The sequence below is a fragment of the Pantoea sp. X-Soil-ISGK-275 genome (assembly GCF_059730795.1).
In genome coordinates this window covers 803,764-858,943 of the sequence record NZ_AP035977.1, presented here as the reverse complement: position 1 = coordinate 858,943, position 55,180 = coordinate 803,764, and the positions used below count along the sequence as shown (strand labels likewise).

Here is a 55,180-nt window from a genome sequence, read left to right as displayed (position 1 = left end):
GCCGGGGAAATCGTGGGATTACACGGTGCCAGCGGCAGCGGAAAAAGTAGCTTTGGAGATGTGCTGCTCGGTCTGCTGACGCCGCAGCAAGGTAATGTTACGCGCCATGCGGCGGTCGATGCGCTGAAATACCAGAAGATTTATCAGGATCCGTCAGCGCTGTTTCCACCGACCCGCACGCTGGCACAAAGCCTCGACGATGTGTTGCGCCGTCATCGCATTGCCTCCACGCGACGGGATGCGCTAATGGAGCAATTGGCGCTGGCGCCGGAACTGCTGACGCGTCGGCCCGATTCGTTATCGGGCGGCGAACTGCAGCGCTTCTCGCTGTTACGCGTGATGCTGCTCGATCCGGTATTTCTGTTTGCCGATGAACCCACATCGCGTCTTGATCCACTGGTGCAGCAGCAAACCATCCAGCTCATCACCTCGCTGGCGCGTGAGCAACAGTGCGCGGTATTGCTGGTAAGCCACGATCGCGATCTGCTGGAAAAGGGCACGCATCGGGTGATCGCGATGGAAGACGTCGCTTAACGCTCTGGCGGCTGGCTATCGCCGTGACCGAGTGAACGCTGCATCACCACGGTGTCGAGCCAGCGGCCATGTTTGAATCCCACCGATTTCATTACACCGGTGTGCTCAAAACCGAGCGCCCGGTGTAGTCCCAGCGATCCTGCATTCTCGCTATCGCCAATAATCGCGATGATTTGGCGAAATCCCGCCGCTTCCGCTAGCGCAATGGCTTTGTGTAACAGCGCGCGACCAATGCCTCTGCCGGTTTGCTGCTGATCGAGGTAAATCGAATCCTCCAGCGTAAAGCGATAGGCATAACGCGGGCGATACGGCGCCAGATAGCAGTAGCCCAGCACCTGATCATCCTCCTGCGCCACCAGCCAAAAACCGCCGCGCTGCTGCACTTCCTGCACGCGATTCTGCATTTCGCTCGTTGAAGGCGGTTCGGTTTCAAAAGTCGCGGTGCCGTGTAGCACATGCCAGGCGTAGATTTTCTGAATGGCAGCGGCGTGATGAGGTCGGGCGGGAATAATGTCCATATGTTCCTGATTCTTAGCGGAGAAAACCACAGCATGCCACCGCGCCGCACGCGAATCATCGGATTTAACAATAGGAAATTCTGATGGCTAACCTTCTGTGCCGTAGAGTCGCCATTGATGGCGACCTGAACAACCACAACTCAATTCTGCTCAGACAATTGCACCGCCATGGTATCCGCCTCTAAAGCCTCGAACACATGCGGTTCATCGGCGGGATAGCAAATATAGTCGCCTGGATGCAGCTCGACCGGCGCATCGCGCGGTCCCACCAGCGCACGGCCACGCGCGATGATCACATGCTCCACCGAGCCCGGCGGATGCGGTTTTGAGTCGCGCGGTGCGCCAGGTTGGCTGGTGACCAGATAGAGATCGCGGCGTCCGCCGGGCGGGCAACTTGCCAGCAATGCCGCCTGATAATCCGCCATCTCCGCTGAAACGATCATGCCTTCGCCACGGCGAATTACCTGCAATCGCTTCACTTCCGGCTCCATCAAACGCGCGAAAGGAATATTCAACGCCACACACAGCGCCCACAACGTTTCAAGGCTGGGATTGCCGTTGCCCGCTTCGAGCTGCGACAGCGTAGATTTAGCGATCCCGGCGCGACGCGCCACTTCTGTCAGTGAAAGCCCTGCGCGCTGGCGTTCGCGCAGTAATCCGACAGCAATAATATCAATTGGCGTGGTCAAACCCTCTCCTGTTCTTTATATCGAACGATTTGTTCGTCTTGTAAAACAATTCTGCTGCGTTCATTATAACGGCTTTCCTGTTCGATATGAGATCAAATTGTGATGCGTCTGGGTGCAGTGCCGCTTGATCGCGGAGTAATAAAAGCCATATTCCTGGTTTGTCTGGCCGACGGTATTGTCGGGCTTTCTTACGGTTCGCTGGCGGCGGCCGAAGGTTTTCCGCTGTGGGTGCCCATTGCACTCTCAACCCTGGTGCTGGCCGGTGCGTCGGAATTTCTGTTTATCGGCATTGTGGCGGGCGGCGGCAGTCCATTGACCGCAGCAGCGGCTGGGTTGTTGGTTAACGCGCGGCATTTGCCGTTTGGTATTGCGGTGAAAGATCTGGTGGGCAAAGGCAGCCGCAGTCTGTTGGGGTGCCACATCATGAATGATGAAAGCGTGGTGTTTGGTATTTCTCAGCCAAAACTGGCGCAGCGTCGCGCCGCGTACTGGATTTGCGGTTTGGGCATTTTTACCATCTGGCCGCTGTCGGTGATTGGCGGTGCGGTGATCGGCCGCTTTATTCCCGATGTCTCGGCCATTGGTTTAGATGCGGTGTTCCCGGCGATCCTGATTGCCCTGATTTTCCCGGCGCTGCGTCAGCGTCGCACGCTGATCCCCGCTACGCTTGGCACAGCGCTCTCTGTGCTGGCGACGCCGTTTGTGCCAGCGGGCATGCCGGTGCTGTTTTCATTGCTGGGATTACTGAGCTGGCGGGAGCGTAAAAATGCAAAATAATCTGATCATTGGCGGTATCGCGCTGCTGGCGGTAGGCACTTATGCGATCCGCTTCGCCGGTTATCGCCTTGGCAGCCGTATGCAGATGTCGGATCGCGCGCGCAACATGCTGTCTGATGCCGCCACCGTTTTGTTGCTAGCGGTAGCCGTAACCACCGCGCTGTTTGAAGGCACGCACTTCGCTGGCGTAGCGCGCATCGCTGGCGTGCTGTTTGCAGTATTTTTGGCCTGGCGGCGCACACCGTTGATTCTGGTAATTATCGGTGCTGCGCTAATGACCGCGTTGCTACGCTACTTCGGCGTGCCCTGATCGCGCCAGGTTTGCGCGCGTAATTCATATACCAAACTGGCGGGCGCGCCCGGAACATCGTGAACCTGGCCGTAACAGCGCAGTCCCGCCTTTTCCAATACCTGCTGTGATGCAATATGATCCTGACGCACCGCCGCATCAATCACCGGAAGCTGGCATTCATCGAAGCCATAAGCGACAACCCTTCGTGCAAACTCGGTGGCGAAACCTTTTCCCCACGCCTCTTTCGCCAGACGATAGCCAAGATTATTGACCGGCTTGCCAGCAAACTCGCGCACTGATAAACCACCAAATCCTATAACCTCATCCGGCTGTTCCCGCAGGCAAATCGCCCAGTTACCGAAGGGAAAGGATTGCCAGTGCGCCAGCCAGCGAGTTAATACCTCCTCTGCAAAGGCTACATCGGGAAACGGACCCGCCGGATTGAACATATTGGTATCCGGATCGCCATAGATGGCAAACAGGCGCTGAACATCGGTGGATTCAACCGGACGAAGAAACAAACGTGATGAAGTGAGCTGCATTGTCGTAACCTTTTGTAGCCGGAATCGGCGTTATCTTCCTGATGAGTTTTGTTACTGTGATACTCCACGGATTACTAGCATAGAGGAAAACGTATGAAACCGCGTTTAGCCCGCTGTGATGAAACGGCCACGCTGTGGCGTATTCGCAACCTTGCCATTCGCCACGGTTGCCAGGACGCTTATCCAGCAGATGTGATCAGCGCATGGACGCCCGATGCGTTGCCGCACGGTTATTTCGAGGCGGTAAAAAGCAATCCCTTTTATGTGGTCGACGACGCTGAATATGGCGTCGCCGCGACCGGTTTTCTCGATTTGCACAGCGGCAGCGTTGAAGCGATCTTTACGTTGCCCACCTGCAATGGCAAAGGGTATGCCAGCGCGATAATGCAGGCAATTATCGATGAAGCGCGTCAGCGTGGTTTTAATCAGCTGACGCTCGCCGCCACCCCCAACGCCAGTAGCTTCTATCAGCGCCACGGTTTTCGTGTAGTGCGAGAGGCGCTTTATCCCTCGGCGCTGGCGCAAGCCGATCTTCCCTGCGTCGAAATGATTCGCGAACTTTAAGGCTAAAATGACAAACAGTGCAAACAACATGGACCGCGCGAATATGGTAATTAACTGCGTAGCCTATCGCCATGGCGAGCGCGAAGAACATGTCGATATCGCCGATATCAGTGAAGTATTAAAAGAAGAGAAATCCTTCGTCTGGATGGGTTTGTACCAACCCGAACCGGCTTTTATGCAGACGCTGCAGCAGGAATTCAGCCTGCACGAATTGGCGATTGAAGATGCGCTGGTAGCGCATCAGCGACCGAAGATCGAGCAGTATGGCGATTCGGTGTTTATCGTGGTGAAAACCGCCCACATGGATGAGCAGCAGCGCATCACTTTCGGCGAAACCCACTTCTTCCTCGGCAAAAACTTCCTGATCACTGTGCGTCACGGTTCTTCGGAAGGCTATGCAGACATCCGCACCAAAGCCGAAAAGAACCACGCGCTACTGTGTGAAGGACCGGGTTATGCGCTCTACTGCATCCTTGATTTCATCGTTGATAACTACAGTAAAATCACTGAATCCCTCAACGATCGCATTAGCGGGTTGGAACAGGGCATGTTCACCACACGTTTCGACAGCGATGCGCTGCAGAACGTTTATCATCTGCGTCGTGAACTGCTGGCGCTGCGTAACGCGGCGCTGCCGGTGACCGAAATCTGCCAGCAGCTGGTGCGCTTCCACGAAGATATCATTCCTAAAAATCTGCGTGCCTATCTGCGTGACGTGCAGGATCACGCGCATCACGTGATGATCGATGCGGAAGATATGCGTGAAATGCTCACCAGCGCGATGCAGGTCAATCTGGCGCTGGTATCAGTGCAGCAAAGCGAAGTGAATAAAAAGCTCGCTGGTTGGGGTGCGATCCTGATTGTGCCGACCATCATTTTCAGCATGTACGGCATGAACTTCCCCGATATGCCGGAGCTGCATACCCACTTTGGTTATCCTGCAGTGGTGGGCGTAACCATCGTTATCTGCTGTGTGATGTGGTGGCGACTGAAAAAGGCCGGTTGGCTATAAACGTTTAATGCCTGCATTTTTTGCACAACTTCCTGCAACCCGGAGTGAAAGATGTCCTTTACTATTGGTCTGCTGCTGTTCCCCAATCTCACGCAACTTGATCTCACCGGTCCGTGGGAAGTGTTTGCCCGCATGCCCAACGTTAACAACTATCTGATTTGGAAAGATCGCCAGCCGGTGATGTCAGATCGCGGTCTGGCAATCGTACCAACGGTGACCTTTGACGATTGCCCTCAACTCGATCTGATCTGCATTCCCGGCGGTCCGGGACAAATTGCGCTGATGGAGGATGACGAAACGCTGAATTTCGTGCGTCACATGGCGGAAAACGCCAAGTGGGTGACTTCGGTATGTACCGGTTCGCTGGTGTTAGGTGCAGCGGGTTTATTGCAGGGATATCGCGCGACGTCACATTGGGGTTCGCTTGATCAACTCAGCTTGCTCGGTGCCACGCCGGTAGCGGAACGTGTGGTGCGCGATCGCAACCGCATCACTGGCGCGGGCGTCACCTCGGGCATTGATTTCGCTTTAACCGTGGCGGAAGAGCTGCTTGGACGTGAGACAGCGGAAAATATCCAGTTGCAGATGGAGTACGATCCGGCGCCGCCATTCCATTCCGGTTCACCACGCAGCGCATCGCCGGAACGGTTGGCCGAGGCAAAAATCCAGATGCAGGATTTTATTGCTCGTCGACGTGTAGCGACCGAAAGTGCCGCAGCACGGCTCAAGCGTGACTGAGAAAAACTGGCGATTTCAGCCTGAAATCGCCACAAGTTTTACCGCTTAATGTGCGCTGGCAGTAGGGCGCACGGTGATTTCACTGGTATCCACCTCGCCAGGCTGATCGATGGCCCAACCCACCGCTTTGGCAATCGCTTCCGGCTTGAGCGCAATCTGGCGATAGCTCTTCATCGCGTCACGCGCGGTGTTATCGCTGATGATATCCGCCAGTTCAGATTCCACCACGCCAGGATTGATCACCGTAACCCGCAGATGCTGCGACTCCTGACGCAGGCCATCGGAAATCGCGCGGACGGCAAACTTGGTGGCGCAATACACGGCGGCGGTTGGCGAAACAGTCAGTGCACCAATTGAGGCGATATTGATAACGTGACCATATTGCTGCGCTTGCATAGTCGGCAGCACCGCCGCAATGCCATACAGCACGCCGCGAATGTTGACGTCGAGCATCAAATCCCATTCATCGACTTTCATTGAGCTCATCGGTGACAGTGGCATCACGCCCGCATTGTTGATCATCACATCAATACGGCCATATTTCTCCAGTGCAAAATCGGCCAGCTGCTGTGTGTCGGCGCGCTGGGTGACGTCGGTGGCGAGGTAATCCACGCTCGCCCCGCCAAAACGCAATTCATCACATAACGCCTGCAGACGACCGGTACGGCGTGCGCCGAGCACCAGCTGATGGCCTTGTTGCGCCAGATGACGTGCAATGCTTTCGCCAATGCCGCTGCTGGCACCCGTCAAAATAATCACTTTCTTAACTGTATTCATGATGCATTCCTCGTTGAGTTGACGAGGCTATTGTTGATAAATCACGCAGTGCGCAACAGACCGAATTGTGGCGCATCTTTGCCTGATTCTCTCGGGCACATTGTGCAATCACGATTTACACCGCTATGCTTTGCCTGAATCTCTCTGAGGAAATTATTCATGCCGCACACCGTGCAACAGCGCACCTGCGCTTTACTGAGTCAGCTGGCGCGCCAGGAGGGCTATACCGAATCGCTGCTCGATAGCGTGCGCTTTATGCGCGCCGATCGGCAGTGGGCGCGCACGCCGGTATTGTATGAGCCGAGCATCATTATTATTTGCCAGGGATCGAAACGCGCGTTTCTCGCCGACAAAATGTATCGCTACGACGCGCAACATTATCTGGTGTTGTCGGTGCCGCTGCCATTTTCTGCTGAGACGGAAGCCACATCAGAAGAGCCGCTGCTGGGCATCGCTATTCGTCTGGATGTTGCCATGGTGGCGCGGCTGGTGGCACAACTGGCCAGCAGTGATACAACGGTAACCGCTGCACCGGCGGGCATCATCTCCACACCGATCAACGAAACGCTGGCGGAGAGCACGCTACGTTTACTGGAAACGTTGAGCGATCCCCTTGAAGCCAAAGTGTTGGGACCGGCGCGCGTCGAAGAGATCTGTTTTCGCGTATTGATGGGCGAGCAGGGCGGCGCGGTGCGTGCGGCGTTAACCTATCAAGGCCATTTTGGTCGTATCGCGCGAGCTTTGCAGCGCATCCATGCCGACTGGCGTCAGCCGCTGGATGTGCCGCATCTGGCGAATGAAGCCGGCATGAGTGTGCCGCGTTTCCATCTGCATTTTAAAACGGTGACGCAAACCTCGCCGATTCAATATCTAAAATCGCTGCGCTTGCATCAGGCGCGTTTAATGATGATCCGCGACAATCTCACCGCCGCAGGCGCAGCAGCGCGCGTCGGCTATGAGAGTGATTCGCAGTTTAATCGTGAGTTCAAACGGATGTTTGGTCGCAGTCCGGCAGAAGAAGCGCGGGAGATGAAGCGGGCGTTTGAGTTGTTACCGCCGGAGCAGCTGTCCGGCCGATTGCAGGCGCATTAACTTAGCAAATGCTCATGATGGCAACCACTAATAAAATCCAGAAGGCAGCACAGCCGGTAAACATCAGTTGCCAAACCTGATGGCGTTGTGCGGTGAAAAGAGTAGACATACGAGCACGTAGAACCGATTGCATAGCGACCTCAAATCAAAATGTTCATAAAAGTAAGTAAGCGAGCTGAAGCAGGAAAATTCTGTCAGCGAATAAGAACATTCTGACTTTTTTTGAGGGGTAAAATCGACAAGACCAGTCTTGTTTTTTGCTTGATAAATAATCGGTAATAAAATAAAAAGCCGTGAAAGTCAGGAGGCTATTCACGGCGACATCCAGATATTTTTCTCATTACACGTTGCGCGTCACGCCGCCATCAACGCGAATATTCTGGGCGGTAATATAGGCCGCACCGGGCGATGCCAGGAAGGCGATGGTTGCTGCCACTTCTGCAGACGTGCCGTAGCGTTGTAATGGCACGCTGTCGCGACGTTCATTGGTTTTCGGCAAGCTATCGATCCAGCCAGGCAGGACATTGTTGATGCGAATGTTATCGGCCGCGTAAGTATCGGCGAAGATTTTGGTGAAGGATGCCAGCCCGGCACGGAACACCGCTGAGGTCGGGAACATATCGGTTGGCTCAAACGTCCACGCCGAGGAGATATTGATAATGCTGCCGCCGCCCTGTTTCTGCATGGTTGGCGTGACCAGGCGCGTGGCGCGCACCACATTCAAAAAGTAGGTTTCCATGCCGAGCTGCCACTGCTCGTCGGTTAATTCCAGAATCGGCGCACGCGGACCATGACCGGCGCTGTTCACCAGCACATCAATGCGGCCCCAACGCGCCAGCGTTTGATCCACCAGCTTCTGCAGATCTGCAATCGACTGATTAGAACCGGTCACGCCTAAACCGCCCAGCCGCTCCGCCAGCGCTTCACCTTTACCGGATGAAGAGAGGATCGCCACTTTAAAGCCGTCACTTGCCAGTTTCTCCGCTGCTGCTGCACCCATGCCGCTGCCGCCTGCGACGATTACTGCGACTTTTTCTACTGTCATCATTGATCTTCCTGTTAATTAAAAATCGATTAAATCCAGTATAAAAGGTAATTTCAGCAGCAGAGAGTCAGTCTGTTTGCCAATTGACGATAGGAAAACTACAGGATGAGCCAGGGATTTAACGAGTTGCCGCCGCTCAATGCATTGAAAGTGTTTGAAGCCGTGACGCGGCATCTTAATTTTCGCCTGGCGGCGGAAGAGTTAGGCGTGACGCAGGGCGCGGTGGCGCAGCAAATTCGCGGTCTGGAATCCAGCCTTGGGCTGAAATTATTCGATCGATTGCCGCGCACGCTGGCGCTGACCGGCGCAGGTGCAGGTTATGCGGTGAGCATCCGCCAAGCGTTTGAACTGATCGATGAAGCCACGCGCACGCTGCGTCCGGAACCGAATCGCTTAACGTTAAGCGTAACGCCCACCTTTGCCAGCCGCTGGATGCTGCCACGCCTACCGAATTTTACCGCCGCGTGGCCGGATATCGATCTGCGCGTGTTGGCGTCTGAGCGGCTGGTGCAGTTTCATCATGAAGGCGTCGATTTAGCGGTGCGCTACGGCAGGCCGCCATTTGGCGCGGGTCTGGATGCCACATTACTGTTTAGCCAAACGGTATTAGCGGTAGTGAGTCCGGCGCTGCTTGCCGAGCTGGGAAATCCGGCCGACAGCGACAACTGTCTGCGCTACGCCTTGCTGCACGATGGTCATCATCTTTGGCCTGCGTTTCTCGCGTTTAACTTCCCGCAAGTATCGCTACATCATCAGCATAACCTGCGTTTCAATCAAACCGCGCTGGCATTGGAAGCGGCGATCAGCGGGCAGGGCATTGCGCTCACCAGCCCGCATTTCGTGCAGAACGATCTGGCCAGCGGACGTTTGGTGCCTGCGTTTCCGCAGCAAATGACCATGGATGCCGGTTGGTATCTGGTGTGGCCGCGCCGTCCGCGCGAGCAAGCGCCAGTGATGGCGGTGCGCGATTGGCTTTTAGCGCAGGTTAGCAGCTGATTATTGTTCAATAACGAAATCAGTAAAACTGATGATCCGCACGGGATCATGAATGTTATAACTGCTTAATGATGCAGATGTGGGGTTTTATCCTGCTAAGGCAGTGAATTAGCAAAATATTGCGAAAATTCAGCAAGTAAAGCAACTGATTGCGCGTTGCATTCTGTCGGGTGCTGTGAATAAATACGGAGTCAATTTTAATAAAAATGCCATAAAGGCCAGGCTCGCGCCTGAAAAAGATCATTGCCTATGACCGACCATAAAGATGTTTTAGCCAGGGACATCAGCGCCAAAAGTGAAAGCATGCAGGCGCATCTCATCGCCATCCGCCGTGACATTCACGCGCATCCGGAACTGGGTTTCGACACCATTCGCACTGCGCACATCGTTGAGCAGGAGCTGCTGCGCCTGGGTTTGACGCCGAAAACCGGCGTCGGCAGAACCGGCGTGATAGTTGAGATTGTCGGCGCGCATCCCGGTAAAACCGTGCTGTTGCGCGCGGACATGGATGCATTGCCAATCCATGAACAAACCGGTTTATCTTTCAGCAGCCAATATCCTGGCAAAATGCACGCCTGCGGCCACGATATTCACACCGCGACGATGCTCGGCGTGGCGGCGATTGTGCCGCACTATCGCGCGCAATTGCATGGCACCTTGCGTTTGATTTTTCAGCCAGCGGAAGAGACGCCCGATAGCGGTGCCGAAGCGATGATCGCCGATGGCGCGGCAGACGGCGTCGATCTTGCCATTACGCTGCACAATAAACCGGAACTGGCCGCCGGGGAAATTGGCTTAACGCGCGGTGCCAGCACCGCCTCCAGCGACGAGTTTGATGTGGTGGTGCACGGTAAATCAACGCATGCCGCCCGTCCGCACATGGGAACCGATCCGATCATAGCCGCCGTGAACCTGGTCAGCCAGCTGCAAACCATTATTTCGCGCGAGCTCGATCCCGCCAACTCGGCAGTGCTGACCATCGGGCACATTCATGGCGGCAGCACGCACAACATCATTTCCGATAGCTGCCTGATTCAGGGCACGGTGCGCGCCAAATCACCGGCGGCGCGTGCGCATATCGAAGAGGCGTTCAAACGTATCTGCGCGGGCGTCGCGCTGTCGCTGAATGTGCGCGTTGAGGTCAATTATCAGCGCGGCGTACCGCCGTTAATGAACGACGATGCGCTGATTGATGCGCTGGAACCGATTTTGTCGCATCAGTTTGGTAAGGCGATTGTCGCCAAACCGAGCGCCAGTTTTGGTGCTGAAGATTTCTCGCTGTTTACCGAGCGCGTGCCAGGCTGCCAGATCCACATCGGATCCGGCGCGCCGGGGCGCGACGACCATCTGCACAATTCGGATTACCAACCCGACGAGCGCAGTATCCATGCCGGCACGCAGGCATTAGCCCGTTTAGCCATTGATTTACTCTCTTAAAATAACGAACTTCGAGGTTTTCTGATGATGCGTAAAGGACTGTTTACCGCTTCTATGGGCATGCTGCTGCTTGCCTCTTCCGCTCTGGTGCAGGCAAAAGATTTTGGCACGCTGAAATTCGCCACTGAAGCTGCTTATCCGCCGTTTAACCAATCCACGCCGAACGGCAAAATCGTCGGTTATGAGCCGGATATGGTGGCTGAAATCGCTAAACGTGCTGGTTTCAAATACGAAATCGTGGCGCAGAAATGGTCCGGTATGATTCCGGGTTTAGTCGATGGCAAATATGACGCGGTGATCGATGCCGTGACCGTTACGCCGAAGCGTGAAGAAGTGGTGGATTTCTCTCGCCAGTACACCGTGAGTGTTTCAGGATTCGTGACTCTGAAAGGCAGCGCAGTTGATACCTTGCCAGGCAATGGCGAAGTGGTGCTGGCGGATGACGAAGCGGCTATGACCAAATCTATCGATGCTTTGAAAGCCAAATTCAAAGGCAAAACCATTGCGGTGCAGGTTGCCACCATTCAGGCGGATTTCCTCAACAAATATCTGGCGGATGTGGCAACGATTCGCACGTATCAGGCTGGCCCGGAAACCTTCGCCGATCTGCTGAACGGCCGTGTTGATGCGGTAATGGCGTCACGCACCAACCTGAATGCCTATGTGAAAAAGCATGCGGATACCGTGAACAGTACCGGTTACGGTTTCTCCGGCGGCGTGTTGGGCCAGGGTTCAGCTATCGCGATTCAGAAAAACAATCCTGAGCTGAAGGCGGCGCTGGATAACGCGTTAAATTCAATGATCAAAGATGGCACGCTGAAGCAGCTGTCTGAAAAATGGTTCGGCGAAAACGTCGCACCTAAAGAGTAATTCCAGGCGCTTATGGCTATTGATTGGCAAATCTTAGGTTTTGGTGACGAAGGTTGGGGCGGCGTGTTGCTTAACGCTGCCACGGTGACCGTCACCGTTTCATTATGTGCATGGCTGCTGGGCGCAATTCTCGGCAGCCTGTTGTGTTGGATGCAGATTGGTGGCGGGCGCTGGCAGCAGCGCCTCGCCAACGGTTACATCACGCTGTTTCGTGGTGTGCCGGAGCTGCTGGTGATCTACCTGTTCTATTTTGGTGGGCGTCAGGTGGTGTCGTTTGTTGGGGAAAGTCTTGGCCTACAAGGACCGTTTGATGTGAACGGCTTTGTCGCCGGTGCGATTGCCATCGGCCTGATCTCCGGCGCTTATCAAAGCAGCGTGTTCCGCGGTGCGTTCTATGCGATCCCAAAAGGCACGCTGGAAGCCGCAACGGTAACCGGCATGGGCCGTTTGATGCTGTTCCGCCGCATGATTGTGCCGCAAGCGTTGAAAACTGCGCTGCCGGGCATGGGCAATCAGTGGCAATCGGTAATCAAAGAGTCGGCGCTGGTTTCGGTCACTGGCTTAGTGGAAACCATGAACCAGATCTCCACCGCCTCGAACTCGACACAAATGCCGTTCTTCTTCTACAGCGTTGGCGCGGTGATCTACCTGATCATCACCACCTGTTCCGATTTTGTTTTCCGCTATGTGGAAAAAGTGGCCATGCGCGGGCAACAACGCGCGCGGTTGTAAGGAGCCACGATGGATGTCACTTTTCTGCAGCACACCTTAGCTGCGTTGCTGCGCGGCCTGCCGCTGACGCTCAATCTGGCGCTGTTGTCGTTGTTGGGTGGCGGCGTGCTGGCGCTGCTGCTCAATCTGCTGCGCCAGAATCGCTTCGGCAGCTACGTTACCCGTTTCTACGTCTGGGTATTTCGCGGCACGCCGTTGCTGATTCAGATCTTCATGATCTATTACGGCCTCGGCAGCTTACCAGCGGTGCGCGAAAGCGTGCTGTGGCCGCTGCTGCGCGATCCTTACTGGTGCGGTTTGATTGCATTAATTCTTAACGATGCGGCTTACACCTCGGAGATTCTGCGCGGCGGGCTCAACGCGGTGAGCGTGCAGTCGCTGGAAGCGGCCAAAGTGAGCGGCATGTCGCGCTTCACCACGCTGCGTCGCATCACGCTGCCGCTGGCGGTGCGCCAGGCATTGCCGGCTTACAGCAATGAAATTATCTCGATGATCAAATCGACCTCGCTGGTCAGCACCATCAGCTTGATGGAGATGACCGGCATTGCTGATTCCATTGTCTCTGAAACTTTCCGCGCGCTGGAGGTGTTTATCAGCGCGGCGATTATCTATCTGCTACTGACCGTGCTGGTGAGTAAAGCGGTAGCGCTGCTGGAGCGCCGTTTGTCCCCTTATCACGTTGGAGCACGTCCATGAGTAAACCCACTATCGCCCTGAGTCATCTCAGAAAAAGTTATAGCGGGCACGAAGTGCTGCACGATATCAGCCTGACGGCGCAGGATGGCGACGTGATTTCGCTGATCGGTGCCAGTGGCTCAGGCAAAAGTACCTTGTTGCGCTGCATTCCGTTCCTGGAAGTGCCGCAGGGCGGGGAAATTGCGGTGGGTGACGAAGTGGTCACTATCGATAATCCCGACGAGAAGCTCAGCCGCGAGCAGCAGCGTCGTATCAAGCTGATGCGCATGCAACTCGGTTTTGTATTTCAGAGCTTCAATCTGTGGCCGCATAAAACCGTATTGCAGAACATCATCGAAGCGCCGATTCATGTGCAGAAGCGCAGTAGCAAAGAGGCGATTGAAGAGGCCGAAGCGCTGCTGCAAAAAGTGGGTCTGTACGAGAAGCGTAACGCGTGGCCTTCGCAGCTTTCGGGTGGTCAGCAACAGCGCGTGGCGATCGCCCGTGCGCTGGCGCAGCAGCCGAAGGCGATTCTGTTTGATGAGCCGACGTCAGCGCTTGACCCCGAGCTGGTGGGCGAAGTGTTACGCGTGATTCGCAGTCTGGCAGAAGAGGGACGCACCATGATCATCGTTACGCATGAAATGGGCTTCGCGCGCGATGTCTCGAACAAAGCGGTGTTTCTGCATCAGGGCAAGATTGAAGAAGCCGGTTCGCCACAGCAAGTTTTCAGCGATCCGCTTTCAGCACGCTGTCGCGCATTTGTGAGTAGTCACTTAAATCGGAATAGTTAATAACAGCTTCCTTTCTGTTTGCACCAGCTCCATGAGCGAGCTGGTGCACCTCATGTTTTCCATTAATTTCCTCGTAATCAAAGCCAGTGCTGTCGTATTTGGTGGTCCGAATCGCAGCGACCGCGCGTCAGGCACACTTCTGAAAACACGAGCCGACCGGGAAAAGTCGTTGAATCCCAATACGGCGCGGGTTACAACGTTTGACTTTAGTCAGGCCTCCTTTGCTGGAGTACTTCTTTACTGCATAACCACGGAATTCTATGCCGCACACTTACCGACCATGGATGAAAAGGTATTGGCTGGTCTGGCTACTGTTAACGCTGATCACCTTGATAGCGTTATTTGCCGATCAAATTTTGCAGCAGCAGCGTGTGGGCGAGGCGCAATTTAATCAGCAATTTAACCGCCTTGCCGCCTATCAAACGCAGAATGAAACGCTATTGCCGCTGCTTGATGGCGATGAGGATCTCGCTGCTTTGCAGAGCAAATTTCCGCAGCTTGTCCTGCTGGAACACACCGTAAATCGTCCGTTAACCGCGCCACGTTTTGAAGAAGTGAGCGGTGGACGCTATTGGCTCTACAATCCTTACCGCCAGATTCGCATGCTGATCGATTTGCACTTTGCCCTGCAAACCTCAGATGTAGCGCTGGCGTTGGCGTTTCATATCCACGCTCCGCCTGCGATGCAAACAGCGAACTATTCGGACTCGGCGCGTTGGCAATGGCAGCGGCCGTTCATCAATCACTATCAGCCGTTCTTACTGAAAGGCAGCGCCAATCCCGACTGGCGAGCGCTGCATATGCTGCCATTTACGCTGGCGCTGCTGTTGTGGCTGGTGATTGGCGGCTTGGGCTGGTGGCTGTTGCGTCACTGGCGTCAACATGTGGAGATGCGCCTGCGTGCGGACTATTTCCAGCGTACGCGGCGTGAAGCGCTGGGCGAGTTCACTGCGGGCATCATTCATGAAATCAATCAGCCGCTGACCGCCATCAACACCTGGTTGCATAGCAGTCAGTTACTGTTGAGGCAGGGTAAACACGAAAATCTGCCACAGGCGCTCAACGCGATGAGTTTGCAAACCGAACGCCTCGCGGCGTTGCTGCAGCGTTTTCGCGACATCGTGAGCGAACGCCCGGTAGCGATGAGCGCTGTGAATCCGGAAGCGGTTTGGCGGCGCGTAACAGTGCTGTTGCAACAGGAACTGGATGATGGCGATGTCGCGCTGCGTCAGCAGTTCCAGCACGGTCAGGCGAAAGTGCTAAGCGATCCACAGTGGCTGGAACAGGTGTTCCACAACCTGTTGCAAAACGCCATTCACATGCAGCACGGACGTCCCGATGCATGGGTGAACATTGCATCGGAGCATGTTCCACAGGGCATCAAAATCATCATCAGTGATAACGGTCCCGGCTTCTCTGCGGAAGGATTAGCGCAGGCTTGCATGCCGTTTTACAGCACGCGCGCCAATAGCATGGGATTAGGCATGACGTTGGTCGAGAACTTGATGTTACGCATGAACGGCCAGCTGCGGCTGGCAAATCGCGCTGCAGGCGGCGCGGAGATTACCTTAATTTTCCAACTGGCGGAGTAACGGAATGGTCGCAAAGGTTTGGTTAGTGGATGATGATTTGTCTGTGCGTGAATCGCTCGGTTTTTTACTTAAAACGCTGGAATATGACGTGGCCGATTTTGCCGATCTGGCCGCATTTGAAGCGGCCACGCAAGCGCAGGAACCGCTGCGCGGCTGTTTGCTGCTGGATGTGCGCATGCCGGGCATTAGCGGCCTGAGCTGGCTGGCGGAACAGGGCGATCGCCATCCGCTGCTGCCGGTGATCATCATGACCGGTCACGGCACCATTGATGCCTGCCGTCGTGCATTTCGTCAGGGCGCGTTTGAGTTTTACACCAAGCCGCTGGATATAGAACCGCTGCTGGAAACTATTCATCTGGCATTCAATGAGAGTGAACAACGTGCCGGGCGCTGGCAGTCGCAGCAGGGTTTGCAGGCGCGATTTGCGCTATTATCGGCGCGTGAAACTGAAGTAATGCAAATGATGATTGCCGGGCAAACCAGCAAAGAGATCGCGCGTGATTTATCGCTGTCGCCGCGTACCGTGGAAGCGCACCGCGCGGCAGTGTTCGCCAAGCTGGAACTCAATAATCTCGCGCAATTGATTCACGCCTGGCAGCAGCTGAACCAGGTATAACTACCAGGATGAACGGGTAATCGCCCGAATATTTCTTTTCTCTGCCGCGCTTTAAAGTGCCACTCACTATTAAACAGGAGTGACACATGAACATCCGCCTTTCTCTGATTGCCGCTGCGGCGGCCTTTGTTTCCTTTAGCAGCCATGCGGCATTAACTGAATCCAACCTTTCACTGGCTGACGCACAGAAGCTGGCAAGCGCCGCGATTCAGTCGTGCGCGGCGAAAAACTACAACGTAGCCGTGACCGTGGTTGATCGTGCCGGTGTGGTAAAAGCGGTGCAGCGCATGGATAATGCCGGTCCGCACACCGTTGAAGCCAGCCAGATGAAAGCCTACACCGCGCTCAGCACCAAAAATCCAAGCGGCAAGGTGATGGAAGCGGCGCAGAATAATGCCGGTGCGCAGAATATGCGTGATATTCCTGGCTTCCTGCTGTTGGCGGGTGGTGTGCCGGTGAAAAGCGGCGATCAGGTGATTGGCGCAATCGGCATCGGCGGCGCACCGGGCGGCAATCTGGATGAAGCCTGCGCGATGGATGCACTGAAAGCGTTATAAACAAAGTCTAGGGTCGCCATTCATGGCGACATGGTCACATGCGGCGTGACAGCGCAAAACAGATCAGCGGCATCGGCAAGGTAAACAGCAGCAGCAACCACAGCAGCACATACACCGCGTCGATGCCATTATTTTGCAGATTGTTATACAGCTGAACCGGCATGCCCTGCGGGAACCAGGCAAAGATCATCACGATGCCAAACTCGCCCATAGCACGCGCCCACGCCAGTGCGCTGGCGGTTGCCAGCCCCGGCGCGGCAAGCGGGATCGATAGACGCCAAAAACGCTGCCACGGCGACGCGCCCAACGTGCGGCCCGCTTCCAGAATCGGCTTTGGCACACCGGCAAACGCCGAACGTGCGGTGGTGACGAAGTAGGGCAACGCGCCGTACCATTGCGCCAGAATAAACGCGGCCGGATTATTCACCAGCGTCCAGCCAAACTTCTCCAACAGTTCACCCGGCAAACTATACGGCCCGTAAGCGCTTACCAACAAAATCCCCATCGCCAGCGGCGGCGTCAGCAGCGGGATCATCACCAGCAGTTCGACGATTAACCGCATCCGACCGCGCGCCTGCGACAGCCACCATGCCAGCGGCAATCCACTGACAAAAATCAGCAATAGCGCGATCACACCCAAACCCAGCGACGTAGCGATAGCATTGCCATCGCCCCACGCCAGCTGCAGATGCTGCCAGTTGGTGACGCCAATCAGCGTGAGAAAAGGCACCGCCAGCAACAGCAGTGCGGGCAGTGACAGCCATAGCGCGGTGGCGTGACGGGTTTTCATCAAGGGTAGATCGAACTGCCTTTCGGCGCGGCATAGCCATTCTGTTTAAACAGCGCCTGTCCCGGCTGACTCAGCATAAAATCGACAAAGGCTTTGCCGGCGGCAGCACCGTGCGGGGCGTTCTTCAACACGGCGGCGTAGTAAACCAGCGGCTGCGTGTGTAGCACTTTGTCTTTGCCCGCGCCGTCTTTCACGCTGAAACTCACCGTGTTGTACCACTGCTTCGCCATTGCCGGATTACTCAGATTAATCTCGTCGGGCAGTGCCACATAGGGCAGATGCGCGGAGATCACTTCGCTCTCGTAACCGGCGGCGGCATCAACCTGGCCGCTTTCCAGCCGTGTTAGCAGGCCGCCTTCCAGATGGGTTTGTGCCGGATTTTGATAGCCGCCCATAATTTTATCGGCGATGCCCGGCTGCTGGTAATACTTCTCGGCCAGCAGCAGGGTAAAGATGATGTTCTGGCCTTTAGGATCGTTGATCGGATCGGTGCGGCCAAACTTAATGCCTGGCGTTGCCAGCACCTTCAGCCAGCTGGTGTTGCTGCCTTTGGCCTGCGCGAACTGCTGCGCGTATTTTCCTTTCGGGCTATACGCCACCACCATACTGGTGCTCGCCACTGGGACCGCATCATCAATCAATCCAGCATCTTTCAGGATCTGCATCGGCCCCGGTGTGATGGAAACAAACACATCGGCGGTGATTTTTTTGCTCGCCAGCAAACGTGCCATGCCATAGGCGCCCTGGCCCTGACCTTCGTACGTGCCGTTATTTTGCTTAGCAAAGGCCGGACCTAATGATTGGTCCATCACTTTGCCCATCGAACCGGCGTAGGTCACGCGGATATCGGTGTTCGCTTGTGCATGCAGACTCAAGCCCGCGCCCGCTGTGAGCAGCAGCGCGGTGAGGTGAGTAAATCGCATTTCGTTTATCGCTATATAATTAGGTAGATAGCGATTATCGGAATTGAGGCGAGCAGTGCAAGCGAAAATCTATTGCGAAATCATACCAAAGGCCCGCCGCAACGGGCCGACGCGCTTAGGCGAGAATGCGTTTGGCCCAGGATTCAATCTCGTCGCCGCTGCCGATATCCAGCTGCACTAAACCATTGGTGATGAAGGTTGGTGAAACGTGGATGCCATTTTGCCGCGAATATTTGCTGTGCCATTTGATCTCATTTTGCAGTTCGGCACGCAGGAACGGTTCGCGTGCGTTAACGCCGCTGTAATGCTCAAGACGATCGAGAATCTGATTCGGCGTCGCGTCCATATTCGGGCCGTGGCTGTGATCGATAAACTCGAACTCTTCACGATGATCGGCCACCGCTTGCAGCACCTTTTTGGCGGCTGCTTTGCCTTCAGGCAAGGTGGAGGCGGCAAGGATGTAGCGCACAATCACGCCCGAATACATATGCCAGGGCTGTGATTGCAAACGGATTTTTAACGTCATCTTCTCTTCGCCCACTAATTGCAGCAGCGCGTCGAGCTTGTTGAATGCGCGCACGGAGAACGGGCAGGTCGGTTCCAGAAAGACTTCAAACACTTTCGGGCCGTGGCCCCAAACCAGCGGATCGGCGTGTAATGCGGTGGATTGGCTCATGGTAATTCCCTTTTGCAACGATAAAAGTTGCCTTACTTTGGCAAAGCGCTGCGCGGACAGCCAGCGCGGGTTTATGCTTTTTTGTTACAAAGCCATTCGATTGCTGCAAATGTGGCGAAAGAAAAATCGTTTTATAGATCCGCGAGCTACAAGAAACTCGGCTCGCAGCAGCTTTGCACAGAAAATAAGCGGCTATAGTTAATCCTGTTTCAATCTTCTTACTTGTAGCATTTTTAGTTCATTTGCCTGGAGCCAAACGTTAAGAGCATCGAGGTTCAATGTGTTTGCCAATCTCTCCTGGAAAATCATTCATCAGGTTCTCAACGAAACCATTGTTGAGTTAATGGACGAACATGAAACGCTGGACGTTCCCACTCTGCGTGAGCGGCTGCTGGAGATGGCGGAGAGCGAATCCGATGAATTAATGGTGTTGTGTTACTGGCAAGCGAGCAGAGTGCTAACGCGCTTGCCGCCGACGGTAACCGCCAGCCAACTGATTGAAGAGGCGCGCGTCGCCTATCGCACGCCGATTTATCATGATCCGCTTTAACCCTTGATGCTTTTCAGCGGTTTTAACACGTTAAAGCGGCTAAGTGACGGATTTATGGTCAAGAGCGGGAAACACGCTCTGCTAGACTTGCCCTGTCAAAAACCTGGATACAGAGGACAGTAATGAAAATCAAAAGTTATGCCGCCTTGAACGCGGGTGAAGCGCTGGTGCCTCACGAGTACGAAGCTGGTGAACTGGCTGCTGAAGAGGTGCAGGTTGAGGTCGATTACTGCGGTGTTTGTCACTCAGATTTGTCGATGATTGATAACGAGTGGGGCATCTCCTCGTTCCCGGTGATTGCCGGCCATGAAGTGATTGGTCGCATCAGCGCCTTAGGCGACGCGGCGCAAAACAAAGGTTTGAAAGTGGGCCAGCGCGTGGGCATCGGCTGGACAGCGAAAAGCTGTCAGCACTGTAATGCCTGTATCAATGGCGAGCACGTCAACTGTGAAAACGGTTCGGTGCCAACCATCATGAATAAAGGCGGTTTTGCCAGCCATCTGCGTGCCGACTGGCAATGGGTGATCCCGCTGCCGGAAGCGATGGATTACACTTCGGTGGGTCCACTGCTGTGTGGCGGCATCACCGTATTTAAACCGCTGTTGATGCATCATGTCACCGCAACCAGCCGCGTTGGCGTGATCGGCATTGGCGGCCTGGGCCACATGGCGATTAAATTGCTGCGTGCGATGGGTGCAGAAGTGACGGCATTCAGCTCCAACGCCAGCAAAACCGAGTCGATCAAAGCGATGGGCGCGGACCGCGTGGTTAACAGCCGCGACCCGCAGGCGCTGAACGCGCTGGCTGGGCAATTTGATTTGATCATCAGCACGGTAGCCGTCGATCTCGATTGGGCTCCGTACTTCCAGGCGCTGGCACCGCACGGTAAATTCCACACCGTCGGCGCAGTAATGAAGCCGTTTGAAGTGCCGGCGTTCAGCCTGATTATGGGCGATCGCGCGGTGACCGGTTCTTCTACCGGTTCACCAGGCCAGCTGCGTTCACTGATGAAACTGGCATCGCGTGCGGATATCGCGCCACAGGTGGAAGAGTTCCCGATGTCCAAAATCAACGAAGCGTTGGATCACGTGCGCGCCGGTAAAGCCAATTACCGCGTAGTGTTGAAAGCCGATTTTTAATACGTCAAGCGGTGCGCATTACTGCGCACCGATTTACCTATCGCACCTCCCTCCCAAACAGCATCCTCAGCCTTAATCCCCTGATTGTTCGGCATATAATGACGCATCGCTTTGATAAACTGCTGTCACCCAACCCAACTCGAGGACAGCAATGAAAATTTCCAGCTATGCCGCTCTGCAAGCGGGTGAGGCGTTGGTGCCTTACGAATACGATGCCGGTCCAATGGCCGCTGAGGATGTGCAGGTTGCGGTAGATTATTGCGGCGTCTGCCATTCCGATTTATCGATGATCGATAACGAATGGGGCGGCTCGCGCTATCCGCTGATTGCGGGTCACGAAGTGATTGGTCGTGTGGTGGCTTTGGGTGATGCGGCGCAAAACAAAGGGCTGCACATCGGCCAGCGCGTGGGCATTGGCTGGACAGCGAAAAGCTGCAAGCACTGCGATGCCTGTATCGAAGGCGATCAGGTGAACTGCGAAAACGGTAAAACCTCTACCATCAATAATCACGGCGGCTTTGCCAGTCATCTGCGCGCTAACTGGCAATGGGTGATCCCACTGCCGGACGCGCTGGATATCGCCACCGCTGGGCCGTTACTCTGCGGCGGTATTACCGTGTTTAAACCGCTGTTAATGCACAACATCTCCGCCACCAGCCGCGTCGGCGTGATCGGCATTGGCGGTCTGGGGCATATGGCGATCAAACTGCTGCGGGCGATGGGTGCGCACGTTACGGCGTTCAGTACTTCAGCCGCGAAAACTGATTCGATTAAAGCGATGGGTGCCGATCGGGTGGTAAACAGCCGTGATCCGCAGGCGTTGAGCGCGCTGGCCGGGCAGTTTGATCTGATTATCAGCACCGTGGCGGTGGATCTGGACTGGAAGCCGTACTATCAGGCGCTGGCGCGCCGTGGCGCGTTCCATACTGTGGGCGCGGTGATGAAGCCGTTTGAAGTGCCGGCGTTCAGTTTGATTGTTGGTGACCGTGCGTTAACCGGATCGTCAACCGGTTCACCGGGCCAATTGCGGGCGTTGCTGAAATTGGCATCGCGTACTGACATCGCGCCGCAGGTTGAAGCGTTCCCGATGTCGCAGGTGAATGAAGCGCTGGAACATCTGCGTGCCGGGAAAGCGAACTATCGCGTGGTGTTGAAAGCGGATTTTTAAGGGCGGTGCAGGTGGTAAAAAAGGTCGCCATGGATGGCGACCCTACGAAATTAGCCTCGGTCATCCTTTTCGCCGAGGAAGAAATACCACAGCGGGATTGACGTCAGTGCGGTAAACACCGTGGTGTACAACGCAATCATAAAGCCCTGCGTGATGTACATGGTCAGCGACCAGTGGCTGAACGGAATGCCATATTGATCGATAACGCCGCCGATAATCGCATTGCTCATCACCGTGCCGACAATCAGCGCCAGGATGAACAAACCGCGCAGGAAATAGCGCATCTCTTTACGCTTCACGGCAAAGCGTGCGCGAATAATGCCCAGCGGAGATTGCTGTGAGGCCAGCAGCGCGGCTTCATCAAGCGGCGCGCGTTGCTGTTTACGCCAGCGCAGAATATCCAGCAGCAGGAACGCCAGCAAACTCGCGCCCATCACCGGCAGCGCGTAACCCAACGCCAGCGCCAACATTAACCACGCACCTTTGGCGTAATGCGGCAACGCCATCCAGGTTTCGGTCAGGGTTTGTGCTGGATTCGCTTCGACATCTTTTGGCCGGCGAATCCACCACATGCGATAACCGAGCACAATCATGCTGCATAAACCAAGGCCAAAGAACGCCAGCAGCAGCTGATTGGGCAATCCAAACAGCACGCCCATGTGCGCATCCACACCCCAGCGCGTCAGCTTCGCCACCAGCGGGAAACGGGCAAAGTAGACGTGATCCACCACGCTAAAGTCTTGCGGATTCACTGACACCGCATCCACGTGCGTTGGCCAACTGCGGTCGATTTCCGTCACCGCCCACGCTTTGTCAGCGCTTTTCGGCTGACGCAATTCGAGCTTCGCTGCGCTCAGCCCATCCTGACGCGCCGCGTTCAGAACGCGATCCCAGTCGGCATCGGCAGCGTTATTACGCACCGGTTTGGCGGGCGCCGCCGCCGGTTTGGTCATGGATGACATCGGCATGCTCATGCCCGACATATCCGCCCTATGCTCGGCGTGCGGATCGGCTGGTGCAGCAGGCGCATCGCTATTCAGCGAGGTATTGACTTGTGGCGTCAGCCAGTTCAGTTCAGTACGCATGCGATCGATATTGCCGCCCGCCCACTGCGACCACGTCAGGCCGGTCACTGAGAAGAACACCAAACCGATTGCCAGCGTCAGTCCGAGCGTGACGTGCCAGTGTCGGCTGAAGGCGAAGCCACTGCGCGGCTGTTTCAGCTTCCGTTTCGGACGCGTTCCCAGCCACAGCACCACGCCACCCAGCGCCGCCACCCACAGCCAGGACGCCGCCAGTTCGCTGTAGTTGCGACCGAAATCGCCCAGCAGCAGGCTGCTGTGCAGCAAGTCGATGGTGGTGCGCAACGGCAATACGCCGCTGGTGCCGTAAACCGGCATATCGCCTTTCACTTTCAGGCTATAAGGATCGATAAATACCGCACGCGACAGCGATGCACCGAGCGTGGCGTCGCTGAATTGCACCCGCGTGGTGTCCGTTGCGTGCGGCGCAGGACGCACCGCGTAAATGTGTTGATTTTCTCCCGCATAAGCGCGGGCCGCGCTGATTTGCGCGGACAGCGGCTGCGCGTTGCCATGTGGTTCAGCAGTTAGCGCATCGGCATAAATCAGGTTTTCCAGCTGAGGCGTTAACACATAAAGCGTGCCGCTGAGCGCCGCAACGAAGATGAACGGGGCGACAAACAGACCAATATAAAAATGTAAGCGACGTAGCAAATTAAGCACCGCGCCGCGCGGTGCTGCAGAGTGAGCAGCAGACAAAGCCGTCTTCCTTCCAAAAAGAAATTGTCTTAGCACATCGCTCAAGCCGAGCGTGCGCTGCAATAAATGAGGTCAGCAGGAAGCGGTGCAGGCGGGGCGCGCGGACGATGAATGCTGCTAAAGCGACGCACAATCGGCGCAACCACGCGGGGCAGCGGCGGGGCGCGTGAGATCACCATGATCAGCCAGATGAACGGAATAAACACCCACATCAACAGCGGGACATGCACCAGCAGATCACAGTAGCCGCAGGCAAACTCGCCGTCGTCCATCATGTGATGGCTCATGCCGGGCATCGGCATATCCGCCATCATCATTTCATGATGGCTCATTGAGCTATCCATCATGCTGTGCTGCGGCATTGACCGCAGCTGGCTTTGACGCTCCATCAACGTTTTCGACACAATCGGCGCGACGAACAGCAGCAGCACCGCCACAATGGCGACGCAGGCAGTGAAACGCTGGCGGAAGTGATGTGTAAACGTCATGGTTGCTAGTGGATGATTCCGTAAATGAGGCGGAAGTGTAACGCGAATGCCGTTGGTGGGTTAAAAAAATAGAGGTTATTTAAGTAAAAATTCGCACCTTTTGAAAATAATCACTTAAAGAGATGTGGCCGTTAACGTTAATGCAACCTGTTAAATACAGAGTGGAAACAATATGATGTGGTCGCCATGAATGGCGACCCTACGGTGATTCAAGGCGCCTTAAAAAATCGATCTTCCCAGTCGTTCGGTAAGTTTCTCCAGCAGCGCGGTGCCTGCTAAGGAGTTACCCGAATGATCCAGCGCGGGCGACCAGACTGCGATACTCATGTCGCCAGGGATCACCGCAACAATGCCGCCGCCGACGCCCGACTTCGCTGGCATACCCACGCGCCAGGCGAATTCTCCGGCACCATCGTACATGCCGCTGGTCATCATCAAGGCGTTCACCTGACGTGCCTGGCGCGGTGAGATCACCGCTGATTCATCATCCTGAGTGCGGCCCTGATTGGCGAGATAGAGAAAGGTGCGCGCCAGTTCTTCACAACTCATCGCTAACGAGCAGTAGTGAAAATAGGTTTCCATCACTTTGCTGACATCGTTATGGAAGTTGCCAAAGGATTTCATCAGCCAGGCAATGGCGGCATTGCGTGCCGAATGTTCGTATTCAGAGCGCGCGACGACGCGGTCGTAATTGATGTCGTTTTGCTGCGCCAGACGACGCACAATTTCCAGCATGCGCTGACGCGGTGCTGTCAGGCGGCTTTCCAGCAGATCGCACATCACCAGCGCACCGGCATTGATAAACGGATTGCGCGGTTTGCCTTGTTCCAGCTCCAGCTGCACTAGCGAATTGAACGCCTGGCCGGACGGCTCTTTGCCGACGCGTTGCCAGATTTCACCATCCTCATACAAGGTGAGCGCCACGCTGAGTGACAACACTTTGGAAATTGATTGGATGGAGAATCGCGTCGCGGCATCGCCGGCCTGAAAACAGCGTCCGTCAGGCGTGCAAATGGCGATGCCGAGCTGATCGGCATCCACGTCGGCCAGCGCCGGAATATAATCCGCCACTTTCCCCTGTTGGGTGAGCGGGCGAACTTCGCTGACAATCTCTTCTAGCAATGCATTACTGAGTTCCGACACCTTCACGCTCCATGTAGCCATTCGTGGCCAGGATGATGGTGATTTGCGTGCAGCGCGTCAATCGGCGGCGCGAAATTCTGTGAGCCTTCTGGGTGAAGCCTGCGTTACAGTGCGAGCTGATTTCATCAAATGTCGAGCTCGCGCGATGATAACCAACCTGTTTCGCGATTTCCCCGCCGCCGCACAGAACGGCAGCGCAGAGACGTTCGAAGCGCTGCTAACGCAGCCCAATCTACACATCGAACGCATCGTTTCCACCGGGCAAGCCAGTCCACCGGATTTCTGGTACTGCCAGACGCAAGGTGAATGGGTGATGATTTTACAGGGATCGGCAGGATTGCAGCTAGAAGGGGAAGCGCAGGAGCGTCATTTGCAGGTTGGCGATTTTGTCGAGATTCCCGCAGGCTGCCGCCATCGCGTCAACAGGACGGACAGCAGCGGCCCAACGGTGTGGCTCGCGGTGCATTACGGCGCGATTCCGCCTGATTTGGCCTAAGGTCGCTTGCCGACGCTGTGCGTCAGCGTGGTCCAGCGCCGCGCCTGCTCGCTCAGGCTAAAGCCAAGGCCGTGACGATCGGAAATCAGCATGCGGCCATCGCGCAGTTCCAGCTGCTCATTGAACAGCGGATTGAGCCATTCAAAGTGCTCCAGCCAGGGTTCAATCGGATAGGTTGCCGCCAGGTGAATGTGGATCTCCATCGCGAAATGCGGTGCCAGTTTGCGGCCATGCCGCGCTGCCAGATCCATGATCTTCAGGAAAGGCGTGATGCCGCCAACGCGCGGCGCGTCGGGCTGCACGAAGTCGCTAGCATTGCCCAGAATCAGCTGTTCATGCTCGCGGAAGCTGGTGAGCATTTCCCCGGTGGCGATGGGCGTATCCAGCGCGGCAGTCAGCGCGGCGTGGCCCTCGACATCGTAAGCATCCAGCGGCTCCTCAATCCACACCAGATTAAACTGCTCCATCTTGCGGCCCATGCGGATCGCCGTTTCGCGATCCCATTGCTGATTGGCGTCAACCATCAGCGGGAAATCATCGCCCAGCGTTTGGCGCACCGCGGTTAATCGACGCAGATCTTCAGCGGTGTTGGGCTGACCGACTTTAAGCTTGATGCCGCCAATGCCACTTTCGCGTGAAATCGCCACGTTTTTGATCACCTGATCGAGAGGCGTGTGCAGGAATCCGCCGGAGGTGTTGTAGCACTGGACGGAATCGCGATGTGCACCCAACAGCTTAGACAGCGGCAGCCTGGCGCGACGCGCTTTCATATCCCACAGCGCGATATCAAACGGCGAAATCGCCTGCACTGCCATGCCGCTGCGGCCGACTGACGCGCCTGCCCACAGCAGTTTGGTGTAGATCTTGTCGATATCATTAGGATCTTCACCCAGCAGAGCGTCAGCAATTTCACAGGCATGCGCATAAATGCCCTGACCGCCGGCGCGTTTTGAATAGCTAAAGCCGATGCCTTGATAGCCATCGCGCGTTTCAATTTCCGCAACGATTATTGCCACTTCGGTTAATGGCTTTTGACGTCCGGTCAGTACTTTGGCATCGCTGACCGGCGTTGCCAGCGGCAAAAATACCAGCGACAAATGGATCCACACAATACGATCGCCGCTGTCCGTGGCGTTGCCTGTAGCCTGCGTTTTGGCGTAGCTCACGGCGTTAGAATTCACACTCGACATGATGTTCTCCGGTAAATGATTGCGCTAACATTTTTGGTCCGCATTGCACTATGTGCCAGGAGTTAGGTTTAGTTATGTCTTGATGATCACACTTTTACCATTCTGCAATAATAATGATAGCCCTAACATTTTAGCGTTGAGCTGTTGTCACGTCTCACCAGACTGCTATGCTAGCGGCATCTGCATGAACCGTGAGCTGCCATGAAACCAACCAAACTGGTGCGCAAAGGCGCGCCAACGCTGGAAGATGTTGCCCGCGTCGCGGGGATTTCGCCGATGACGGTCAGCCGGGCGTTAAATTCGCCGCAGCAGGTGCGGCCGGCGACGGTAGCCAAAGTGAAAGCTGCCATCAGCGCCACCGGCTATATTACTAACGCCCAAGCCGGCAGCCTGGCGAGCAATCGCAGCCGCTTAATCGCGGTGGTGGTGCCGCAAATTAATAACAATATGTTCGTTGATACCATTCAGACGCTGAATGACACGCTCAGCGCGCACGGCTATCACATGCTGTTGTGCGTCACCGGCTATGAGACTGAAACCGAGGCAGAAACCGTGGCGACGCTGTTGTCGCGGCGTCCGGATGGCATCGTGCTGACCGGCATTCATCACAGCAGCCAGTTGAAAAAAGTGTTGTTGCAGGCCGAAGTGCCGGTGGTGGAGATCTGGGACATGACGCCAACACCGATCGACATGCTGGTGGGTTTTTCCCACGAAAAGGTCGGCGCGCGTGTGGCAGCGTACCTCGCAGAACGCGGTTATCAGCGACCAGGTTTGATTTGGACCGATGACCGCCGCGCGCTGCAGCGCAAGCAGGGATTACTCGATGCGTTAGCCGCTCAAGGCATTTCACCGCAAGTTGATGCGCCGATAGCGCTGCCAGCGCTGATGCAGCGCGGGCGCGAAGCCTGCGCTCAACTGCTGGATGCGCATCCTGATGTCGATGTGCTGGTGTGCAGTTCCGATACCCTGGCGCAAGGCGCATTAATGGAAGCGCAGGCACGTGGAATAAACGTGCCAAACCCACTGGCGGTGATTGGTTTTGGCGATCTGGATTTTGCCGCAGCCAATTTCCCCGCTATCTCGACGGTGCGCATTGAACGGCATCGCATGGGACAATTAGCGGCTGAGCAACTGCTGAACCGGCTGCGAGGCAATATTGTTGAACATCCCATTATCGATCTTGGCTTTGAGATGGTGCCGCGCGATTCCGGTTAGCGAATCTGAAGTGAGAAGCTCATCACATGCGAAAAATATCTTCCATGTTATAAAATATGGAAAATTTATTTCAAATTGAGAGGTTCCTATCATGTCATCGCTGCCGTCCCTTGAAACCTTGCTACAGCAGGAAGCTGAGCATCGTTTACCGCAGTTTGATTTCGATTTAGCGTGGCAAATCGGCCAAAGCATCCAGCAGCGTGCCCGTGAAGACAATGCGCCTGTGGCTATCGAAGTCTATGCGTTTGGACAGGTGCTGTTTCTGGCTGCGTTGCCAGGATCCGCTCCAGAAAATCTGGAATGGATGCGTCGCAAGCGCAATACCGTGCTGTTGACCGGTCATTCATCTCTGTATCTGGGGCTTTTCAATGAGCAAAAGGGCGAGCGTATGGCAAAGCAGGCTTATACTCGCCAGGAAGATTACACCGATCACGGTGGCTCTTTCCCGCTGCTTACTGTTCAAGGCGCGATCATCGGCGCAGTCACCATCAGTGGTTTACCCTCCGAAGACGATCATGCGTTGGCGTTGTGGGGGATTGCCCAACTGCTGCGTTGAGTCTGGTCGAATAAAGAACGCCGGAAATCAAAAAATGGCCTCCGGCGTAATAATTCTCAAAATAACAGCGTTGCTGAGCCAACGCCGCACGCTTTGGCGTATCGCGCGAGAGTATCCAGGCTGGCAGAGGTGATGTTTTTTTCCATGCGCGAAACGGTTGGCGGTTTTACTCCCATTCGCTCAGCTACCTGAGCGCTGGTTAAACCCGCATTCTGCCGCCACTGTTTGAGTAGCGATTGCATCCGCGATTTACGCTCCTCAGCTTCCCATGCTGCACGATATTCGGGATCTTGCAGCATCTCTTCATGAATTTGATTGTGAGTTTTATATTTCATTCTGCATTTCCTCCAGCCTTCGCAGGGCTTTCTCTATTTCTGATGATGGTATTTTTTGACTCTTCTTAATGAAAATACGCAGCATGTAAATTTTCTGTGCTCGCTGATACACCCAAAGTCCGCGTGAGATCGCTACCAGACGTTCTAATCTCATACAGCCCATTTCCCAATGGTTTTGTATGAGGTTCACGGAGACTGCAAGGATCGGTTTGCAGTCGATTGACGAGTTTTACAAACTTCACGCGAATGATTGGCGGTAATGACCTGAGTTCATCCTCAGCTGCTTCATGGTAGATAACCTCGAACACTGGCAGGGCCTCCGTGCGATAATTCTAACGGTGATTTGGTATTAGCTCAACAGCTAATATTAGCCTTTGAGCTAACGATTCACGCTTAATCGAACGAAAGTTTAAAAGTATTTAAAAAACAAAAACGCCCGATGCGATCAACACATCGGGCGTTTTAATTCGCAACAAACACTATTTCATTGCCGGGACTTTCAACTTATCCCCTGCGCCGGTGATTTTGCGCAGATCGGCGACCTGGCTGGCCTTCACTTCCGCAGCCTGATTTCCCCACGAATTTCTCACGTAGTTCAGCACATCCGCCATCTCCTGATTGTTAAGTTTCCACGAGAATGCCGGCATGCCTGCGGACGTGGGGCGGCTTTCGGTGTGCGGCGCACGGGCACCGTCCAGCAGCGCGTGGATCATGTTGGTGGGATCGTTCTGCATCGCGCCATTGCCCGCAAAGGCGGGCACCATGCCGGTGATACCTTCACCCGACAACCCGTGACACGCCGAACAATCCACTTCATAGCGCAGTGCCGCCTGATCGTGACGCGTTTTATCCATCACAAACCCGGCGGATTTCGGCGTGGAAGAGGCCGGTAAGCTGCGCAGATAAGTGGCGATAGCGTGCAAATCGCGATCGTTAAAATACTGCGTCGAGTGCTCAACCGCTTCCGCCATTGGACCCGCCGCCACGCTTTCGCCGTTAGAGCCGGTTTTTAGATAGTCAGCGATCTGTGCATCGCTCCACTTGCCAATGCCAGCGTGAGGATTTGGCGTGATATCCGGCGCGTACCAGCTGCCCAGATTGCCGCCTTGCAGGTACTGGCTGCTGATTTCGCCGCCCAATGCGTTGCGCGCGGTGTGACAAACGCTACAGTGCGCCGGACCATCAACGATGTATTTGCCGCGATTCCACTCGTCATTCTGCGCAGTTTGCGGCTTGAACGCGTTGTTATCGAAGAACAACAGGTTCCAGCCCGCCATCGCCAGACGAATGTTATACGGGAAATTCATGCCCGCATTCTCATCGATGGCGTTGTGCACCGGTTTTTTCGCCGAGAAGTAGGCCCAAAGATCGTGCATATCGCCATCGCTCATTTGGGTGTAAGCGGTGTACGGCATCGCTGGATAAAGGAAGCCGTGTTCGCCGCGTCCCTGACGCACCGCGTTGAAGAAATCGCGCTCGGTCATGTTACCGATGCCGGTTTCACGGTCTGGTGAAATGTTCGAGGTCTGCAGCGCGCCAAAGGGCGTATCGATTTTGTAGCCGCCGGAGAAGTCCGCATTGTGACAGGCGGCACAGTCGGCGAGGCGCATCACGTACTCACCGCGTTTGATGGCGGCATCGTCGTTGCTGTGGAAATCGGCCAGCTGCACCTTGTCGTCGGCAACGTTGGAGCGCGCGCTGTCTAACACCACCCACAACCGGCCGGACGCCGCGATGCCTGCAATCACCGCCAGCGCGGCGAGCGTGTAGGTAATTTTCTTTGCTTTCGCCATGATTACGCCCCCACCAGCGGTGCCGGATTATGGATGTACTTCTGGTGGATCGCCTGCGCGGCGCGCACCGCCAGCGCACCAATGGTAATGGTGGGGTTATAACCGCCGTTGTTCGGGAAGGCGGATGCGCCGACCACAAACAGGTTGTGCGCATCCCAACTTTGCAGATACGGATTGAGTGCAGAAGTGCTGGGATCGGCGCCCATCACCGCGCCACCTATGGTGTGCGAGCTGTGCTGCTTATACGGATTCCAGCTTTTCTCCGCCTGGTTATCCACCACGATATGCTGGCCGCCGGTCTCTTTCATGATGTTGATAGCGCGATCGGTGACGTACTTCGCCATGCGCACATCGTTCTGGTTCCAGTCGAACGTGGTGCGGATCAGCGGCTGGCCATGACGATCTTTGTAGTTAGGATCGAGATCGAGATAGGCTTCGCGCATCGGCATTGAGGTACCCTGGCAGAAGATGGTGCCAGCGGTTTGGTAATCACGCTTGTAACCCGCTTTCCACTCGCTGCCCCAGCGTTTGGTGCCCGGACGCAGGCCGTTCATGTTCTGAATCGGACGGCCGTTGGTGGAGAAGCCCATGATGCCCGCGCCGCCGATAAAATCGAGATCGCTGTGGTCGAAGTTATCGCCATTGAAGTCATCAATCTGCACCGCCAATGCGCCGCCGCCGATGAACGGATTCATGTATTCGTTATCAAAGAAGCCGGTGACGCTGGAGCAGGTTTGATAGTTGTAGTTACGGCCAATGGTGCCGCGCCTGGTCAGCGGATTGTATTGCTCGCCCACGCCGGAGAGCAGCATCAGGCGCACGTTATCCATCTGATAAGCGGTGATGCAGACGATATCCGCCGGTTGGAAGCCTTCCACGCCATCCTGAGTAATGAATTTCACACCTTTCACCGTTTTACCGTCGTCATGTTTCACGGCATGCAGCACTTCGGTTTCGGTCAGCAGCGTGAAGTTTGGACGGCGCATCAGCACCGGCAGAATGCAGGCTTGCGGCGATGATTTGGAGAAGTTGCCGCAGCCGTGGAAGTCGCAGAAGCCGCAATACGTACACGGACCCATGCTGACGCCGAGCGGATTCACATAGGCTTGCGACAGGTTACCGGCAGGCACCGTGAACGGGTGATAACCCATATTCTCGGTGGTTTTGCGGTACTTGCTCATCCAGTGCGTATCTTTCAGCGGCGGGGTAGGATAGTCGCGCGAACGCGGGCCTTCGAAGATATTGCCGCCTTTTTGCGGCTGGCCGTTGAGATTGCTCGCGATACCGGAGGTACCCGCAATACGCTCGAAGCGATCGTAGAACGGTGCCATTTCGTCGTAGGTCACGCCCCAATCCTGCAGTTGCAAACCCTGCATCTTCTTCGCGCCGTAGCGTTCACGGGTTTGCTTCGCCACTTCAAAATCCCACGGCGTAAAGCGCCATGACATGCCCGCCCAGTGTGTGCCGGCACCGCCGACGTTCCAGCCAAACTGAAACGCGGACCAGTTACGCACCGGCGCCGCCAGCTGATCACTGCGGTTGCGGAAGGTGGTGGTTTCCACGCTCATTGGTTGCAGGATTTTGCGGCGCGTGTGGAAACGCAGTTCATCGGCATCAATGGCGACCGGGAAATCGGTCGAGGTATCGCGCCAGGCACCGCGTTCGATGGCGACCACGTTAAGTCCCGCGCGGGTTAGCTCTTCCGCCATCACCGAACCGGCCCAACCTAAGCCGACGATGACCACGTCAGCTTTATTTCTAACTAATGACATTGACTCAGCTCCGGCTATTTAATCGTTAGGAATCAGACTGACGGGAATAAGCGCCAGATTTTCGTTGCGGCGTTCGATATAAGGGCGATAGTCATAGCGTGCGCCAGGAAAACCGATCATTTTCCAGCCCACCATATTTTTATTTCCGCCATAAATCGGATCCGCTAAATAGCTTTCACGCGCGTTTTGCAGCATTAATTCAAACAGCGCCTGGCTATTCACGTCTTTTCCTAAATCGATCTTGCCGTCTTCCATTGCCGTCAGGAATATATCGATCTGTTCAGCTGATAAGGTATGCAATGAAGCCTGATGCTGTTGCTGCGCCCACTTTTCCAGCGCGGCTAAGCCGGTTAAATAGCGCGCTTTCGGCGGCGTGAGAAATTGCGGGCTGCCCATCAACGCCGCTTCATTTTCCGGATGCAGCGGCGCCTGCAAATAGAGCGCCGCGCCGGAGCCATAATCTCCGGCTAACTGGTTATCGAGGAACTCGATTGCGCCTGCTTCACTGGCGGATGGGCCAAGATCATCGGCGGGGATCAGGCGATCAAAAATGGCCGCCAGGTTTTGGCGGTCCAGCGGATTATTGAGCACCTGATAACCGTCTTGCCATGCGGGTTGCGGCAGGTGATCGGGGCTGAGTTTGGTTTCCAGCGGGACATTGTGCAGCTCTTTTGCCCGCAGTTGCGGCGCGACGGCGAGGGATGCCACAATTCCACTGAGCGAAAAGAGCGCTTCTCTTCGGTTCATCCTTCTTATCCCTTAATCTTCAAGACATGAATATTGACAGAGCACGACGTTCAGATATTTCAGACGCAATGACATCGCGCTAAATAGCGCGCAGGCGCTAGCAACGAATCTGCGTTCGTTATTATTTTTTCAGAGGTGGATTAATATTCGGTCTCCATTTATGGTGACCGTATTCGCGGGAAACCCGTTTATCGGGCGTCCTTTATGTTAATGAATATATTTATTCATATCTTCATAGCAGTGACGGGAAATATCCCACAGATCGTCTTCCCAATTCTGCGGACTTAACAGTTCCGGCGACCAAACGCCGTCGTAGCCGGTTGCTTTCACCGCCGCTACCCAGGCGGCAATATCGACATCGCCTTCGCCCGGCGCATAGTCGCGTTGTACCCACTCATCCCAGGCTTCGCCCGGTTTCGCCGCGCGACCATCGCAGAAATGCACGCCGTAAATCAGATCTTTATCCATGCGCGCCACTTCGGCAGGCGTGGTGCCGCCACCGGCATGCAGGTGCCAGAAATCCACCACCACACCGAGGTTGTCTTTGCCGCTCTGTTTAATCAGATCAAGCGCGTGTTGCAGCGAATTGAACGCGGTGAAGGCGACGACTTCAACCTGGAATTTGATGCCGTGCGGTGCGCCGATATCGGCGATGGCGGAGATATTCTCCAGCAGGATGGCATCACGCTCGTTAGCGGAAAGGTGATCGAGTTCGGTCAGCGCCATGATTTGCACTACCGGGCAACGCAATTCTACCGCGGCCTGGCAGATTTTTTCCGCTTCGCGCAGCAGTTCAGCTCGCGCTTGCGGTTCATGTCGACCAATGCGTTTCAGCGCATTGATGCAGGTAATATTGACGCTGTATTTCGCCATCAGATCGCGGTAGGCAGCATAGCTGCCACCGTTTTCCAGATAGCGATACAGGTGTTCTGGCAGGATTTCCAGCCCGCTAAAGCCTGTCTCATGGGCGATGCGTAACTGAGTGACGGCATTGCTGTACCAAACAGACACGCCATGCAACGACAACTTCATCTCTCCTCCTTGTTACCTCACGGCTTCAGGTGAGAGCGTCGAATACGCAATTCTCCCTGAGACCAAACGCCACCCGGAGTGGCACGTTCATCAATCAGCCGGTTCAGGGCTTCAGTGACGATCAAATCAATACGTTGGCTGAAAGTGGTGAGCTGCCAGCCGGGCAAGCTGGCTTCGTCGATGTCATCGAAACCCACCACCGCCATAAATTTGTTGCCTGCACCTTCGCGCAGTGCCGCCAGCGCGCCGAGCGCCAGCACATCGTTTTCGCAAAACAGCGCTTCTACCCGCTGATCGGGCGCGTGCGCGTTGAGATACTCGGTCAACACGTCGTAGCTGCGTTCGCGGGCGTATTCACCGGCGGTGAGCAGCACTTCCAGCGCTAAGCCAGCTTCGTTGAGCGCCAGTTGCAAGCCTTCTAAACGCAGCGTGTGATGGCTGCTGGTGGCCGGTCCCATCATGTAACCGATGCGCGTATAGCCTTGCGACAGCAGCAGTTCGCCCAGCTGTTTGCCCGCCTGCAATCCATCGACATTGACCACTTCAATGCCGGGTTCGTCGTTGTTACGGCACACCTGCACCAGCGGAATGTGGTGCATTTCACGCGCCACGGCGATCAGTTCATCACTCAGCACCGTGCCGAGAAACAGCATGCCATCGACCTGCAGCTGATCGGCCAGCGACAGCACCGCACGGTAGTTTTCACCGCTACCAATATTCAGCAGCAGCGCCATGTAGCCGCGCTGCTGCAGCTGACGGGTGACGGTGTCGAGCATCAGCATCGAGTGCGGATTTTTTAGCTCGTCGATCACCACGCCAATAATCTGAGTCTTTTTCTGCGAAAGGCTGCGCGCCAGCAGGTTAGGGCGGTAACCCAGCTCGGTAGCAATAGTGATTACGCGTTCGCGCGCTTTCTCGGAAATGGACGCGCCGGGCGTAAAGGCTCGCGACACCGTCCATTTCGAGACGCCAGCCAGTCTTGCCACATCGCTGGCGGTGGCTTTGTGGGATTTTGCGGTTGGTTTACTCATAGCACCTGCATAGGGGAAAAAGCGGAGACCCCCAGCATTGAACGTGAAACCCAACGGAAAATAAACACCTAAGCGCACGCATTTGGTGTAAAGCGCGACAATTAACCCTGTTTTTATGATGTTGCGATTATGTTTGATCTTTGCACCCGATTGCAACGTTTTTTGCAATCGGGTGCATTTCATTCACTTTTTGTGATCGCTTTCGCTGATTTGCACTTTGCCAGATTGACTAAAAAGTCGTCTTCGCCGACATTTTGCTCACCACAAAACAAGAAACATCATTAAAGGCTCACCTAGGTGGCTCATTTTGCACCCGGTAGCAAAAAGTAAAATACCTGAAAAACAATACCCAACATCTTACCTCAACCCATTTTGCACCCGAGTGCAAAACAAACAGGAGTTGTTATGCTCATTGGTGAAAAGAGTATTCCACGCCCACTGCGCTGGGCCATGATCGGTGGCGGTCGTCTCAGCCAGGTTGGTTATAAACACCGTTGTGGTGCGCTGCGTGATAACACGGCGTATCAGATGGTTGCCAGCGCCTTTGATATCGATGCCGAGCGCGGCCGCGATTTCGGCGTCAACTTAGGACTCGATGCGGATCGCTGCTACGCCACTTATCAGCAGCTGCTGGCCGAAGAGGCAAAGCGTGAGGATGGCGTTGAAGTGGTATCTATCGCCACACCAAACGGCACCCATTTCGAGATCACTAAAGCGGCGCTGAATGCCGGTATTCACGTGATTTGTGAAAAGCCACTGTTCTTCACCACCGCCGAAGCGCTGGAAATCAAAGCGCTGGCGGCGGCGAAAGGGCTGATTGTCGGCGTAACTTACGGTTTCTCTGGCCATCCGCTGCTAATGCAGATGCGGGCGATGATCGCCAATGGCGAAATTGGTGATGTGCGCATGGTGGAGCTGCAATACACCCACGGCTTCAGCGCCAATGACAGCGCCGACAAATTCAGCGAAGCGCAAAAATGGCGCGTCGATCCTAAAATTGCCGGTCCGTCGTTTGTACTCGGCGATATCTCTACGCACACCTTCTACATCTCACAGCTGGTGCTGCCAGAGCTGAAAGTGAAATCGCTGCTGTGCGATCGTCAGAGTTTTATTCCGTCGCGTGCGCCGCTGGAAGATAACGCCATGGTGCTGATGCATTACGACAACGGCGCGGTAGGGCGCATGTGGGCCTCATCCATTAACGCCGGTTCGATGGACAGCCAAAGCATTCGTGTGATTGGTTCGCGCGCCAGTCTGGAGTGGAGCGACTACAACCCTGGCGAGCTGAAATATGAAGTGCAGGGCCAGCCGAATCAGATCATGCATCACGGCATGCCGTACCTGCATGAAAGTGCTTTGGCAGATGAACGTCTGGGCGCACTGCATACCGAAGGTCTGGCGGAATCCTGGGCCAACATCTATTTGAAATTTGCCATCGCCATTCACGCCACCCAACAGGGCGACCAAAAAACTCTCGATAACCTGATCTATCCCGATATCAACGCCGGGATTGAAGGTGTGCGCTGGATCGAAAACTGCGTGCGTTCTGCGGACAACGGCGCGAGCTGGGTTAACTACGAATAAGGACTGCCATGAAACTCTCGTTTTGTACCGATAGCCTGGGTCATCTGCCGTTTGAACAGATGCTGGATAAATTGCTGGAATTGGGTGTTTACGGCGTTGAAATGACGACCGGCGGCTGGTCAACGGCACCGCATCTGCGTACCGAAGCGTTGCTGGCGAGTGCCACGCAGCGTCAACAGCTGTTGCAGGCGCTGGAGAGTCGCGGCATGTCGATTGCGGCGCTGAACGTGTCGGGTAATCCGCTCGATCCGGGTGAACTGGGCAACAAGCACAAACGCGATACGGAAAACGCGCTGGCGCTGGCCGGTGAACTGGGCGTGAAAAAAATCGTGATGATGAGCGGCCTGCCGCCCGCCAGCCCGCACGACACCATTCCAAACTGGATCACTTACACCGTGAGCTGGCCGCCGACACTGAAAAACTGCCTCGATTATCAGTGGAATGAAGTGGCAATCCCATACTGGCAAGGGCTGGTGCAGCGCGCTAAAGAGAGCGGCGTGGAGAAGTTTGCGCTGGAGAACTTCAGTTCGATGCTGGTGTGGAATCCGGAAACCTTGTTCCGCCTGCGCGACGCGGTGGGTGATATGGTTGGTCTGAACCTCGATCCCAGCCATCTGCTGTGGATGGGCGCGGACCCGATTGCCGCTGCGCGCGCGCTTGGCCCGGCGATTCATCACTGCCACGGCAAAGATGTGCGTCTGGAGCGCGGGCTGGTGGACATCAACGGTCTGCTGGAAACCAAACCGGTGGAAGATGTCGCCAATCGCGCGTGGAACTATGTTGCCGTCGGTTGCGGCCAGGATCTGCAGTGGTGGAAAGAGTTCTTCTCGGTGGTACGCATGATGGGCTACAACGATTGGGTATCGCTGGAGATGGAAGATCTCACCATGTCGGTGGAAGCGGGCGTGACCTCCTCGATTGCGGCGCTTAAGCAAACCATTAGCCAGTAATGTCAAACCCACGGCGGGCAAGCGCTCGCCGTGTTCTGTACATCGAGCCTTGCCTGCCTGATAATTCGTGGTTCACCCATAATTAAGAGGCACGCCATGCTGGAAAACCACCCACAGCGCGATGAAATCAGGCTGGAGAATGTGCTGGCGGCGTTGGGCAATCCGATGCGTATGACGGTGATCAGCATTCTGGCGGACGGCGGTGAACACACTTGCGGATCGCTGCTGAAAGGCGTCTCCAAATCCACCTTAACTCATCACTGGCGCGTGCTGCGCGAGGGCGGCATTATCTGGCAGAAACCCTCTGGCCGTGAAAATCTGCTGTCGCTGCGCCGCGACGATCTCGATGCCCGTTTTCCGGGTTTACTTGATTCGCTGTTAAACGCCACTCAGCAAGATCCCTTGACCCGCACCACGCTGGATGACTTCCAGGTTAAATAACCCGCGCCCGCCCAGCCAGCGTAGCCACAACCATCTGCAATCCGGCTATCACCAACAGCAGCATCAGCGGCCACTGCCAGTTGCCGCTAACATCATGCAGCAGGCCAAAACAGAGCGGGCCCAGCGCCGCTAATCCGTAACCGACGCATTGTGCCATGCCCGACAATTTCGATGCCTGCAAATGATCATGGGTGCGCAGATTAAACAGCGACAGGCAAATCACCATCGATGCACCGGCGCCGAGTCCCGCCAGAATCAGCCACAACAGCGCGTAATTTGGCGCGATTAGCAGACCCGCAACCGCGATAAAAATCGACAGCGAGGCGAGAAAACCAATCGCTCGCTGATCGCGCATTTTCTTCAGCGCACTCATGCAAGCCAGATTCGAAACGATGGCCACAATCTGATAGACAAACAGCATGCCACCCGCTTCCAGTTGGCTAATGCCGCTGTCTTGCGCAAAAGGCGTAAACCAGCCAATCAAGGTGTAAAACACCAGCGACTGGCAGGCCATAAACAGTGAAACCTGCCAGCCTAAGGCCGCGCGCCACGGTGAGCGCGTTGAAGTGCTGTTGGCGCTGTTTTTTGCCTGAGACGCAGGCTTCTTCAGATACGGCAGCCAGGCTAACAGCGCGACGATCGCCGGAACCAGCCACACTGCTAATGAGAGTCGCCAGCCCGCGCTACTTAGCTCTGCCAGCGGCACCACCACGCCCGACGCAATGCTGGCGGTGATTGCCATGGTCATCGCGTACAAGCCAACATATCGGGCGGTGTGTTCGGTGAAATCACGTTTAATCAGCGGCGGCAGGAGCACGTTGGCCGCCGCAATCCCCGAGCTCAGGATGATGGTTCCCGCCCACAACGCAGATTCACTGCCGCTGATACGCAGCATCGATCCCAGCGTGATGAGCAGTAATGCGCCCCACAAACTGCGCTCAAGACCAAAACGGTTGCCGAACCAGGCTGCAGGTGGCGCTAAGGTAGCGAACATCAACAGCGGCAAGAAGTTAATCACGCCCGCGGCACTGGCGCTCAGGCCAAACGTCAGCCGGATGTTTTCCAGCACCGGGCCGACCGCGGTAATAGGCGTGCGCAAGTTGGCCGCCGTCAGCAGCAGTAAGAACAGGAAAAAACCAGAACGACGCAGAACAGGATTCGCAGATAACGCGGTATGGGTCATATTTTCGCACCATAGCAATGAGGCAGACCGAGTCTGCTTATGGTGCGTTGGTTGACGTTAACGCTTACGCAGCGGCGATTGACCGCTGAAAGGAGGGCAATACTAACGAGTGAGTGGGGAGATGTAAAGTCGACGGATTATCGAGTGCGGTCATATTAAATTTGTCGCTTGCGCCATCGCTCATCCGCGTCCACCTTTAGTATTTCCCTTTTCCACAAATGGACGAACAATGCTCTGGTTATGGAACGTGCTTATCTTGTTGGCAACCGTGGTGGTGATGGAAATCGTCGCGGCGCTGTCGCATAAATACATCATGCACGGCTGGGGTTGGGGCTGGCATTTGTCGCACCATGAACCGCACAGCGGTAAGTTTGAGCTCAACGATCTGTATGCGGTGGTGTTTGCGGTACTGGCGATTGTGCTGATTTATGTCGGTGTGCAAGGCATGTGGCCGCTGCAGTGGATTGGTGCCGGAATGACGACGTACGGTGCGCTCTACTTCATGGTGCACGATGGTCTGGTGCATCAACGCTGGCCGTTCCGCTATATCCCGCGCAAAGGCTATCTCAAGCGCTTATACATGGCGCACCGCATGCATCATGCGGTGCGCGGACGTGAAGGCTGCGTGTCATTTGGTTTCCTCTACGCGCCACCGCTGAGTAAGCTGCAAGCCACGCTGCGTCAGCGCCATGGGCGAAAAATCAACGAGGACGCTGCCACAGACCAGCCGGACGCGGTTCAGGATGAGCCACACGCGAAGTAATCGCCAAACCAGCCCCTTTCACCAGCAGCGCCAGTTTTTCACCTTTACTGGTGCGCTGACGTGAATCCCAGGCGTGCACACCGGCGTGCTGAACTTTGACGCCAATTTCGCGATAAACGCCGCGTGCCGTAGCGATGGCCCACGCCGAGCGCAGCGGTAAACCCGGTAAACCGGATCGCGCCGAGTGATAATAGGGTTCCGCCTCCGCCACTAAACGCGCTGCCAGTGTGGCGAGCGCTGCACGATGTTGCGGCGCCGTCAGCGTATCGGCGCGTAATCCCGCCTGATCGAGCCAGGTTTGCGGCAGATAGCAGCGACCATTTGTGGCATCTTCGACAATGTCGCGCGCAATGTTAGTGAGCTGGAACGCCAGACCTAAATCGCAGGCGTGATCGAGTACCGCTTCGTCACGCACGCCCATCACGCGCGCCATCATCAAACCGACCACGCCCGCAACGTGATAGCAGTAACGCAGTGTGTCGTCGAAGCTGGCATAGTGTTCGTCACGTGCATCCATGGCGAAGCCTTCCAGATGATCAAACGCCAGTTGCTGAGGCAGTTGGTGAATGATCGCCACTTCCTGAAACGCCCTAAAGGCCGGTTCATCCATGTGCGCACCGCTGTAGGCGCGACGGGTTTCAATCTGCAGATGCTGCATACGTGCCTGCGCGTCTTCGACAGCATGCTGTGTGCCGCCTTCGCCCAGCGTTTGCCCATCAATCACATCGTCGCAGTGACGACACCAGGCATACAGCATCAACGTGCTACGGCGCGTCGGTGCATCAAACAGCTTGGCGGCGGTGGCGAAACTCTTCGAGCCGACCGCCATGGTTTGCGTCACTTGCTCAAGTAAAGGCTGTCGATTCATTCGGCGCGATCCTCCAGCATCAGCCTGGCGGTGGCCTTAGCCGAACCGATTACACCGGGCACGCCCGCGCCCGGATGCGTACCGGCACCCACCAGATAGAGATTGCTGATATCGGCATCACGATTATGCGGGCGGAACCAGGCGCTTTGCGTCAAAATCGGCTCCAGCGAAAACGCCGAGCCGTGATGGGCATGCAGCGTGTCGCGAAAATCAAACGGCGTAAACATTCTGTGTGTCACTAATTGCTGACGTAATCCCGGCATGTAGTGCTGCTCCAGATAAGCAAAAATTCGATCGCGCAAGCGCGGTCCTTCCTGTTGCCAGTCGATGTCAGCGGTGCCGAGATGCGGCACCGGCGCTAACACATAAAAGCTGCCGCAGCCGGGCGGTGCCAGCGACGGATCGCTGCTGCAGGGCGCGTGCAGGTAGAGTGAAAAGTCCTCAGCTAGCTGGCTGCTGTTAAAAATCTCATCAATCAATTCGCGGTAACGCGGGCCAAAACAGACAGTGTGATGCGCGAGCTGTTCATGTGGCTGATTAAGGCCAAAATAGAGCACAAACAGCGAGTTGCTCATGCGCTTACGCTTCAGCGATGTTGCACGTTTGATTGCCAGCGGATGGTGGCGCAGCAGTTTGTCGTAGGTATGCACCACGTCGGCATTGGAGGCCACAGCAGCGGCATCGAAGCGTCGTCCGTCTTCTAACTGAACGCCGCTAATGCGGTTGCCGTTGGTTTCCAGCTGACTCACTTCGGCATTCAGTAACAGCTCGCCGCCAAGATCCTCAAACAGCCGCGCCATGCCTTGTACCAGCGCACCGGTGCCGCCGCGCGGAAACCATACGCCCCATTCACGTTCCAGCGCATGAATTAAGGTATAGATCGATGACGTTGCAAAAGGATTACCGCCCACCAGCAATGAGTGAAAGGAGAACGCCTGACGCAGATGATCGTCCTGAATAAATTTCGCCACCATGCTGTAGACGCTGCGCCAGGCTTGCAAACGTCCCAGCTGCGGCGCGACGCGCAGCATGTCACGCACTTGCAGAAACGGCACCGTACCGAGTTTCAGATAACCTTCTTTAAATACTTCACGGGAATAGGCGAGAAACTGACGATAGCCTGCAACATCCTGCGGATTGAACGTGGCAATCTGCTGCTCCAGCAGCGGCTGATTGTTGTCGTAATCGAGCTGTTTGCCATCTTCCCAGCACAGGCGATAGAAGGGCGTTACCGGCATCAGCTCGACGTAATCGCTGAGCGATTTTCCCGCCAGCGTAAACAACTCTTCGATGGCGCTGGGATCGGTGATCACCGTAGGTCCGGCATCAAAGGTAAAGCCGCTATCTTCAAACACATAGGCGCGTCCGCCCGGTTTGTCGCGCTGCTCAAGTAAAGTGGTTGGTATGCCCGCCGCTTGCAGGCGAATCGCCAGCGCCAGGCCGCCAAAGCCTGCGCCAATCACATAAGTGCGTTTCATTTTTTCTTCCCTGGTTCGACAGAATTTAACAGCGCGCGAAGCGCTTCACCGATGGGCACCGGCGGCTTGCCGCACAGAATTCGCGCTTTATCGCGCAGGCGCAGTTGCCCGGCGTAAAAGCGGCTAATTAACCCGGCATCGAGCCGGTAAAAACGTTGCATCACGCGCCAGCGCTGCTGCGGCTTACCGGCCAAAAACAGCATGCGATTCAGCAGGCGGAAAAATCGCTGTTCGCGCCACTGCTGACGGGCAAAGTATTCGATGTGTTGGCTGAGCGTGCTGGCATCGGTGGGCAACAGCGTGGCCACCAATTCCGCCAGCGCCACGGCGGAGGGCAAGGAGTAACCGGTGGTAGCATGAAACAGCCCGGCGCGCAGGCCGCTACACGGTTGGCCGCGCTGCTGTTGCCAGAATTGTTCAATATCGCCGCTAAGGGTAATCGGCAAAATGCCATGCTCTTCACGCAGCAGCGTGCCAAGCCGCCAGCCTTGCTGTTTGGCATAGTCGGCGATGTGATGACGAGCGGTGTTCTCCGCCAGCGTGGGCTGATTAACGTAATGGGTATCTTCAATCAGCAACCGATCGGCGCTGAGCGGCAGCGTGTAAACAAACCGATAGCCCGCTTGCTGATCGACGGTGGCATCCATCAGGATTGGCTGTTGCAGGCCGTGCGGCTGCGCCAGCTGCCACTCTTGTCCGAGAAACACCTGATAACCCAGTTGCAGATGCGGCGTGGGTTGTAAGCCGCGACCATCAATCACCACTTGCGCAGCAAGCTCACGGCCATCCGCCAGCGTCACCTGCGTGGGTTTTACCTGTTGTACGGCTGTGTTTGTCCACAGATCGTCACCCATCGCCGCGTAGAGATGCCGGGCAAAATCGTCTGATGCGATGGAACAGTAATCACCATCCAGATTACGGCGCAGCGCGGGAAAACGTACCTGATAACCGGACCAACGTGCCGTCATCAGCGGGTGCAGCCAACGCAGCTGTTCAGCGCTGAGGTCGCTCTGATGAAATGACCAGGTATGATTGCCTGCCGGATGTGCGTCGCTCTCCAGCAACAGGCATTTGAGCTGCGGCTGCAGTTGGCGCAGACGCAGCGCAATCAAACCGTTTGCCAGTCCGGCACCGACCAGAATCACATCGTAGTGCGCACGCATCAGGTGGCCTCCGCCAGCACAACTTGCTGCTGGCACAGCGCTTGTTCGACGATGTCGGCCGCACGCTGGCAACCGCCTGCGCGCTGTAGCTGTGCCTGTATCGCTGACATCCGTAACGCGTAGCGATCGTCGGTAAGTAATTGTTGCAGATGCTGCTCCAGTTGATGAACGCGGTTAAAGCGCGATGCGCGCCGTCCAACGCCATGCCACTCAATGCGCGCTGCCACGCCGGGTTGATCAAAGGCAATGGGCAGCGCCAGCATCGGCGTACCGCATTCCAGCGCTTCCAGCGCGCTGTTTAATCCGGCATGAGTAATAAAAAGCTGCGCGTGTTGCAGGGCGGCACGTTGATCGACAAAATCCGTCACCCACGCTGCACCAGCCAGCTGCAACTTGTGCACCTGATCGGCGTTCAATCCCCCACAATGAGCGATCACCAGCGAAAGTTGCTGGCGGCGGCACGCCTGTGCCAGATGCAAAAACAGGCGGAAGCGATGGCCTTGCAGCGTACCCAGCGAGGCGTAAACCACCGGCTGGCGCAGCGCCGGCCAGGGCGCGTTGAGCGGCGCTGCAGCAACCGGCGCGCGCAGTGGCCCCACAGCGTGATAGCAGGCGGGCAGTTGCTGACGTGGAAAATCAAAGGCCGGCACCATCTGGCTGATTTGTGCCAGTGGCGACAGGCACTGATGTAATCCGCGCCGCTCCGTCAAATTAAACGCCCGCGCGTGTTTGAGGATCACCTCGCCGTGACGACGCATAATGCGATCATAAATCTCGCTGCTGGCCTGAAAACGTTTTAGCGCTTTTTCATCCTGAGCAAAACGGAAGGGCATCACCGCCAGCGGAATCCCGGCTTCACGATTGACCGGCAAGGCGCAGGCCACCGAAACAAAGGGCAGATGCAGCGCTTCAGCGACTAATCCGCCTGCTGCTTCCATTTCATCAGCGATCACACCATCAATCTTCAACGCTTTCAGTACCGCTGGTAGTTCTCGGCACAGCATATCGGTGCAGGAGGCGAGATTGTTGATTACGCGAAACAGCGACAGGCCGCCCGGCGAAGCCAGCCGATGCAGCACGGGCGCCAGCGAACCGGCCGGATGCGTTTGCTGGCCTACTGCAACGAAATTAATGCGTTCGTCGCTGAGCAAAGTGCGGGCGTCGGCTTGCTGGATGAAGGTGATGCGATGGCCACGCGCCAGCAGCGTTTGTGCTAACGCCTGCAACGCGTGAAAGTGGCTATAAAGCGGCGGCGCGATCACCGCAAAGTGGCCCACCGGCGGAGCCGCGCTCAGTTGAACATCGCTAGCTGTTGATTAAACAGCGCGTGCATATATTGGCGAGTGGCGATGCCGCGATGGCATGCGCAGGCAAGGTGTGCATCGGCGCTGCGCAGGTGATCGCGCAGGCGACGTTCCGCGCCGTCAGCCCCGAGCATCTGTACCAGCGTGGATTTACCCTGATCCTGATGCACATCTTTGCCGGTGTGTTTGCAGCCGTCGGCGAGGTCGTCGAGTAGCTGAAACGCCTGCCCCAGATCCTGAGCAAAGAAGCTAAGACGTTGCCGCACCTGCGGTGAAGCGTCAGCGGCAATCGCTGCCATTTGCAGCGTGGCGCGAAACAGCACGCTGGTTTTCAGTTCGTTGGTCAGGGCGATCGCTTCTGGACTGCGGCTTTGCGCACCGTCGTGCAGATCCTGGAACTGACCTTGTACCAAGCCCTGCAGGCCGACGGCCGCAGAGAGTTCGGCAATCGCTTCAGACTTTTGCATGGCAGGCAAACCGGGTGCAATAGCAATCACTTCAAATGCACGGCTCAGCAGTGCGATGGCGGCGAGAATCGCCACGTTTTCACCAAACTCGCGGTGTACGGTAGGGCGACCACGACGCATCTGCGCGTTATCCATCGAGGGAATGTCATCCAGAATCAGCGATGCCGCATGCACCATTTCCACTGCACAGGCGAGATCGAGAACGCCATTTTGCGTCAGCTCGCAACCCATATCGCGCGCTGCCAGCAGCAGTAATAAAGGACGGATGCGCTTACCCTCCGCTAGCGTTCCGGCACGCATCGCGGCACGCACGCGATCGCTTTGCTGTCCCACAGGCAGTAAATGTTCGAGATGCGCCTGTAAAATGTGCTGCAGCTGAAGGAGTTCGCTTGTCTGATGCGCTGTGGTGTCGACATGGGTGGTCATAATGGCTATCCATGGTTGGTGAATTTCTTATGCTTTTTGATTAACCGTAGACTGCCTAAGGTGAGTTCGCCAGCGGGGGCCGCGTGGTTAAGCCGATTTTCGTTTATTTCGAATATTGATTGTTTCGTTTATTGCGATTATCATTCTGTTACTGCAATTAGCAACCACAAACAATTAATTGGAAAACGCATGAAAAACTCAATTCTGGATAGCTTGAGCCTTCCGGCTCCGAAGGAGATTGAGGCCGCTTTGCGCGGACAGAGGGAGCTCGCAACGTATCTATCCACCAAGCAGGAAACACAAAAAATTACCATTCAGGATGCAGATAACGAAACGCATCAGATTGAACTGCCAACGTCAGCTCTGACACTACTGATGGCTGTTTTAGGTGAGTTGGCGGTGGGAAATGCGGTTCAGGTTGTTCCTGTACACGCAGAATTAACTACGCAGGAAGCGGCGAATATTTTAAACGTTTCACGCCCACATCTGGTGAAACTTTTAGAGCAAGGTCAGCTTCCCTACCATAAAACAGGTCGCCATCGCCGCGTGCTTTTTGCTGATCTTATGCAATTCAAAGAGAAACGTGCGCAAGAGAGCAATGAGGCAATGCAGGAATTGGCAGACCAGGGACAGGATCTCAATTTCTACTGATGAACCATTCACCTTATGCCGTTGTACTGGATGCGTGTGTGTTGTATCCATCGATACTGCGCGATGTACTGCTTCGTCTCGGTCTGACGGGGTTATACCAGCCAAAATGGACAGCTACCATTCAGGATGAATGGCAGCGTAATTTAAGCAGCAACAGGCCAGAGTTCACTGACGACCAGTTGCTGCGAACTCAGGGATTGATGAATAAAGCGCTTCCTGACGCAATGGTGTCAGGATTTGAATCGCTTATTGCAGGCATAACCTTGCCAGATCCTGATGACCGCCATGTTGTTGCCGCTGCTATACGCTGCAAGGCTGAAGTCATTGTCACCATTAACCTGAAGGATTTCCCAGGAAAGCTGATGGCTGAATTTGAAATTGAAGCCCTTCACCCTGATGAATTCATCATGGATTTGTTCGACTTAAATCAGGCGCTGGTTTTGAAAGCAGTGAATGCGCAACGCGCCAGTTTCAGACGCCCATCAATGGGCGTCACGGCTTATCTGGATTCGCTATTACGGCAAGGTTTACCGATGACAGTAAACGCATTAGACAAGTTTCGTTTTCTCATTTTGCAACGATTGAATCGCTATGCTGCTGCATGGCATTTATTTCAGCGTGATCTTATTAGCGAAATAAGTAACAGCAACGCCGTAACATAAATAACTCCGTTAGGCTGGTGGAAATAAATACCGCTAATGGACAATAAAATGACGAATACCAAACCTGCCGTGCTGATTATTCAGCCGGTCATGCCTCAGTTAGATGAAAAGCTCACGCGACATTTCCACTGTCATCGCTTATATGAGCAGCAAGACGCGACGCAATTTATTCAGCAGCATGATAAAGCGATAAAAGCCATTGTTACGCGTGGCGATGTCGGGGTTGAAACTGCACTGCTGGAACAATTACCCGAGTGTAAAGCGATTGCCGTATTCGGCGTCGGCACCGATCGTATCGACCTTCAATATGCTGCCGCACACGATATTCAGGTCAGCATCACCCGCGATATTCTGACCGATGATGTCGCTGATTTAGCGCTAACGTTAACGCTGGCGTTCTCGCGTAATTTGGTGGCTTACCATCAGTTTGCAAAATCCGGTGCATGGGAAAATAACGGCGTTGAGCTCTCCAGTCGCGCCAGCGGAAAAAGAATCGGTATCGCCGGGTTGGGCGCGATTGGCTTAGCGATTGCGCGCCGTGCTGAAGCGTTTGGCATGGAGGTGGCGTATACCGCGCGTTCGGCTAAAGATGTCAGCTATAAGCGCTACGACACTATCGAGCAACTGGCTGCTTTCAGTGATTTTCTGGTGCTGGCCCTGCCGGGCAGCAAAGAGAATTTCCAGCTGGTCAACGCTAAGGTGCTGGCGGCGCTCGGCAAAGACGGTGTAGTGATCAACATCGCGCGTGGCACGGTAATCCATGAACCCGATCTGATCGCGGCATTGCAGCAGGGAACCATTAAAGGTGCCGCGCTGGATGTTTATCCGGATGAACCGAAAATTCATCCCGCGCTACGTGAACTGGATAATGTGCTGTTAACGCCGCATATTGCCAGTGCAACTCATGAAACGCGTGCGCAAATGACCAATAATGTGCTGGAGAATTTGCTGGCCTATTTCGCCGATGGGAAGATTCTGACATCGGTATAATTTAAGTGTCCGGATTAAGATGAAATTCTTATATCCAGATAAATTATCCCTGTTTAGTCATAGCAATTTTCACTCAGCCAGGCTGTTATAATAGCGGCACTTAATTCAGGAGCCCATTATGACAGCACAGAAAATTGCCATTATTGGCGGCGGCGTTATCGGATTAGCGGTGGCGCGCGCCTTAGCGTTGCAGGGCGTTGAAGTCACCGTTTTCGAACAACAACACCTTGGTGCAGGCACCAGCAGCACCACGTTTGCCTGGGTGAACTCCAACGGTAAACAGCCGCAAAGTTATCACCTGCTTAATGTGCTCTCGATGGAAGAGCATCTCAAACTGCAGCACGCGCAGCCGAACGGGTTGCGCTGGCTGGAAACCGGCGGAACCTGGGAATGGGCCGCCGAGGGTGATGCGCAGCAACGTTTGCTGCAGCGTGCGACGTCGCTACAATCGGCGGGTTACGCGGCGCGTGAAGCGTCGCCTGCAGATGTACTGCGCGATATCCCGGAGCTACGGGCGCAGGCCATTAGCGGCAGCGTATGGCACTTCCCGACAGAATCGGTGCTGCATCCTGCGCTCTATCTGGCGCGCTTGTGGTCCGAAGCGAAAGCGCACGGCGCGCTGCTGTATCAGCATCAACGCATCAACAGCATCAGCGAAAGTGCCGATCGCGTTACGCTGGATCTGGAAAACGGCGAGCAGTGGCAGGGCGATCGTATCGTGTTAGCCACCGGACGCTGGGCCAATCAGCTGCTGAATTCACTCGGACTCAATCTGGCGTTGCTGGATACCAGCAAACCGAACGCGGTGGCCTGCAGTTTTCTGGTGCACACCGCGCCGCAGCCGCTATCGCTCAGTGCCAATCTCATCTCTCCGCAACTCAACGTACGCCCGGACGGCGGCGGACGTTTGCTGCTACAAGCGTTAGAGCTGGATCATCTGGCCGATTCATCTGCGCCCCCATCGATCACCAGCGATATCGCCGCGCAGTTCCGCACGCGTTATCACGCGCTGTTTGCGGATGCGGGCGAGCTGCAAACTGAAAAAATCGTCATAGGCCAACGTGCCCGACCTGCCGATGGTTTACCGGCAATCGGTTATGTCACAGCGCACCAGCGCGTCTATGTGGCTGTGACGCACAGCGGCATTACGCTTTCGCCATTGATAGGCAAGCTGGTGGCTGAAGAGCTCGTTAGCGATGTAGCAAGTGACCTGCTTAGCGATTTCCGCCCGCAACGGTTGATGGGTAAAAGCGTGGAAGAGTTTGCGCCGATAAAGCGTAATTTCCCGGCGGCGCAATAACGCAATGAGACACGGTTTTTACAGGTCTCTTTCATAATCGATGGTCTCTTTCACTGCCGCCGCGGCAAGCCGCAGTTTATCCTTGCTAACCGATCCCAATGCAAGACGAATGGCATGCGGCACATTGATTGAGGTGCTGAAGGGCTCAGCTGAAGCTACCGAGATTTGCTGCTGCATTAAACGCTGTACCACGCGTTCAGCCCTGACTTCGCACGGCAACGGTAGCCAGAGAAAATAAGAGTTGGGATGGCTGATAAAATCTTCGGGCGCAAGAATCTGGCGGGCGATCGACTGGCGCTCACGGGCATCCCGTCTTTTCAGTGTTTCCAGGCGTTTGATCGTCCCATCCTTAATCCAGCCACACACTAACGAGACCATCAGAGAAGGGGTATTCCACGTAGTAGCACGAATAGCCCGCTCAAGCGCTGCACGCATGCCAGCGGGGCAGACGACGGCGCCGACGCGCAATCCGGTGGCGATATTTTTCGCAAAACCGGTCACATAAAGGGTTCTTTCAGGGGCATAAAAAGCCATCGGCGGCGGCGGACGAGGCACCAGATAAGCATAGGCGGCATCCTCAATCACCAGAAGATCAAACGTTCGGGCAATCAGGGCGAGCTCTCTGCGTTGCGCAGCACTCAGTACCCAGCCAAGCGGGTTATGCAATGTAGGCATGGTATAAATCGCACGCACGCGCCTGCGCTGACAAATCTGTTTTAATGCATTGAAATCAGGACCGTCGGGTCCAGCAGGTATGGCGGCAAGTTCAAGATGACAAAGCGCAGCCAGCGCCTTAAAGCCGGGATAAATCAACGCGTCTACCGCCACAACATCGCCGGGTTTCAGCAATCCCATCACCGCGATGGTAAGGCCGTGCTGTGCGCCATTGACAATCAGAACGTCATCAGCCGAAGGCGTGATCCCAGTTGAGCTAAGCCATGATGCAATGGTATGCCGGTCGCTCTCTTTCCCGGCATGCGGCTGATAACGCAGCAGCGATTCAATATCCCCTACATTGGAGAGATTGCGCAGGGCATCGCGCAGGCGATCGGCCTGCCCGGGCAATGCGGGATAATTGAAATTGAGGTCCACCACATCGGTTGCGACCACACGCTGATCGACACCGAGACCCAGAGGCAAAGAAATTTCCCGGACAAAAGTCCCGCGTCCGGTTTCACCGCTGACCAGCCCGATTGCCTCAAGTTCAGCGTAGACACGTGTAGCGGTTGCTAGTGAGATCCGTCTTTCCGCCGCCAGCGCGCGATGGGTTGGCAGGCGTGTGCCTGCCGACAATTCTCCGCTGCGTATAGCCGCTGCATATTCGTCAACCACATCCTTATAACGTGCTTTCACCGAATGTATCCATGACAATATTTTGATTGTTCTGGATCATGGCGTTTATCCTCCGTAGCGTCAATTCATGAAGGAAATAGTGCCTTCACTCTGCTACTTAAAGAGGTTTAACGTGGTGATACAAATGATGCGTCCTGAGGCGATGTCAGGCTGGCTGAACGGCCTGGCGGGCGTGATTATTTTCAGTGGATCGCTGCCGGCAACGCGCATTGCCGTTCAGGACATCGACCCGTTTTTCCTGACTTTTCTTCGCGCATCGATAGCGGGTGTGCTGGCGCTCATGTTGATCTGCTTGTTTAAGGTCAAAAGACCTGATCCAAGCCAACTATTCTCGCTCTTCATCGTCGCTATGGGCGTGGTGATTAGTTTTCCGTTGCTGACCGCCATGGCATTGCAGCACGTAACTTCGTCACATTCGATCGTTTTCCTCGGGTTGCTTCCGCTAGCAACCGCCGTCTTTGGCGTCATTCGTGGTGGTGAACGTCCGCGACGCGCTTTCTGGCTCTTTTCCCTCTGCGGCAGTTTGCTGGTTGTGGGCTTTGCGCTTTCTCATCTCGCTGCCGTATCACTTAAAGGCGATCTGCTGATGCTCGCGTCAGTGATCGTCTGTGGCCTGGGCTATGCCGAAGGGGCAAAACTTTCGCGTGAGCTGGGAGGCTGGCAAGTTATTAGTTGGGCGCTGATTATTTCACTGCCTTTCATGTTGATCGCGTCATATTTTACCGTACCTGAATCCCTAAGCCACGTCAGCACTTCAGCCTGGCTTGCGCTGGGTTATGTCTCGCTTTTCAGCATGCTGATTGGTTTTATTTTCTGGTACAAAGGGCTCGCTATCGGTGGAATTGCCGCTGTCGGGCAACTGCAGTTGCTCCAGCCATTTTTTGGACTGGGTCTGTCGGCTTCGTTGCTGCACGAGAGCGTCAGTCCGCTGATGATAGCTGTCACGCTTGGCGTCATTCTCTGCGTCATCGGTTCGCGAAAATGTGCGCGTTAATCTTCATGCATGTTGGCCGCCCGCAGGCGGCCTCATCCATTTAGGATTAATAACGCAGTCGCCCGCTAAAACCATTGGAAATCAGCGCACCCGACTTAAGTGTTAAATCGAAATCCTGTTCTCGCGGCTGCAGCGCGTTAATGAAGCTTTCAGCCCATTTGTGGCAATCATGCAGATGCAGGTTTTTTAGCAGGCTGGCATGACGTTCGCGACGCACCGAAAGCGGCATGATGAGCGCGGTGTGAATGGCATCGGCGATAGCATCGGGATCGTAAGGATTCACCAATAGCGCGCCCTGCATCTGTTCAGCAGCGCCAGCAAACTGCGACAGAATCAGCACGCCGGGATTGGCATGATCCTGCACGGCGACATAGGTTTTCGCCATCAAACTCATCCCGGCTATTAGCGGTGTGACCAGCGCCACGCGTGCCGCACGATAAAATCCGCACAGCTCTTCACGCGAATAGTGATTGCTCAAATAACTCACCGGATACCAGTTCAGCTCGCCATGCACGCCGTTCATTTCGCCGCAGCGGGTTTCTAGATCACGCGACAATGCTTTGATGCGATGGCTGTAACCTGACGCCGTTGAAGCCAGCTGCACCAACGAAAACTTGTGGTGATACTCCTCGTGTTGACGCAGCAAAACTTCTATCGCGCTGATGCGGTAGGGCGTGCCGGTGCTGTCGTCAAAATGCCCGCCGCTGAGGATAAGATTCTCCGGTAAGGTGTCGCGACATTGCTGTTCCATAAACTGGCAGCTGTTACTTTCCGCCAGCGCGCTGGTTTCGGCGGTATCAATGCCCACCGGGAATACGCCGACGCGAATCTGGCGGCCATGAATGCGCAGCGTGTAAGGCGTTTGGCGTTCGCAACGGAATCGGGATTCAACCCAGGCGGTGAAATTGTTCATGTCTTGGGTGGTCTGGAAGCCAATCAGATCGGCGCACAATAAGGAATCAGCCAGATAGCGCCAGTTGGGCACCGATTCAAAGGATTGTCCCGCCGGGAAAGGTTGATGGAAAAAGAAACCAATGCGATTTATCAGGCCGACATCGCGCAGCATTTTAATGCCAGGGATCAGGTGATAATCCTGCAACCAAATATCATCATCAGGCATGGCATATTCACTAATGGCGCGCGTATAGGTTTCATTCATTTTCATATAACCGATTTGGCTACTGGTAGAAAAGCGCGCCATATCGGGACGCTGATGAAATACCGGCCATAATCCCTGATGGATATATTGATGATAACCTTCTTCATATTCTGATTTAGTTAAGCGGAATGTCAGCGTGTCGAATTGTTTACCACTAGTAAAATTTAACTCCCGATGAGGTTCAGTGGTAAAAGACTCAAACTCGCCACTCCATTTCACCCACATGCCACCACGACGCGTCAATATACTTTCATAAATACTTGAAAGCGTTGAGTGGTTGTTTTGATTGTGTGATACCAATATTAAGCCTGACATAGTTTTTACCCATTGCTTGACCTGCCCGTAATTAATATCTGGCAGGAAGTTTGAAAGAGGTTGGCGCAGTAAAAATTGTAGAATGCCGTTCATTACGGTAAACGCCAGAAAATTGACTGCCGCGCCTCGTTAAGGCAATCTTCCACTTATCGCTGTCGTGATGACGCAATGCCAAAAACTAGACGTGAGTATTCAGTAAATTTATGCGTATTTATCGAGAACGCACCTTTACACCCTTTGCGGAGTGATAATATTTCAATGCGTTGTTGTTCCACCGGGTTAGAAATCGTAGATATGCTATTAATTGAACCGCTGTTAGTAAATTCGATACTTTTCATCTCGCGCTACCTCTCCGAATCCTTCAGGGCTGTCGATGAAATTAATTTAGCCGACCAACCCGTAAAAATGTCGTAAAAAAGGCGCTGGAAATTATAAAAATGTAATAGATTTAATTTCGAGTTTGGGAAAAGGCTGGAGTCGATATCATAAGGGTCGGTGCGTTTTTCGTAGGGTGCGCATTTATACGCACCGGGACATTCGGCCTGTTAGAATGACCGCCGTTCAGAAGTGACTTGAAGAGGTTAGTTGTGTCGACGTTAGTATTTAGAGAAGCCAGGCTGGCCGATGTGGATCGTTGTTACGCGATTGAGATTGAGGCTTACGAAGGTGATGAAGCCGCCACGCGAGAAAAGATTGCCACCCGCATCGCGCAGTATTCGCAGGGATTTTTATGTCTCGAAACCGACGGCAAGGTGATTGGTTTTATCAACGCCGGTTGCGCGTGGGATGTGGTGATGTCGGATGAAGCGTTCAAAGAGTTAATCGGCCACGATCCCGCAGCACCGAACGCCGTCATTATGTCGGTGGTGCTTGACCCCGCTTATCAGGGTAAAGGTTATGCGTCGATATTGATGCGCCCGTTTATCGACCTGATGAAGAAAATGGATAAGCGAACCATTCATCTGATGTGTAAAACCCAGCATGTTGAGCTGTATAAAAAAATGGGGCTATCAGTACGTCAAACCGTCCGAGTCAGACCACGGCGGTATGGCGTGGCATGAGATGCTGATGACGCTGTAATTCGTCGGGGCGCCATTCATGGCGGCCCGAATCTTACCTCACGCAGCCACACTTTTCGGCTGAGCCGACAGATGTCCCACCCATAAACTGGCCACCCATTTCACACCTTTGGCGGTGAAACGCGCTTGTGAGAAAGCATGCTGATTCTCGCCACGCCCAGAGCGCAAGGTGAAATAACCCGCTTGCATATGGTGTTGCTGCGGTGCCATCGTGCCTTTTTCGCGATACATGATATTGCGTTCTAACAGGAACTCACGAAACTCGGTTTCCTTCACCTTCAACATCTTGCACAGCTGACGAAAGCCGAGTGAATCTTCGATCTCAACAAAGCGATCAAAAAATTCAGCTTTGGGTGCAGACAATGCAAGTTGCTGC

The 55,180-nt window shown here is 55.1% G+C and carries 57 protein-coding genes and 3 pseudogenes (2 of these 60 running past the window's edge); 32 read left to right on the top strand and 28 right to left on the bottom strand.

All coding sequences use genetic code 11. The annotated features are described in order from the left end of the window. Positions 1-534: the end of an ABC transporter ATP-binding protein gene (locus AC6I8A_RS23475; RefSeq protein ID WP_497819331.1), read on the top strand. It extends 870 nt beyond the left edge of the window; the window shows 534 of its 1,404 coding nt (coding positions 871-1,404); its start codon lies beyond the left edge, outside the window; it ends in the stop codon at positions 532-534. Here the strand turns inward: AC6I8A_RS23475 and AC6I8A_RS23470 are convergent. Together AC6I8A_RS23470 and AC6I8A_RS23465 are read right to left on the bottom strand one after the other, a co-directional pair. Continuing rightward, a complete protein-coding gene (locus AC6I8A_RS23470; protein WP_436331772.1) occupies positions 531-1,052 on the bottom strand; it encodes a GNAT family N-acetyltransferase in 522 nt (173 codons plus the stop codon). The genes AC6I8A_RS23475 and AC6I8A_RS23470 overlap by 4 nt on opposite strands. A gap of 140 nt (positions 1,053-1,192) precedes the next feature. Next, complete coding sequence (locus AC6I8A_RS23465; RefSeq protein WP_061719009.1) at positions 1,193-1,741, bottom strand: helix-turn-helix domain-containing protein; 549 nt, start codon at positions 1,739-1,741, stop codon at positions 1,193-1,195. Positions 1,742-1,843: 102 nt separating this feature from the next. On the opposite strand from AC6I8A_RS23465, the gene AC6I8A_RS23460 reads away from it, so the two are divergent. Next, positions 1,844-2,518, top strand: coding sequence for an AzlC family ABC transporter permease (locus AC6I8A_RS23460; protein WP_008109202.1), 675 nt, complete (start codon positions 1,844-1,846; stop codon positions 2,516-2,518). Then, the gene (locus AC6I8A_RS23455; RefSeq protein ID WP_008109204.1) at positions 2,508-2,828 is read left to right on the top strand and encodes an AzlD domain-containing protein; all 321 of its coding nucleotides are present in this window, start codon (positions 2,508-2,510) and stop codon (positions 2,826-2,828) included. Before AC6I8A_RS23460 ends, AC6I8A_RS23455 begins: the two co-directional genes overlap by 11 nt. On the opposite strand, the gene AC6I8A_RS23450 is transcribed toward AC6I8A_RS23455, so the two are convergent. Then, positions 2,810-3,352: a GNAT family N-acetyltransferase gene (locus tag AC6I8A_RS23450; RefSeq protein WP_312179434.1), complete on the bottom strand. Its 543-nt coding sequence runs from the start codon at positions 3,350-3,352 to the stop codon at positions 2,810-2,812. The two genes, AC6I8A_RS23455 and AC6I8A_RS23450, sit on opposite strands and share 19 nt — an antisense overlap. A 93-nt stretch (positions 3,353-3,445) precedes the next feature. On the opposite strand from AC6I8A_RS23450, the gene AC6I8A_RS23445 reads away from it, so the two are divergent. The 3 genes from AC6I8A_RS23445 to AC6I8A_RS23435 are packed head-to-tail and all read left to right on the top strand — an operon-like array spanning position 3,446 to position 5,666. Then, a complete protein-coding gene (locus tag AC6I8A_RS23445) occupies positions 3,446-3,916 on the top strand; it encodes a GNAT family N-acetyltransferase (protein ID WP_256699073.1) in 471 nt (156 codons plus the stop codon). A gap of 43 nt (positions 3,917-3,959) precedes the next feature. After that, positions 3,960-4,928: a magnesium/cobalt transporter CorA gene (gene corA, locus AC6I8A_RS23440; protein ID WP_256699165.1), complete on the top strand. Its 969-nt coding sequence runs from the start codon at positions 3,960-3,962 to the stop codon at positions 4,926-4,928. Between the two features lie 51 nt (positions 4,929-4,979). Further along, entirely contained in the window at positions 4,980-5,666 is a 687-nt protein-coding gene (locus AC6I8A_RS23435) for a DJ-1/PfpI family protein (RefSeq protein ID WP_479485651.1), read from the top strand. A gap of 45 nt (positions 5,667-5,711) precedes the next feature. Here the strand turns inward: AC6I8A_RS23435 and AC6I8A_RS23430 are convergent, their stop codons facing one another. Beyond that, positions 5,712-6,443, bottom strand: a complete 732-nt coding sequence (locus tag AC6I8A_RS23430) for an SDR family oxidoreductase (protein WP_479485650.1) — start codon at positions 6,441-6,443, stop codon at positions 5,712-5,714. Positions 6,444-6,602: 159 nt separating this feature from the next. On the opposite strand from AC6I8A_RS23430, the gene AC6I8A_RS23425 reads away from it, so the two are divergent. Further along, entirely contained in the window at positions 6,603-7,535 is a 933-nt protein-coding gene (locus AC6I8A_RS23425; RefSeq protein ID WP_265301953.1) for an AraC family transcriptional regulator, read from the top strand. Positions 7,536-7,875: 340 nt separating this feature from the next. Here the strand turns inward: AC6I8A_RS23425 and AC6I8A_RS23420 are convergent, their stop codons facing one another. Further along, positions 7,876-8,580: an SDR family oxidoreductase gene (locus tag AC6I8A_RS23420; protein ID WP_256699166.1), complete on the bottom strand. Its 705-nt coding sequence runs from the start codon at positions 8,578-8,580 to the stop codon at positions 7,876-7,878. Between the two features lie 105 nt (positions 8,581-8,685). Between AC6I8A_RS23420 and AC6I8A_RS23415 the strand changes: the two genes are divergently transcribed. From AC6I8A_RS23415 to AC6I8A_RS23375, 9 genes are all read left to right on the top strand, one after another. Further along, on the top strand, positions 8,686-9,576 hold the full coding sequence (locus tag AC6I8A_RS23415) for a LysR substrate-binding domain-containing protein (RefSeq protein ID WP_293792477.1): 891 nt from the start codon (positions 8,686-8,688) through the stop codon (positions 9,574-9,576). 249 nt (positions 9,577-9,825) lie between these two features. Continuing rightward, positions 9,826-11,013 (top strand): M20 metallopeptidase family protein, encoded by a 1,188-nt coding sequence (locus AC6I8A_RS23410; protein WP_497819330.1) that lies wholly within the window; start codon positions 9,826-9,828, stop codon positions 11,011-11,013. 21 nt (positions 11,014-11,034) lie between these two features. After that, on the top strand, positions 11,035-11,883 hold the full coding sequence (locus tag AC6I8A_RS23405) for a transporter substrate-binding domain-containing protein (protein ID WP_305961345.1): 849 nt from the start codon (positions 11,035-11,037) through the stop codon (positions 11,881-11,883). A gap of 12 nt (positions 11,884-11,895) precedes the next feature. Further along, complete coding sequence (locus tag AC6I8A_RS23400; protein WP_008109228.1) at positions 11,896-12,615, top strand: ABC transporter permease; 720 nt, start codon at positions 11,896-11,898, stop codon at positions 12,613-12,615. Between the two features lie 9 nt (positions 12,616-12,624). Then, entirely contained in the window at positions 12,625-13,311 is a 687-nt protein-coding gene (locus AC6I8A_RS23395) for an ABC transporter permease (RefSeq protein WP_061719022.1), read from the top strand. Then, positions 13,308-14,084 carry an ABC transporter ATP-binding protein gene (locus tag AC6I8A_RS23390; RefSeq protein ID WP_265301961.1) on the top strand — a complete coding sequence of 259 codons (777 nt, stop codon included), beginning with the start codon at positions 13,308-13,310 and terminating at the stop codon, positions 14,082-14,084. Before AC6I8A_RS23395 ends, AC6I8A_RS23390 begins: the two co-directional genes overlap by 4 nt. Before the next feature lie 260 nt (positions 14,085-14,344). After that, positions 14,345-15,676, top strand: coding sequence for a sensor histidine kinase (locus tag AC6I8A_RS23385; protein WP_497819329.1), 1,332 nt, complete (start codon positions 14,345-14,347; stop codon positions 15,674-15,676). A 4-nt stretch (positions 15,677-15,680) separates the two neighbouring features. After that, a complete protein-coding gene (locus tag AC6I8A_RS23380; protein ID WP_265301965.1) occupies positions 15,681-16,292 on the top strand; it encodes a response regulator transcription factor in 612 nt (203 codons plus the stop codon). Between the two features lie 86 nt (positions 16,293-16,378). Then, positions 16,379-16,849: a GlcG/HbpS family heme-binding protein gene (locus AC6I8A_RS23375; protein ID WP_265301967.1), complete on the top strand. Its 471-nt coding sequence runs from the start codon at positions 16,379-16,381 to the stop codon at positions 16,847-16,849. A gap of 34 nt (positions 16,850-16,883) precedes the next feature. Here AC6I8A_RS23375 and AC6I8A_RS23370 read toward each other — a convergent pair whose 3' ends face one another. The 3 genes from AC6I8A_RS23370 to AC6I8A_RS23360 form a co-directional block, all read right to left on the bottom strand. Further along, positions 16,884-17,639 carry a molybdate ABC transporter permease subunit gene (locus AC6I8A_RS23370; RefSeq protein WP_256699084.1) on the bottom strand — a complete coding sequence of 252 codons (756 nt, stop codon included), beginning with the start codon at positions 17,637-17,639 and terminating at the stop codon, positions 16,884-16,886. Further along, the gene (locus tag AC6I8A_RS23365) at positions 17,639-18,562 is read right to left on the bottom strand and encodes an extracellular solute-binding protein (RefSeq protein WP_479485644.1); all 924 of its coding nucleotides are present in this window, start codon (positions 18,560-18,562) and stop codon (positions 17,639-17,641) included. Before AC6I8A_RS23365 ends, AC6I8A_RS23370 begins: the two co-directional genes overlap by 1 nt. Positions 18,563-18,677: 115 nt before the next feature. Continuing rightward, positions 18,678-19,238: a thioredoxin gene (locus tag AC6I8A_RS23360; protein ID WP_312179412.1), complete on the bottom strand. Its 561-nt coding sequence runs from the start codon at positions 19,236-19,238 to the stop codon at positions 18,678-18,680. A gap of 280 nt (positions 19,239-19,518) precedes the next feature. On the opposite strand from AC6I8A_RS23360, the gene AC6I8A_RS23355 reads away from it, so the two are divergent. From AC6I8A_RS23355 to ahr (AC6I8A_RS23345), 3 genes are all read left to right on the top strand, one after another. Beyond that, a complete protein-coding gene (locus AC6I8A_RS23355) occupies positions 19,519-19,788 on the top strand; it encodes a hypothetical protein (RefSeq protein ID WP_256699089.1) in 270 nt (89 codons plus the stop codon). A gap of 122 nt (positions 19,789-19,910) precedes the next feature. Next, positions 19,911-20,927 (top strand): NADPH-dependent aldehyde reductase Ahr, encoded by a 1,017-nt coding sequence (gene ahr, locus AC6I8A_RS23350; RefSeq protein ID WP_497819328.1) that lies wholly within the window; start codon positions 19,911-19,913, stop codon positions 20,925-20,927. 151 nt (positions 20,928-21,078) lie between these two features. Continuing rightward, entirely contained in the window at positions 21,079-22,095 is a 1,017-nt protein-coding gene (ahr, locus tag AC6I8A_RS23345) for an NADPH-dependent aldehyde reductase Ahr (RefSeq protein ID WP_497819327.1), read from the top strand. A gap of 50 nt (positions 22,096-22,145) precedes the next feature. On the opposite strand, the gene AC6I8A_RS23340 is transcribed toward ahr (AC6I8A_RS23345), so the two are convergent. The 3 genes from AC6I8A_RS23340 to glsB form a co-directional block, all read right to left on the bottom strand. Then, positions 22,146-23,876 carry a DUF2534 family protein gene (locus AC6I8A_RS23340; protein WP_497819326.1) on the bottom strand — a complete coding sequence of 577 codons (1,731 nt, stop codon included), beginning with the start codon at positions 23,874-23,876 and terminating at the stop codon, positions 22,146-22,148. Positions 23,877-23,917: 41 nt separating this feature from the next. Continuing rightward, positions 23,918-24,364: a DUF2946 domain-containing protein gene (locus AC6I8A_RS23335; RefSeq protein ID WP_497819325.1), complete on the bottom strand. Its 447-nt coding sequence runs from the start codon at positions 24,362-24,364 to the stop codon at positions 23,918-23,920. A 219-nt stretch (positions 24,365-24,583) separates the two neighbouring features. Beyond that, positions 24,584-25,507: a glutaminase B gene (gene glsB / locus AC6I8A_RS23330; protein WP_175501710.1), complete on the bottom strand. Its 924-nt coding sequence runs from the start codon at positions 25,505-25,507 to the stop codon at positions 24,584-24,586. Positions 25,508-25,652: 145 nt separating this feature from the next. Between glsB and AC6I8A_RS23325 the strand changes: the two genes are divergently transcribed. After that, entirely contained in the window at positions 25,653-26,003 is a 351-nt protein-coding gene (locus AC6I8A_RS23325) for a cupin domain-containing protein (protein ID WP_497819324.1), read from the top strand. Here AC6I8A_RS23325 and AC6I8A_RS23320 read toward each other — a convergent pair. Next, positions 26,000-27,196 carry an L-talarate/galactarate dehydratase gene (locus AC6I8A_RS23320; protein ID WP_497819350.1) on the bottom strand — a complete coding sequence of 399 codons (1,197 nt, stop codon included), beginning with the start codon at positions 27,194-27,196 and terminating at the stop codon, positions 26,000-26,002. The genes AC6I8A_RS23325 and AC6I8A_RS23320 overlap by 4 nt on opposite strands. A 198-nt stretch (positions 27,197-27,394) precedes the next feature. Between AC6I8A_RS23320 and AC6I8A_RS23315 the strand changes: the two genes are divergently transcribed. After that, positions 27,395-28,408 carry a LacI family DNA-binding transcriptional regulator gene (locus AC6I8A_RS23315; RefSeq protein WP_497819323.1) on the top strand — a complete coding sequence of 338 codons (1,014 nt, stop codon included), beginning with the start codon at positions 27,395-27,397 and terminating at the stop codon, positions 28,406-28,408. 91 nt (positions 28,409-28,499) lie between these two features. Continuing rightward, positions 28,500-28,964, top strand: a complete 465-nt coding sequence (locus AC6I8A_RS23310) for a heme-degrading domain-containing protein (protein ID WP_497819322.1) — start codon at positions 28,500-28,502, stop codon at positions 28,962-28,964. 56 nt (positions 28,965-29,020) lie between these two features. Here AC6I8A_RS23310 and AC6I8A_RS23305 read toward each other — a convergent pair whose 3' ends face one another. The 7 genes and pseudogenes from AC6I8A_RS23305 to AC6I8A_RS23275 form a co-directional block, all read right to left on the bottom strand. Further along, the gene (locus AC6I8A_RS23305) at positions 29,021-29,299 is read right to left on the bottom strand and encodes a helix-turn-helix domain-containing protein (protein ID WP_497819321.1); all 279 of its coding nucleotides are present in this window, start codon (positions 29,297-29,299) and stop codon (positions 29,021-29,023) included. Beyond that, a pseudogene (locus AC6I8A_RS23300) lies at positions 29,289-29,607 on the bottom strand (type II toxin-antitoxin system RelE/ParE family toxin). The gene AC6I8A_RS23305 and the pseudogene AC6I8A_RS23300 overlap by 11 nt, the downstream one beginning before the upstream one ends. A gap of 171 nt (positions 29,608-29,778) precedes the next feature. After that, positions 29,779-31,092 (bottom strand): c-type cytochrome, encoded by a 1,314-nt coding sequence (locus tag AC6I8A_RS23295; RefSeq protein ID WP_497819320.1) that lies wholly within the window; start codon positions 31,090-31,092, stop codon positions 29,779-29,781. Between the two features lie 2 nt (positions 31,093-31,094). After that, on the bottom strand, positions 31,095-32,864 hold the full coding sequence (locus AC6I8A_RS23290; protein ID WP_497819319.1) for a GMC family oxidoreductase: 1,770 nt from the start codon (positions 32,862-32,864) through the stop codon (positions 31,095-31,097). Between the two features lie 18 nt (positions 32,865-32,882). Then, entirely contained in the window at positions 32,883-33,611 is a 729-nt protein-coding gene (locus AC6I8A_RS23285) for a gluconate 2-dehydrogenase subunit 3 family protein (RefSeq protein ID WP_293792493.1), read from the bottom strand. A 207-nt stretch (positions 33,612-33,818) separates the two neighbouring features. After that, positions 33,819-34,643, bottom strand: coding sequence for a sugar phosphate isomerase/epimerase family protein (locus AC6I8A_RS23280; protein ID WP_479490835.1), 825 nt, complete (start codon positions 34,641-34,643; stop codon positions 33,819-33,821). A gap of 17 nt (positions 34,644-34,660) precedes the next feature. Next, entirely contained in the window at positions 34,661-35,674 is a 1,014-nt protein-coding gene (locus AC6I8A_RS23275) for a LacI family DNA-binding transcriptional regulator (protein ID WP_497819318.1), read from the bottom strand. A 405-nt stretch (positions 35,675-36,079) separates the two neighbouring features. Here AC6I8A_RS23275 and AC6I8A_RS23270 point away from each other — a divergent pair, with 405 nt between their 5' ends. The 3 genes from AC6I8A_RS23270 to AC6I8A_RS23260 all read left to right on the top strand — a co-directional run bounded on the left by AC6I8A_RS23270 (position 36,080) and on the right by AC6I8A_RS23260 (position 38,649). Next, the gene (locus tag AC6I8A_RS23270) at positions 36,080-37,258 is read left to right on the top strand and encodes a Gfo/Idh/MocA family protein (protein WP_008108027.1); all 1,179 of its coding nucleotides are present in this window, start codon (positions 36,080-36,082) and stop codon (positions 37,256-37,258) included. Between the two features lie 8 nt (positions 37,259-37,266). Further along, positions 37,267-38,208, top strand: coding sequence for a sugar phosphate isomerase/epimerase family protein (locus tag AC6I8A_RS23265; RefSeq protein WP_497819317.1), 942 nt, complete (start codon positions 37,267-37,269; stop codon positions 38,206-38,208). Between the two features lie 96 nt (positions 38,209-38,304). Continuing rightward, the gene (locus AC6I8A_RS23260) at positions 38,305-38,649 is read left to right on the top strand and encodes an ArsR/SmtB family transcription factor (RefSeq protein WP_256699109.1); all 345 of its coding nucleotides are present in this window, start codon (positions 38,305-38,307) and stop codon (positions 38,647-38,649) included. On the opposite strand, the gene AC6I8A_RS23255 is transcribed toward AC6I8A_RS23260, so the two are convergent. Beyond that, the gene (locus AC6I8A_RS23255) at positions 38,642-39,832 is read right to left on the bottom strand and encodes an MFS transporter (RefSeq protein ID WP_497819316.1); all 1,191 of its coding nucleotides are present in this window, start codon (positions 39,830-39,832) and stop codon (positions 38,642-38,644) included. The two genes, AC6I8A_RS23260 and AC6I8A_RS23255, sit on opposite strands and share 8 nt — an antisense overlap. Before the next feature lie 229 nt (positions 39,833-40,061). On the opposite strand from AC6I8A_RS23255, the gene AC6I8A_RS23250 reads away from it, so the two are divergent. After that, on the top strand, positions 40,062-40,595 hold the full coding sequence (locus tag AC6I8A_RS23250) for a sterol desaturase family protein (RefSeq protein WP_293792498.1): 534 nt from the start codon (positions 40,062-40,064) through the stop codon (positions 40,593-40,595). Here the strand turns inward: AC6I8A_RS23250 and crtB are convergent. From crtB to AC6I8A_RS23225, 5 genes are read right to left on the bottom strand one after another with little or no spacing between them, the layout of a single operon-like run. After that, positions 40,534-41,463 (bottom strand): 15-cis-phytoene synthase CrtB, encoded by a 930-nt coding sequence (gene crtB, locus AC6I8A_RS23245; RefSeq protein WP_497819315.1) that lies wholly within the window; start codon positions 41,461-41,463, stop codon positions 40,534-40,536. The genes AC6I8A_RS23250 and crtB overlap by 62 nt on opposite strands. Beyond that, a complete protein-coding gene (locus tag AC6I8A_RS23240; protein ID WP_436331792.1) occupies positions 41,460-42,941 on the bottom strand; it encodes a phytoene desaturase in 1,482 nt (493 codons plus the stop codon). The genes crtB and AC6I8A_RS23240 overlap by 4 nt, the downstream gene beginning before the upstream one ends. Continuing rightward, positions 42,938-44,104, bottom strand: a complete 1,167-nt coding sequence (gene crtY, locus AC6I8A_RS23235; protein WP_436331793.1) for a lycopene beta-cyclase CrtY — start codon at positions 44,102-44,104, stop codon at positions 42,938-42,940. Before crtY ends, AC6I8A_RS23240 begins: the two co-directional genes overlap by 4 nt. Further along, a complete protein-coding gene (locus AC6I8A_RS23230) occupies positions 44,104-45,381 on the bottom strand; it encodes a glycosyltransferase (protein WP_497819314.1) in 1,278 nt (425 codons plus the stop codon). The genes crtY and AC6I8A_RS23230 overlap by 1 nt, the downstream gene beginning before the upstream one ends. Positions 45,382-45,395: 14 nt before the next feature. Beyond that, positions 45,396-46,301, bottom strand: a complete 906-nt coding sequence (locus AC6I8A_RS23225; protein ID WP_497819313.1) for a polyprenyl synthetase family protein — start codon at positions 46,299-46,301, stop codon at positions 45,396-45,398. A gap of 189 nt (positions 46,302-46,490) precedes the next feature. Here AC6I8A_RS23225 and AC6I8A_RS23220 point away from each other — a divergent pair, with 189 nt between their 5' ends. The 4 genes and pseudogenes from AC6I8A_RS23220 to AC6I8A_RS23205 all read left to right on the top strand — a co-directional run bounded on the left by AC6I8A_RS23220 (position 46,491) and on the right by AC6I8A_RS23205 (position 49,904). After that, positions 46,491-46,952: a helix-turn-helix domain-containing protein gene (locus AC6I8A_RS23220; protein WP_265302200.1), complete on the top strand. Its 462-nt coding sequence runs from the start codon at positions 46,491-46,493 to the stop codon at positions 46,950-46,952. Beyond that, positions 46,952-47,524 (top strand): annotated as a pseudogene (locus AC6I8A_RS23215) (VapC50 family PIN domain-containing toxin); the annotation flags it as partial. The gene AC6I8A_RS23220 and the pseudogene AC6I8A_RS23215, both read left to right, overlap by 1 nt. Positions 47,525-47,662: 138 nt before the next feature. Continuing rightward, complete coding sequence (locus AC6I8A_RS23210) at positions 47,663-48,604, top strand: 2-hydroxyacid dehydrogenase (RefSeq protein WP_497819312.1); 942 nt, start codon at positions 47,663-47,665, stop codon at positions 48,602-48,604. Between the two features lie 118 nt (positions 48,605-48,722). Beyond that, positions 48,723-49,904: an NAD(P)/FAD-dependent oxidoreductase gene (locus AC6I8A_RS23205; protein ID WP_497819311.1), complete on the top strand. Its 1,182-nt coding sequence runs from the start codon at positions 48,723-48,725 to the stop codon at positions 49,902-49,904. 18 nt (positions 49,905-49,922) lie between these two features. On the opposite strand, the gene AC6I8A_RS23200 is transcribed toward AC6I8A_RS23205, so the two are convergent. Further along, positions 49,923-51,257 (bottom strand): aminotransferase-like domain-containing protein, encoded by a 1,335-nt coding sequence (locus AC6I8A_RS23200; protein ID WP_497819310.1) that lies wholly within the window; start codon positions 51,255-51,257, stop codon positions 49,923-49,925. A gap of 124 nt (positions 51,258-51,381) precedes the next feature. Between AC6I8A_RS23200 and AC6I8A_RS23195 the strand changes: the two genes are divergently transcribed. Continuing rightward, positions 51,382-52,251, top strand: coding sequence for a DMT family transporter (locus AC6I8A_RS23195; RefSeq protein ID WP_497819309.1), 870 nt, complete (start codon positions 51,382-51,384; stop codon positions 52,249-52,251). 46 nt (positions 52,252-52,297) lie between these two features. Here the strand turns inward: AC6I8A_RS23195 and AC6I8A_RS23190 are convergent, their stop codons facing one another. Further along, on the bottom strand, positions 52,298-53,725 hold the full coding sequence (locus AC6I8A_RS23190) for an alpha,alpha-trehalose-phosphate synthase (UDP-forming) (RefSeq protein ID WP_497819308.1): 1,428 nt from the start codon (positions 53,723-53,725) through the stop codon (positions 52,298-52,300). A gap of 587 nt (positions 53,726-54,312) precedes the next feature. Between AC6I8A_RS23190 and AC6I8A_RS23185 the strand changes: the two are divergent. Then, positions 54,313-54,805: pseudogene (locus AC6I8A_RS23185) on the top strand (GNAT family N-acetyltransferase). 38 nt (positions 54,806-54,843) lie between these two features. On the opposite strand, the gene AC6I8A_RS23180 reads toward AC6I8A_RS23185, so the two are convergent. Next, positions 54,844-55,180, bottom strand: partial view of a phage antirepressor KilAC domain-containing protein gene (locus AC6I8A_RS23180; RefSeq protein ID WP_479490966.1) — the final stretch only. 371 nt of this gene lie beyond the right edge of the window; only the last 337 of its 708 coding nucleotides appear in the window; its start codon lies beyond the right edge, outside the window; it ends in the stop codon at positions 54,844-54,846.

What these genes read in the sequence shown, in the direction of transcription:
- AC6I8A_RS23280 (WP_479490835.1), bottom strand. Translation starts at nt 34,643, where the DNA reads ATGAAGTTGTCGTTGCATGGCGTGTCTGTTTGGTACAGCAATGCCGTC.
- AC6I8A_RS23420 (WP_256699166.1), bottom strand. Translation starts at nt 8,580, where the DNA reads ATGACAGTAGAAAAAGTCGCAGTAATCGTCGCAGGCGGCAGCGGCATG.
- AC6I8A_RS23460 (WP_008109202.1), top strand. Translation starts at nt 1,844, where the DNA reads ATGCGTCTGGGTGCAGTGCCGCTTGATCGCGGAGTAATAAAAGCCATA.
- AC6I8A_RS23285 (WP_293792493.1), bottom strand. Translation starts at nt 33,611, where the DNA reads ATGAACCGAAGAGAAGCGCTCTTTTCGCTCAGTGGAATTGTGGCATCC.
- AC6I8A_RS23450 (WP_312179434.1), bottom strand. Translation starts at nt 3,352, where the DNA reads ATGCAGCTCACTTCATCACGTTTGTTTCTTCGTCCGGTTGAATCCACC.
- AC6I8A_RS23455 (WP_008109204.1), top strand. Translation starts at nt 2,508, where the DNA reads ATGCAAAATAATCTGATCATTGGCGGTATCGCGCTGCTGGCGGTAGGC.
- AC6I8A_RS23310 (WP_497819322.1), top strand. Translation starts at nt 28,500, where the DNA reads ATGTCATCGCTGCCGTCCCTTGAAACCTTGCTACAGCAGGAAGCTGAG.
- ahr (WP_497819328.1), top strand. Translation starts at nt 19,911, where the DNA reads ATGAAAATCAAAAGTTATGCCGCCTTGAACGCGGGTGAAGCGCTGGTG.
- ahr (WP_497819327.1), top strand. Translation starts at nt 21,079, where the DNA reads ATGAAAATTTCCAGCTATGCCGCTCTGCAAGCGGGTGAGGCGTTGGTG.
- AC6I8A_RS23275 (WP_497819318.1), bottom strand. Translation starts at nt 35,674, where the DNA reads ATGAGTAAACCAACCGCAAAATCCCACAAAGCCACCGCCAGCGATGTG.
- AC6I8A_RS23205 (WP_497819311.1), top strand. Translation starts at nt 48,723, where the DNA reads ATGACAGCACAGAAAATTGCCATTATTGGCGGCGGCGTTATCGGATTA.
- AC6I8A_RS23255 (WP_497819316.1), bottom strand. Translation starts at nt 39,832, where the DNA reads ATGACCCATACCGCGTTATCTGCGAATCCTGTTCTGCGTCGTTCTGGT.
- AC6I8A_RS23375 (WP_265301967.1), top strand. Translation starts at nt 16,379, where the DNA reads ATGAACATCCGCCTTTCTCTGATTGCCGCTGCGGCGGCCTTTGTTTCC.
- AC6I8A_RS23395 (WP_061719022.1), top strand. Translation starts at nt 12,625, where the DNA reads ATGGATGTCACTTTTCTGCAGCACACCTTAGCTGCGTTGCTGCGCGGC.
- AC6I8A_RS23210 (WP_497819312.1), top strand. Translation starts at nt 47,663, where the DNA reads ATGACGAATACCAAACCTGCCGTGCTGATTATTCAGCCGGTCATGCCT.
- AC6I8A_RS23325 (WP_497819324.1), top strand. Translation starts at nt 25,653, where the DNA reads ATGATAACCAACCTGTTTCGCGATTTCCCCGCCGCCGCACAGAACGGC.
- crtY (WP_436331793.1), bottom strand. Translation starts at nt 44,104, where the DNA reads ATGCGTGCGCACTACGATGTGATTCTGGTCGGTGCCGGACTGGCAAAC.
- AC6I8A_RS23380 (WP_265301965.1), top strand. Translation starts at nt 15,681, where the DNA reads ATGGTCGCAAAGGTTTGGTTAGTGGATGATGATTTGTCTGTGCGTGAA.
- AC6I8A_RS23470 (WP_436331772.1), bottom strand. Translation starts at nt 1,052, where the DNA reads ATGGACATTATTCCCGCCCGACCTCATCACGCCGCTGCCATTCAGAAA.
- AC6I8A_RS23435 (WP_479485651.1), top strand. Translation starts at nt 4,980, where the DNA reads ATGTCCTTTACTATTGGTCTGCTGCTGTTCCCCAATCTCACGCAACTT.
- AC6I8A_RS23260 (WP_256699109.1), top strand. Translation starts at nt 38,305, where the DNA reads ATGCTGGAAAACCACCCACAGCGCGATGAAATCAGGCTGGAGAATGTG.
- AC6I8A_RS23365 (WP_479485644.1), bottom strand. Translation starts at nt 18,562, where the DNA reads ATGCGATTTACTCACCTCACCGCGCTGCTGCTCACAGCGGGCGCGGGC.
- AC6I8A_RS23360 (WP_312179412.1), bottom strand. Translation starts at nt 19,238, where the DNA reads ATGAGCCAATCCACCGCATTACACGCCGATCCGCTGGTTTGGGGCCAC.
- AC6I8A_RS23425 (WP_265301953.1), top strand. Translation starts at nt 6,603, where the DNA reads ATGCCGCACACCGTGCAACAGCGCACCTGCGCTTTACTGAGTCAGCTG.
- AC6I8A_RS23410 (WP_497819330.1), top strand. Translation starts at nt 9,826, where the DNA reads ATGACCGACCATAAAGATGTTTTAGCCAGGGACATCAGCGCCAAAAGT.
- AC6I8A_RS23270 (WP_008108027.1), top strand. Translation starts at nt 36,080, where the DNA reads ATGCTCATTGGTGAAAAGAGTATTCCACGCCCACTGCGCTGGGCCATG.
- AC6I8A_RS23400 (WP_008109228.1), top strand. Translation starts at nt 11,896, where the DNA reads ATGGCTATTGATTGGCAAATCTTAGGTTTTGGTGACGAAGGTTGGGGC.
- AC6I8A_RS23445 (WP_256699073.1), top strand. Translation starts at nt 3,446, where the DNA reads ATGAAACCGCGTTTAGCCCGCTGTGATGAAACGGCCACGCTGTGGCGT.
- AC6I8A_RS23305 (WP_497819321.1), bottom strand. Translation starts at nt 29,299, where the DNA reads ATGAAATATAAAACTCACAATCAAATTCATGAAGAGATGCTGCAAGAT.
- AC6I8A_RS23415 (WP_293792477.1), top strand. Translation starts at nt 8,686, where the DNA reads ATGAGCCAGGGATTTAACGAGTTGCCGCCGCTCAATGCATTGAAAGTG.
- AC6I8A_RS23370 (WP_256699084.1), bottom strand. Translation starts at nt 17,639, where the DNA reads ATGAAAACCCGTCACGCCACCGCGCTATGGCTGTCACTGCCCGCACTG.
- AC6I8A_RS23315 (WP_497819323.1), top strand. Translation starts at nt 27,395, where the DNA reads ATGAAACCAACCAAACTGGTGCGCAAAGGCGCGCCAACGCTGGAAGAT.
- corA (WP_256699165.1), top strand. Translation starts at nt 3,960, where the DNA reads ATGGTAATTAACTGCGTAGCCTATCGCCATGGCGAGCGCGAAGAACAT.
- crtB (WP_497819315.1), bottom strand. Translation starts at nt 41,463, where the DNA reads ATGAATCGACAGCCTTTACTTGAGCAAGTGACGCAAACCATGGCGGTC.
- AC6I8A_RS23190 (WP_497819308.1), bottom strand. Translation starts at nt 53,725, where the DNA reads ATGTCAGGCTTAATATTGGTATCACACAATCAAAACAACCACTCAACG.
- AC6I8A_RS23250 (WP_293792498.1), top strand. Translation starts at nt 40,062, where the DNA reads ATGCTCTGGTTATGGAACGTGCTTATCTTGTTGGCAACCGTGGTGGTG.
- AC6I8A_RS23335 (WP_497819325.1), bottom strand. Translation starts at nt 24,364, where the DNA reads ATGACGTTTACACATCACTTCCGCCAGCGTTTCACTGCCTGCGTCGCC.
- AC6I8A_RS23225 (WP_497819313.1), bottom strand. Translation starts at nt 46,301, where the DNA reads ATGACCACCCATGTCGACACCACAGCGCATCAGACAAGCGAACTCCTT.
- AC6I8A_RS23195 (WP_497819309.1), top strand. Translation starts at nt 51,382, where the DNA reads ATGATGCGTCCTGAGGCGATGTCAGGCTGGCTGAACGGCCTGGCGGGC.
- AC6I8A_RS23290 (WP_497819319.1), bottom strand. Translation starts at nt 32,864, where the DNA reads ATGTCATTAGTTAGAAATAAAGCTGACGTGGTCATCGTCGGCTTAGGT.
- AC6I8A_RS23390 (WP_265301961.1), top strand. Translation starts at nt 13,308, where the DNA reads ATGAGTAAACCCACTATCGCCCTGAGTCATCTCAGAAAAAGTTATAGC.
- AC6I8A_RS23385 (WP_497819329.1), top strand. Translation starts at nt 14,345, where the DNA reads ATGCCGCACACTTACCGACCATGGATGAAAAGGTATTGGCTGGTCTGG.
- AC6I8A_RS23265 (WP_497819317.1), top strand. Translation starts at nt 37,267, where the DNA reads ATGAAACTCTCGTTTTGTACCGATAGCCTGGGTCATCTGCCGTTTGAA.
- AC6I8A_RS23240 (WP_436331792.1), bottom strand. Translation starts at nt 42,941, where the DNA reads ATGAAACGCACTTATGTGATTGGCGCAGGCTTTGGCGGCCTGGCGCTG.
- AC6I8A_RS23430 (WP_479485650.1), bottom strand. Translation starts at nt 6,443, where the DNA reads ATGAATACAGTTAAGAAAGTGATTATTTTGACGGGTGCCAGCAGCGGC.
- AC6I8A_RS23220 (WP_265302200.1), top strand. Translation starts at nt 46,491, where the DNA reads ATGAAAAACTCAATTCTGGATAGCTTGAGCCTTCCGGCTCCGAAGGAG.
- AC6I8A_RS23295 (WP_497819320.1), bottom strand. Translation starts at nt 31,092, where the DNA reads ATGGCGAAAGCAAAGAAAATTACCTACACGCTCGCCGCGCTGGCGGTG.